The following is a 57,671-nucleotide window of genomic DNA, read 5'->3' on the forward strand; positions in this document are numbered from 1 at the left end:
CGAGGTTGAAGCCGATCAGCATCACGACCGCGCCGGTGACGATCGGCGGCATCGCGGCGTGGATGATCCGTGCCCCGAACCGCTGGACCGCCAGGCCCACCAGGAACAGCGCCACGCCCACCACGAACACGGCGCCGGTGACCGTCGCGCTGGTACCGCCCTGCGCCCGGATCACCGCGGCCACGCCGACGAAGGACAGCGAGCAACCGAGGTAGCTGGGCACCCGGCCGCGGGTCGCCAGCAGGAAGATGACGGTCGCGACGCCGGACATCATGATCGCCAGGTTGGGGTCGAGCCCCATCAGCACGGGCGCCACGAAGCTCGCGCCGAACATGGCCACCACGTGCTGGGCGCCGAGCCCTGCCGTGCGGGGCCAGGAGAGCCGTTCGTCGGGGCGGACGACCGCTCCCGGCGCGGGCGTACGCCCGTCACCGTGCAGCTTCCAGCGCACGCCGAGATCCATGTGGGGGTTCACTTTCTCTGTACTTCCGGGGGGTGTCCGCACCATTCTCGTGGTCACCGGGCCTCCCGCACGCCATCGCCCCCACCCCTGACCTGCGCGCCCGCGCGGCGCGGGGGCCACCGCGGCCGGCCGGTCACCGTCGTCGCCCCGGCCGCAGGGGGCCCGGGGCGCGGAGCACGGCCGGGCCCCGCGCCCCGGCACCGGGTCGGCAGCGGCCCGGTGCCGGTGCCGTCCGGAACCACCGGCTGCCGCGTACCGGAACAGCCGGAGCCACCGGAGCCACCGGAGGGACCGTCATGGAACGGCCGCCGTGGCCGGTTCAGGACTCGGTGGCGGTACTGACGGCGACCGGGAGCGGGAGGGAGGCCCCCTGGTCGAAGGCGGTGGCGAAGCGGGCTGTGCCCAGGGCCGCGCGGACCGTGGCGGCGATCCGGTCCACGTCGGCGCGTTCACCGGGCGGGAGCGGGGCACCGGCACTTCGGCGGGCGGCGTCGGCGGCGCCGAGGAGCAGTGCCGCACGGTTGAGTGCCGAGGCGCCGCCGGTGGCCGCGGCCGCGCCGGCGGTGCCCTCCAGGGAGAGGGCGAGGGCCCGCGGCTCGGCCAGCTGCCGGGCATGGGCCAGACCGCGTGCCTGGTGGGCGGCGGCCTGCGCGGGCAGGCCGCGCAGTTCGGCGACGAAGCCGAGTTCCACCTCGATCAGGTGCCTGCCCGCGGTCGACGACGGGTAGTCGTCACGCATCGCCCGGAGGTGGCGCTCCGCGTCGTCGAGGTCGCCGGCGCGCCGTGCGCCCAGGGCGAGGCCCATGACCGCGAACACCTCGCCGAAGAGGTGGCCCTGCTCGGCGGCCGTACGACGGGCCCGCTCGTGGAGCAGCCGGGACCGCTCCCAGTCACCGGCGAGGAGCGCGAGGCGGCCCAGGCCCGCGAGGCAGGCGGAGGCCTCCACGGCCAGGCCGAGCTGCTCGGCGAGGCGCAGCCCGACGCCGTGGCGGGCTTCGGCGTCGGCGTAGTCACCCTCGATCTCGGCGAGCGCGGCGAGGACCGGCACCGTCTGCAACTCGCCCCAGCCGTCGCCGAGTTCGTGGAAGAGCGCGGCGGCGGTACGGCCGTCACGGCGGGCTGCCGCGAGGTCGCCGACGGCCAGCGCGGTCCGGGCCAGCAGGGCGCGGGCGGCGGCGGTGCCCCAGCGGTCGCCCGCGGTGGCGCAGTGGTCCAGGGCGCGGGTGCCGACGGCGTGCGCCGCGACCGGGTCGCCCGCGTGGTGGAGGCCGTGGGCGAACAGCCACAGCGCCCGGCCGCGCCGGACGGGGTCGGCGATGTCCGCTTCGGGGCAGTCCCGCTCGGCCGGCCGGTGGCCGGTCAGCATGGCGAACGCGTCGTGCAGGAGCCGGAGTTCGGCGAAGGAGGATGCCGAGGCGGGCGCGGTGGCCGGCGGGCGGGCGGCGGCTTCCAGGACGGTGGCGAGGGCGCGGCGGGCCTCGTGGAGACGCCCGCGCAGCAGCCACCAGGGGCACAGGGCGGCGGCCACGCGGGCGGCGCCGTCCTGGTCCCCGGTGCGCAGCAGGTGGTCGAGCGCGGTTCGGATGTTGGCGGACTCGGCGTCCAGACGGGCGAGCTGGAGGCGCTGTCCCGGCCCGCGCAGAGGGGCTTCGGCGTGTTCGGCCACGTCGCGGAAGTACGCGGCGTGACGAGCCGCGGTGGCCGGGTGCTCACCCGCCTCGTGGAGCCGGTCGCGGGCGTAGGCGGCCACCGATTCGAGCAGGCCGTAGCGCGGGCCGTCGCCGGTGTGCGCGGCCTCGACGAGCGAACGGTCGACCAGGCGCCCGACCAGGTCCAGGACGGCGTCACCGGTGATACCGTCTCCCGCGCACACCGCCTCGGCCGCTTGCAGGGAGCAGCCGCCGGGCGGCACGGCCAGCCGCCGCAGGACGGTCTGTTCGGGCGGGGTGAGCAGGTCCCAGCTCCAGTCGATCACCGCGCGCAGGGTCTGCTGCCGGGCCGGGAGGCCGCGCTGCCCGGACCCGAGCACCCGGAACCGGTCGTCGATGCGAGCCGCCAGCTCCCGCACACCCATGGCCCGCACCCGGGTGGCCGCGAGTTCCAGGGCCAGCGGGATGCCGTCCAGACGGTGGCAGATCTCCGCGACGGCAGCCCGCGTCCCGTCGTCCGGCGTCGCGTCGTCCCCGGCAGGCGCGGCGGACCCCGTCCCGTCGTCCCCGGCGGGCGCGGCGAACCCGGGCGCGGCCGCGGCGGCCCGTTCGGTGAACAGCTGCGCGGCGGCGACCGGGTCGAGCGGGGCGACGGGGAACACCGCCTCGCCGGGCAGCCGCAGCGACTCCCGGCTGGTGGCGAGGATGCGCAGCTCCGACGCGGTGTCCAGCAGCGTCGCGACGAGGTCGGCGGCGGAATCGATCACGTGCTCGCAGTTGTCGAGGACTAGCAGGACCCGGCGCCCGCGCAGGGCCACCGCCAGCGCGGGCAGGAGGGCGCCCGGGGGCGCGGCCGGTACGGCGGCCGGGCGGATGCCGAGCGCCGCGGCCACCGCCTGGGCGAGGTCGGCGGCGTCGGCGGGCAGGGCCGCGAGTTCGACGAGCTGCACCCCGTCCGGCGCCCCGCCCTCGGGGTCCTCCGCGAGGCGGCGCGCGAGGGCCAGGGCGAGCCGGGTCTTGCCCACTCCGCCGGGGCCGGTCAGCGTGACCAGGCGCTCGGCGCGGACGAGACGGGCGAGGGCGTCCAGCGCGGGGCCGCGCCCGACGAGCGTGGTCCGCGGGGCGGGCAGGTTCGACGGCCGGAACGCGCCCGGGTGCCGGCCCCCGACGGCGTCCGCGTCCGGGGACCCGACGGGCGAGCGGGCCGGGACCGGCGGGGCCTCCGGCGCGGCCGCGGACAGGAGGGCGGCCGCGGGCAGGAGAGCGGTGTCCTGCCGCAGGATCGCCTCGTGCAACGCCGCCAGTGCGGGGCTCGGGTCGAGGCCCAGCTCCTCGGCGAGCACCGCCCGCAGTTCGCCGTACGCGGCGACCGCCTCGCTCTGCCGGCCGGTCCGGTACAGCGCCCGCAGCTGTACGGCGCGCAGCCGCTCGCGCAGGGGGTGGCGGTCCACCAGTTCGGCCAGCTCGCCGAGCAGCAGCGGATCGGCGAACTCCAGCCGGGCCTCCACCAGTTCCTCGACGACGGCGAGCCGTTCCTCGGCCAGCCGCTGCGCGGCCGGGCGGACGAACTCCTCGTCGGCGAAGTCGGCGTACGCGTCTCCGCGCCACAGATCCAGCGCCCGCGCGAACTCGGCCGCCCGGGAGCGCGCGTCGGTCTCGCTCCGGCCCCGTGCGGCGAGTGCCCGGAAGCCGGCCGCGTCGACCTGGGCGGTGTCGTCGTCGAGCCGGAGCCGGTACCCGGCCGGGTGGTGGGTCACCCGGTCACGGCCGATCGCCCGGCGCAGCTGGGAGACCTTGGCCTGGAGCGCGTTGGCGGGATTGGCGGGCGCGGCGTCGCCCCAGATGTCGTCGACGAGGCGGTCGGGCGACACCGGTCGGCCCTCGTGCAGCAGGAGGTCGGCCAGCAGGGCCCGCACCTTGGTCTCGGGCACCCGCACGGGGACGCCGTCGGCATCCCACACGGCCAGCGGACCGAGCACCCCGAACCTCATGGGCCACACCCTACACAGGGTGATCATCCGCTGGTCGGACGGGCTGCCGGCGAACCGTCAGCAGAGCATCAGCAGAGCCGAAGCGGGCGGCGGGATCGTCTGATCAGCGGGCCGCAGGCGGCCCCGACGACACCACCACGGACCACCGAGGAGCACGATCATGAGCACGAACACCGCGGTCGCGGCGGACATCGACACCGAGTCGGCCGGCCCGGACTCCCCGCTGTTCCGGCCCGCCCGGCTCGGCGCCCTGCGGCTCGCGAACCGCCTGGTGATGGCCCCGATGACGCGCAACCGCGCGAGTGCCACCGGCGTACCGGAACCGATCATGGCCACGTACTACGCCCAGCGCGCATCGGCCGGGCTGATCGTCGCGGAGGCCACGACACCGAACGCGGTGGGTGCCACCTACCCCGACATCCCGGCGATCCACGACGAGTCGCACGTGGCCGGGTGGCGCCGCGTCACCGACGCCGTCCGGGCCGCCGGCGGGCAGATGTTCCTCCAGCTGCAGCACGGCGGGCGGGTCGGCCACCCCGAAACCAGCGGGCACCACCCGGTCGCCCCCTCGGCGGTGCCGCTGCCCGGCACGATCGTCACCCCGTCCGGGCACCGGGAGAACGTCGTGCCGCGCGAGATGACCGAGCAGGAGATCCACGCCACCGTGGCCGACTTCGCCGCCGCGGCCCGCCGCGCGGTGGACGCGGGCTTCGCGGGGGTCGAGGTCCACGCGGCGAACGGGTACCTGCTCCACCAGTTCCTCTCCCGCCACACCAACCACCGCACCGACGGCTACGGCGGGGCGGTCGCCCACCGCATCCGTTTCACCGTCGAGGTGGTCCGCGCGGTCGCCGAGGCGATCGGCGCCGAACGGGTCGGGGTGCGCATCGCTCCCGGCGTCACCGCCAACGCCATGACGGAGGACGACCTCGACGAGGTCTACCCGGCGCTCCTGGGCGAACTCGACGGCCTGGGCCTCGCCTATCTGCACGTCGTCTTCGCCGACCCCGACCAGCCGCTGTTCCACACCCTGCGCAAGGCCTGGTCCGGCCCGCTGATCGCGAACCCGGCCCTGCCCTGGCCCGGCCCCCTGCCCGCCGACGGCGGCCGCGCCGCCGCCGAGCGCCTCCTGGACGCGGGCGCCGACCTGATCTCCCTCGGCCGGGCGTTCCTGGCCAACCCGGACCTGGTCACCCGGCTGCGCACCGGGGCCCCGCTCAACCCGATCCGGGACGCGCACCTGATGTACGTGGGCGGCGAGACGGGCTACACCGACTACCCGACCCTCGGCTGACACGCCCGGCGCCCGCCCGACCGGTTGGCGAAGCAAACCGCCGAAACAGGTCGGCGGAGCAAGGCACCGGAGCAACCCGGCGGAGCAAGCCGGCGCAGCGATGGGTGTGGCGCTCGGTCACCCGCGCCTCCGTCCGCCAAGGTTGACACCGGCGGCCGGCGGCGGGCGCCGAAGGGGGCCGTGACGAGGACGCGGAGGACGATCGCCATGGCAGCGGCTCAGCAGATCCTGTTCATCCAGGGCGGCGGCGCGGGCACCCACGACGCATGGGACGACAAGCTGGTCGACAGCCTGCGGCGGGCGCTCGGGGGCGGGCACGAGGTCCGCTACCCGCGGATGCCCGACGAGGGCGAGCCGAGTTACGCCGGGTGGGCCCCGGCGATCCGGTCCGGCCTGGCGGGCCTGACGGACGGCGCGGTCGTGGCCGGCCACTCGGTGGGCGGGACGATCCTCGTCCACGCCCTCGCCGAGCAACCGCCGGAGCGCAGGCTCGCGGCGATCGTGCTGATCGCCGCCCCGTTCGTCGGCCGGGGCGGCTGGCCGGGCGACGAGTTCGAGCTGCCCGGCGACCTCGGCGCGAGGCTGCCGCACGACGTGCCGGTGCACGTGTTCCACGGACTCGACGACGAGACCGCACCACCGTCGCACGCCGACCTCTATGCCCGCGCGATCCCGCGGGCGCAGGTGCACCGGCTGCCCGGGCGCGACCACCAGCTGAACGGCGACCTGAGCGAAGTGGCCGAGGCGATCCGCCCCGGCAAGCCCTGAACCCCGCGCGCCGCCCCCTGACGAAGCGTCGTGGAAGCCCCGGCCGGAGCGTCGCGGAAGCCGCTGCTCGGGTGGCATATGCCCGTGCCCCGGTCCGGCCGTCGGATCTCGGCCCAGTCCGGCGTGGGGGCCGATCACCGCACCGGACGATACCGAGGGCGGGAGGGGCGGAAGTGCACGGGGCGGGTCGCCGTTGATCCCGCCGCTCAGAGGTCCAATCTTCACCTGGAGTCGAAGGTCTGTTCTCCCGGGGCGCGTGGGGCGACATCCACTTTGCCCGCTTGCGCCGGAAGGGTCGGCCATCTCCCCTTTGCGGCTTGCGGCAGCCGTACCGGAACACCTCCCACCGGTCGGCGGCGCGCCACCACTGGCCTGCGCAGGCACCCTCCGGCAGGCCGGACGGCGCACCGGGCGGGCACCGTGGGTGGACGAAGCGAGGCGCGCGAGCGCCTCGGTGGCCGGAACGAGACCTCGAACGCGCCACGGGTCTTGTGAGGGTTGATCTCCGCCCCGCAGACTCCAACACGCATAATCTCACCGAAAGTGATCAGTCCACTTCCCTCTGTGGCGGCTGGGTCGCCTGAGGTCTGCAGCGAACAACGCGTCAGCGTTGCGGGAAAGGGTGAATTGTCATAGTGCCGCTGTCTCTTGAAGAGCACGAGGCCCTCGGCGCCGCAGAGCGGGAACAGTTCGCGGATTCGGGGTATCTGGTCCTTCCGGGGTTGCTCCCGGCTTCCTTCCGGAACCGGCTCGTGTCCGAAGTGGACCGCTGGGTCGACGACGGTCTGCGAGCCCGCTCGATAGCCAGCTGCGTCGATCCGGACACGTACGACGCGCCCCCGGTACTGGAACTGGAGCTGCCGGGCCACGGTGAGCTGCTCACCCATCCCGTCCTGATGCGCCTGCTCTCCGAACTCATGGGCGCGCCGTTCGTCTTCCACCACCTGCACAGCGACAGACAGAGCCCGGGTGTCACCGGAAAGCCCTGGCACCACGACTACGAGCCCAACGACCGCTCGGAGCCGTCCCTGCTGATGGTGCACGCACTGCACTACCTCGGTGGCCTGGACGAGACGGTCGGCAGTCTCGCGGTGCTGCCCGGCTCCCACCGCGAGCCCGCCGGCAAGACCGCGCTCGCCCACCTGGGCACCGCCGAACTACCGGGCGAGGTCGTCATCGACCGGCTGCCGCCCGGATCCACGGTGCTGCTCAACTCGGCGCTGTTCCACGCCCGTCGGCCGGCTCCCGGAAAGGGCGACCGCCCGCGGTACTTCGTGGACGCGTCGTACTGCCAGGTGGGCGCGCGCTGGCGGCCGGTGAAGCCCTTCTGGCGGCGCATGCTGGCGCGGGCGAGGGAGCTGGATCTCGGCGGCGGGCAGTGGCCGGAGCTGTTCGCGGACCGGCATTTCACCGAGTACACGAAGACAACGTGAAGGGTATCGGTGTGGAGGTTCTCGGCTCGGCCACGTTCGCCGAGGTCCGCGAGGTCTACCTGCGCAACCACGACGCCGAGCAGGCGCACGAGGCGAACACCAACCAGGACGGCGAGGAGAACCTCCAGCGCGCCGACGAGCTGCTCGGCAGCTGGTGGCGGGTGCGGCTCGCGCGGACCGACGTCCTCGACGTCGTCCTGCCCTGGCACCTCAGCGAGGGCGGCGGGATCGAACTCGTCCCGCGCTCCGGGCTGACGGTGCGCCAGGCCGTGGACCGCATCCGGGCGGGCGGGCGGACGTGGGCCGAGGCGAACCCGGTGTGCTCGACGAAGGTGGGCCACCTGAAACAGGCGCCGCTCACCCCGGTGTACCTCAGCACCCTCCCGGTGTCGCACTCCGACTACTCGGACCTCCTCGTCAGGGAGGGGCTCATCCACCTCGACGGCCTGCACCGCATGGTCGCCTGGGAACTGGCCCGGCGCCTCCCGCGCGGGGCGTGGCTGGACGCGTTCGTCGCAGGTGACGTCCGGCCCCGCGTCCGGACCGCAGACCGAACCTCATGACGCCGCCCGCCCGCACGAACCGGAGACGAACACACGTGATGCCCGCGATACGGCCCGTCCCGTCACTGACCGATCTGTTGGCGCGCAACGCCCTCGCCCACCCGCGGCGGACGGCCCTGAGCGACGGGACGCGCTCGTTCGACTACCACCACCTCGACACCGTGGCCGACCGGGTCGCCGGCCTGCTGCGCGGGGCGGGCGTCGGCCGCGGCGCCCGGGTGGCCCTGGTCGGTCCCCGGGACGCCCGGCTGTTCGCGCTGCTGCACGGTGTCCTGCGGTCGGGCGCCACCGCCGTGGTGGTCGACCCGCAGTGGTCGGGACCGGACGTCCGCAGGCGGCTCGACGCGGTCGGGGTCGCCCGCGTGCTGACGACGGACGCCTCGGCACCGGTGCCGGAGCCGTACCGGGCCCTGGTCGTCGACACCGACACCGAGACCGAGACCGGCACTGACACCGTCACCGTCACCGGGACCGCCACCGGGCCCGCCGCGCCGGCTGCCACCGGCCTTCCCGCGCCGCGCGTCGCCGCGGTGGGTCCGGACCCGGAGCTGGCCTACCTCTCCTTCACCTCGGGTTCGGCGGGCGAGCCCAAGGCCGTCGCCGTCACCCACGCCAACGCGCTGCACTACGCCCGGTCGCTGTCCGACCGGCTGGGCCTGACCACCGCCGACGCCCCGTGCGTCGCCCACGTCACGACGCTGGCGGCCGACCTCGGCCACACCTCCTGGCTGCTCGCGCTCGCGACCGCGGGTGCGGTCCACGTCGTGCCCGATCACGCGACGCGTGATCCCCGCTCCTTCTGGGCATCGCTGCACGGCGCGGGGGTGTCGGTGCTGAAGACCACCCCGTCGCACCTGACGGCGCTGCTGGACGAGCGGCCCGCCACCGCTCCCGCCCTGCACACCGTGCTGCTGGGTGGTGAGGCCCTGCCCCGGACGCTGGCCGCCGCCCTGCTCGACGACGGCGTCGCGGACCGGGTGGTCAACCACTACGGCCCGACGGAGACGACCGTCGGCGCCACCTGCTTCCTCGCCGCGGCGGCCGGCGACCTGCCGGCGGACGAGGCGACCGTCCCGATCGGCACCGCGATCGGCGAGGTGGTCCTCAGGCTGCTGGACCCGCACACGGGCCGTCCCGTCCCCGACGGCGTGGCGGGCGAACTCCTCATCGGCGGAGCGGGCGTCAGCGCCGGCTACTTCGGACGACCCGACGAGACCGCCCGCCGCTTCGTCCGGCACGAGCAGGAGGGGGCGGCCCCGGCCCGGACGTACCGCACGGGCGACGTGTGCCGCCGCCGGCCCGACGGGAACCTGGTCTTCCTCGGCCGGTCGGACCGCCAGGTCAAGGTCCGGGGCTTCCGGGTCGACCTCGCGGAGATCGAGCGGGTGATCGAGGAGTCCCCGGCCGTCGTCCGGTCCGTGGTGGTCGCGCGGGACACCCCCGCAGGCGTCCAACTGCGCTCCGCCGTCAGGATCGCGGACGGCTGCGGCGTCACCCCGGCGGTGGACGCCCTCCGCTCCCACCTGCACGACCGGCTGCCCGGCTACTCCGTCCCCCAGGTGATCGTCCCGGTGACGGAGTTCCCGATCGGCCCGAACGGGAAGCTCGACCACACCCGCCTGGACGCGGTCATCAGCGGGGCCGTCGAGGACCGGGCGCTACACCCGCGGACGGGTCACGAGGACTCCCCGGCGGAGACCGCCCCGGGGTTGGCCCGCGCCATCGCACAGCTCTGGGCGAGCGCGCTCGGCCTGCCGCACCTCAGCCCGCACGCCGACGTGGTGACCCTCGGCGGAGACTCGATCCTCGCCATGCGCACGGTCGCACTGGTGCGCCGCGCCGGATTCCGCATCGTGTTCGAGGACTTCTACCAGCACCCGACCCCGACCCTGCTGGCTGCCGCCGCCCGTCCCGTGCGGGAGGACGCGCAGCCGGTGCCCGCGGCGGCGCGCCCCCGGGAGCGGGGGCTCGCGCCGGCCCAGCGGTGGCTGTTCCGCCAGCCCCTCGACGACCTCCGGCACTGGAACCAGTCCGTGCTGCTGCGCTGTGCGGTGGCCGTCGACCCGGGGGCGCTCTCGACGGCCGTCGAGGGCCTGCTCCGACGTCATCCCGCCCTGCGGCAGCCCGTCCTGCCCGACGGTCCCGGCGAACCGCGGCGCACCGGCGAGCTGGACGTGGTGACGTTCTCCGCGATCCCGCGGCAGGCCGGGCAGCTGGCGGAGACGGTCGACCGGGTCTGTACCGAACTGCACCGCAGCCTCGACCCCGCGGCAGGGCGGCTGATCCGGGTCCACCTCTTCACCGGCCCTCCGGGCGTCGACGACCGGCTGGCGGTGATCGCGCACCACCTGGCGGTCGACGGCCTCTCCTGGCGCATCCTGCTCGACGACTTCGCCCGTGCGTACCGGGCGGCGAGGTCCGGGCGGCCGGCCGACCTCCCGCCGACGGCCGACTTCTACGCGTGGGCCGCCACCTCGCCGCCGGCGTCCACGGCCCCGGGGGTGGACGCACCACGGCTGCCCGCGGCCGACCCCGGCGGCGGCGAGGCGGCAGCCATCAGCTGGTCCCTCGACCGCGCCGCGACCGCCCGACTCGTCGCACGGCACGGGCGGGGGCAGGGGCTGGAAGCGCTCCTGCTGTCGGCCTTCGCCGATGCCACGTCGAGCTGGAGCGGACAGTCCCGTCTGGCGGTCGAGGTCGAGACGCACGGCCGCGACGTCGCGGGCGCCGACGGCGATCACCTCGACACCGTCGGCTGGTTCACGGCCGTGAAGTGGGTGGCCCTCGACACCGCGGGCCGCGACGGTGGCGGCGGTGCGAGCCGCCCCACGCCGGCCGAGCGGGCGCGCGAGGTCGGGCACCGCGTTCGGGAGGCGCCCCTGTTACCGATGGACGTGACCGGCCCGCGCCCCGAGACCGGCTTCAACTTCCTCGGGACGTTCCGGTTGCCGGACGATCCCGCGCTGGGGTGGTCCGTCGCGCAGGAGCAGGCCGGTACCGCCCGCTGCACCGGCGGCGATCCGCTCTACCGGCTCCGCCTCACCGCGCGCATCGTCGAGGAGCGGCTGGTGGCCGACCTGGTGTACGGCCGGCCGGCGCTGTCCGACGAGGGTGCGCGGGGCATCGTCGCCGCCTTCGCCCGTGACGTGGCGGACGCGGCCGGGGTGGCGGCCCCGCCCGGTGCCAGGACGCCGCTGTCGACCTCCGGCCAGGTGCTGCACCCCGGCCACCGGACACCCCCCGGCCTGGCGCGGTGGCAGGTGCGCGAACCCGTCCGCGTACTCCTCACGGGGGCCACCGGCTACCTGGGCCGGCACCTGCTCACCGAGTTCGTCGCACGGGGGGCGCAGGTCACCTGTCTGGTGCGCGCGGAGCACGACGCCGCCGCGGCCCGACGGCTCGGTACCGCGCTCGGGCTCGGCTTCGGACTCGACGGGGTGACGGCGGTCGCCGGGGACATCGACCGGGAGGGCCTCGGGCTCTCCCGCAGCGGCCTCGCCCGCGCCCGCGGCGCCCAGGTGGTCGTCCACGCCGCCGCGGACGTCCGGCTGGTGGCGGCACCCGCCGACCTGGAGCGGACCAACCACGCCGCGGTCCGGCGGCTGCTGGCCTGGGTCGACGCCGAGGCTCCCGGGGCCGCCTTCCACCACGTCTCGACACTCGCCGTCGCCGGCGGCGTCGACGGATCCCCCCGCCGGTTCAGCGAGGCCGACCTGAGGATCGGCCAGAGCTTCCGGACCCCTTACGAGCGGGCGAAGTTCGGCGCCGAGGAGACCGTCCGGGCCTGGGCGGCCACCGGCCGTCCGTGGTTCGTCCACCGCAGCGGTCACATCGCGGCGCACAGCCGCACCGGCGCGTTCCAGCGCAACATCGGCGACAACCGGATCTACCAGCTCGTCCGCGGCTACGTCCTGGCCGGTGCGGCGCCGCACCGGCCGGCGACGACCTTCGCGTTCTCGCACGTGGACACGGTGGCCGCGGGGATCGCCGCGATCGCGACGGACCCGTACGCCGCGCCCGGCGTCTACCACGTCGAGACCCCCTACCAGGTACCCCACGACGAGCTCGTCGGCTGGCTCGCGGAGTACGGCTACCCGATCGTGCTCACCGACGACGACACCTTCGCCGAGGCCCTGACCCGCGTCGAGCAGACCCACCCGACCGCGGCCAGGCTGGCCTCGGCCTGGTCCCAACTCGACGACCGCAACATCGTCGTCGACAGTTCCTACACGGCGTCCGTGCTCGACCGGGCCGGGGTGCGCTTCGCCGCGCCGACCCCGCAGTGGTGGTCCGCCGCCCTGTCGTGGGCCACCCGGGCCGGGTTCCTCCCCCAGGCCGTGCTCTCCGGCCGGACGGCCTGACCGCACCCGACCGCGACCGCCACCGCCGACCGGTCACCCCTGACCCGATCACCGCCCGGTCACTCCCGGCCCGGTCGCCCCTGGCCGCATCACCCCTGGCCCAGTCACCGTGCACCACCGAACCCGAGGGTAGGTCCGATGTCCCAGCTTTCTCCGGTGCTCCAACAGGCCACGCCCGTCGTCGCGACCCGGGGCGAAGGGCTCCACCTCTTCGACGCCGACGGCCGGCGCTACCTGGACTTCACGTCCGGTGTCGGGGTGACCAGCACGGGGCACTGCCACCCCCGGGTGGTCGAGGCCGTGCAGCGACAGGCCGGCCGACTGATCCACGGGCAGTACACGACCGTGCTGCACGAGCCCCTGCTCACCCTCACCGAACGGCTCGGCGAGGTGCTGCCCGACGGGCTGGACTCGCTGTTCTACGTCGCCTCCGGCAGCGAGGCGGTGGAGGCCGCCCTGCGGTTGGCCCGGCACGCCACCGGTCGGCCGAACGTCATCGTGTTCGACGGCTCCTTCCACGGGCGCACGATGGGAGCGGCGGCCCTCACCACCGCGGGCAGCCGGTTCCGCGCCGGCATCGGCCCGCTGATGCCCGGCGTCGCGGTGGCGCCGTTCCCGTCCGCCTTCCGGCTCGGGACGACCGGGGAGGAGGCCGTGGAGCACGCCCTGCGAGGTCTCGACCACGTGCTCGCCACCGTCAGCGCTCCCGGCGAGACCGCCGCGATGTTCGTCGAACCGGTCCTCGGTGAGGGCGGCTACGTCCCGGCTCCGCCCGGCTTCCTGGCCGGTCTGCGCGAGCGGGCGGACCGGCACGGGATCCTGCTGGTGTTCGACGAGGTCCAGAGCGGCTTCGGCCGGACCGGCAGGTTCTGGGCGCACCAGCACGACGACGCCGTCCGGCCGGACGTCCTGGTCACGGCCAAGGGGCTGGCCAGTGGCTTCCCGCTGTCCGCGATCGCCGCGCCGACCGCGTTGATGCGAAAGGCCTGGCCGGGCTCGCAGGGCGGGACGTACGGCGGAAACGCCGTGGCGTGCGCGGCCGCGCTCGCCACGCTCGACGTCATCCGCGACGAACGCCTCGTGGAGAACGCCGCCGAACAGGGCGGGCGGCTGGCGGACGGCCTGCGATCGGTCGCGGCGGCGGCCCCGGCCGTGGCCGACGTGCGCGGGCTGGGACTCATGCTCGGCAACGAGTTCTGCCACCCCGACGGTTCGCCCGACGCGGCGGCCGCGAAGCGCGCCCAGCAGGCGGCCGCCGAACTCGGCCTGCTCCTGCTGACCTGCGGGGTCCACCTGAACGTCGTACGGATGATTCCGGCGCTGGTCGTCACCGCCGACCAGATCGACGAGGCGGTGGCACTGTGGTCGAAGGCCGTGGCCGCGGCGACGCAGTGAACCCCGGGACCGACGAGAAGGACGACGAGGAGGAGTCGTGTACGACATGTCCGATGGCACGGTGACCGAGATCGGCTGGAGCAGTGCCGATCTGGAGTCCCGACGTGAACGCTGGTCGCTCCCGCTCGGCGACACCGACCGACAGCTCCTCGGGGCCGACGCGCGGGCCGGGCGGTGGGACCTGGCCCAAGGGGTGCGCAAGACGCTCGACACCTTCGTGCGCGACAGCATCCGGTCGGTGGGCTTCGCGCACGTCCGCAACCTGATCGATCCCGCCGCGTCCGAGGACGCCGCCGTGACCGGTCTGTCGTTCGTCCTGGGGGAGTTCGGACAGATCGTGGTCCAGAACGCCCAGGGCGACCTGACCCAGGTGCTCCGCGACCGCGACGGCGACGGCGCGACCGAACTCGGGTTCCACTGCGACACCTGCGACCTGCTCGTCCTGCTCTGCCTGCAGCCGGCCGTGCGGGGCGGCGGGCTCACCAAGCTGGCCAGCGCCCGCCACGTGCACGACCTCATCGGGCGGGAACGGCCGGACGTGCTCACCACGCTCCAGGAGGACTGGACCTTCGACCGGACCGGCCGGGCCGGCGAGCAGGTCGTCGTCTCCCCGATCCTCTTCACCCAACCCGACACGACCGTGGGCTGCTACTACCAGACCCGCACCGTGCGGTCGTCCCCCGAACGGGGCGGCCCGCCGCTGAGCGCACGCCAGTGGGAGGCCCTCGCCGTGCTCGACGAGGTCCTCTACCGGCCGGAGATCGCCTTCGGCCTGGCCATGGCCGCCGGCGACCTGTTGATCATCCGCAACAGCCGGGTGCTGCACGGCCGTTCCCCCTACATCGACGAACCCGGTCCGAACTCCCGCCGGATGCTGCGGATCTGGATGAACACGGAGGTACTGTGAGCACCGAGGAAGCGGGAAACGGCAGGATCGCCGTCGTCACCGGCGGCGGCAGCGGACTCGGCCGGGCCGGTGCGCTCGCCCTGCTCGCCGCCGGGTGGTCGGTCGTGGTGGCCGGCCGGCGCAAGGACGCGCTGGAGGAGACCGTCGCCCTGGCACGGCTCGACCCGCGGCGGATCCTCGCCGTCCCGACCGACATCAGGAGCCCCGACCAGGTCGAGGCCCTCTTCCGGAGCGCTCGCGAGTACTTCGGCCGGGTCGACCTGCTGTTCAACAACGCGGGTGCGGCCACCGCGCGCAGGCCGATCGCGGACGTGCCGTTCGAGGACTGGACCCGGGTGATGGACACCACGGTCACCGGCACCTTCCTCTGCGCCCAGGAGGCCTTCCGCACCATGCGGGCGCAGTCACCGGCGGGTGGGCGCATCATCAACAACGGCGCCCCGTCCGCGCATTCGCCACGACCGAACTCCATCGCCTACACCACGGCCAAGCACGCCGTGCTCGGACTGACCCGGGCCCTGGCACTGGACGGCCGCAGGTTCGGCATCGCCTGCGGTCAGATCGACGTCGGGAACGTGGCCCCGGTCGACGGAAGCCCGCAGCCGCCCGCCATGCAGGCCGACGGGACGATGGCCGTGGAGGCGACGATCCCGGTGGAACGCTTCACCGAAGCGCTGCTACTGATGGCGTCGATGCCGCTCGACACCAACGTGCAGTCCCTCACCGTGCTGCCGACGACGATGCCGTTCATCGGAAGGGGCTGACCGGATGCTCGTCAGTGCCCGATCCTTCGACGAGTACCGGGCGATGTTCGCGTTGTCGGACCACGACCTCTCCCTGCGGATCCTGGACTGCCCGGGCGGGGCCGCGAGCTTCGTGGCGGTGGCCGGGGCCCGCGGCACGGACGCCGTCGCCGTCGACCCGCAGTACGCCCACGGCACGGACCGGCTGGGCGCCCTGGTGCTGAAGGAGATCGACCACAAGCACGCGGCGCTCGTGGCGAACGCGTCGGACTTCCTGTGGACGTGGTTCGAGGACGTCGAGAACTACACCCGCCTGCGCACCGAGGCCGCGCGGACGTTCGCCGCGGACGCCGCCGCGCGCCCGGACCGCTACCTCGCGGCCTCCCTGCCCCGCCTGCCCTTCGCCGACCGGTCCTTCGATCTCGTCCTCAGCTCCCACCTGCTGTTCTCCTACGGCGCCCAGCTGGACGAGGAGTTCCACCTGAACTCCCTGATCGAACTGGCGCGGGTGGCCCGCCGGGAGGTGCGGCTGTTCCCGCTGGTCCTGCACACCAGCGACCGGCCGTACGAGCCGCTGGACCGGATCCGGCACGAGCTGGCCGGCCACGGCATCGCGACCCGGCTGCAGCAGGTCGACTACGCGTTCCAGCGCGGCGCCGACCGGGCGCTCGTGCTGGACTGCACCGACCACCGCGCGCTCCCGCGCGCGAAGGCCTCCACCCCCGCCGGCTCCGGTGGTTCCGATCCGGTGCGGTGGCGGCACCTCGGCGCACATCCGTGACCTTCGACCGCGGCGGCGTCGCCCCCGGCCCGGGGTGCACGACACCGCCCACCTCCGCGAACCCGTGACACCCCGGGGTGTCACGGGTTCGCGGACGGTCAGTCGAGCGCGACGACCATCTTGCCCACGGCCCGGCCCGCCTCCATCACCCGGTGGGCTTCGACGATCTCGTCGAAGCGGAAGACCCGGGTGGGCCGAGCCCGGAGGACGCCGGCCTCGACCTGGGCGTAGATCTCGTCCAGCGGCACGTCCGAGAGCGGGAAGGCGGGGGTTCCCAGGACGAAGGCGCTGCCGAAGAAGCTGAGTTGGACACCGCTGGGCAGATCGGCGATCGGGTCGAAGTCCGCCACCGGGGAGAACCCGCCGAGGAAGCCGACCTGGCAGACCCGCCCGCGCGGCCCGACCGCGCCGAGTGAGTCGCGAAGCACCGCGTTGCCGACGATGTCGAGCAGCGCGTCCACGGCGAGCCCCCGGCGTCCGACCTCCGCGGCCAACCGCCCGTCGTCGATGAGCACTTCGGCGGCCCCGAGCTCCTTGAGCAGGGGCGCGTGCGCCGGTTCGCGGGTGGTGGCGAGCACCGTTGCGCCGTGGTGGACGGCCAGGTTGACGGCGGCCTGTCCGAGGGAGGAGGTCGCGCCCCGGACCAGCAGGGTCTCCCCTGCCTTGAGGGCGAGGTTCCCGTGCAGGGCGCTGTACGCCGTGGCGTACACCTCGGGCACCGCGGCCAGATCGGCCCAGGGCAGCCGCGAGTTCACGGCCACCACATTGGTCGCGGGGACGCTCACGAGTTCCGCGTAGCTGCCGTTGCGGGTCCGTCCCATCCCGCCGAGGATCGCCACCACCCTCGTCCCGGCGGGGAGCCTGCCCGAGGGGTCGGCCTCGACGAGGCCGGCGCACTCGATCCCGGGGACGGCGGCGACCTGACCCCAGGCGCCGCTGCGCATGTACGCCTCGGCGTGGTTGAGGCCGAACGCCCTGACCCTGATGAGGACCTCGCCGGTGGCGGCCACCGGGTCGGGCAGGTCGGTGACCGCGAGGACCTCGGGGCCGCCGTGGGCGGATATGACAATGGCCTTCATGTCCGGACCTCATTCTTGAGTAGTCATTCAACTATTGGGCCGAGAAAAGGGCCACCGCGCCCGGTGGCCCTGAAATGCCGCGCCGTCAGGAGAGCGTGACGAAGGCGTTGTCGACGACGGCCCGCAGGACCGCCTCGTCGGGATTGGCCTTGCCGACGACCATGAGCCCCTGGCAGGTCGCGACCAGCAGCTTGGCGCTGCCCGCCGCGTCCAGCGAGGCCCGCACCTCGCCCCGGCGGACGGCGTTCTCCAGGGCGTGGGTCATGCACCGCTCCAGGCGCGCCAGGTGGCCGCGCACGACGGCCGCCGCCGCGTCGTCCTCGGCGGCCTTCTCGATCGCCGTGTTGACCAGGAGGCAGCCCTGACGCCCTTCGGGGCTGAGCAGGTCGCGCACCAGCCCGTCGAAGTAGCCGCGGACCTCCGCGACCGACGCACCGGGCGCCTCCAGCTCCCCGAGCTTCCGGGGCACCACCAGCTTCGAGTAGCGCTCCAGCGACTTCACGAAGAGCGCGCGCTTGCCGCCGGGGAACGCGCTGTAGATGCTGCCGGGCTTGACACCCGTGGCCTTCACCAGGTCCTCGATGGACGTGGCCCGGTATCCGCGCTGCCAGAACCGGAGCATGGCCTGTTCGAGGACGGCGTCGGGGTCGAACTCGCGGGGCCTGGGCATGGGGGAAATATACATGAGTGACCATTCAAGAACAACGCCACGCAGGCCGGGGCGGAGGACCACGGGACCCGCCCGAACCCCGGAGCCACCCCCGGAGCGTCAGGACCAGAGGTGGTCGCCCAGGGCGGTGCCCTCCACGGCACCGGGGAGGACGTAGGCGACGGCGGAGGCGGTGTGTTCGAGGAAGGGGTTGAGGGCGTCGCGGGCGGCCAGGCGGTCCTGGACGCGGGTGAACAGGCCCGGGTCGCGCATGAACGCGCAGAAGAGCAGGCCGCGGTCGCCGGGGGCGTCGTCGTAGCTGTAGCCCCGGCGGAGCATGCGGGCACCGCCGTCGAGGCGGGGGCCGGTGAGGCGGACGTGGGCGGCGGCCGGGATGACGTAGGCGCCGTCCGGGTGCTTGGCGTAGAGGTCGGGCTCGTCGTGCTCGGCGGTGCCGGTCAGCGGGGCGCCGTCACCGGCGCGGCGGCCCATCGCGAGGTTCTGCTTCTCCTCGGGGAGCGCGGCGAACGCGGCGGTGTCCATCCGGATCCGCCGGTAGACCAGGACGGTGGCGTCCTGGTGCGGCCCCGGCGGGCCCCAGACCCACTGCCGGGCGGCGTCCTCGTCCGGGTTGGCGGTGCCGTCCTTGAAGCCGAAGAGGTTGCGGGGCGTGGCGCCCGGCTCCGTCCCGGGCAGGAAGCCGGACTGCGACCAGCGGGGCGTGGCGCCGGCGGCTCGGGCGGCCGTGGTGGCGAGTTCGGTGACGACGGCGAGCGTCCAGTGGTCGGCGGCGCAGAGTTGGAGCAGCAGGTCGCCGCCGCTGCGCGCCGGGTCGAGGCGGTCACCGGGGAACGGCGGCAGCTCGGCCAGTCCGGCGGGGACGGCGAGGCCGAGCCTGGCGGCGAGGCCGGGGCCGAGGCCGACCAGCGAGGTGAGCCGGGTGGTGCCGGCGGCCCGCAGGCGCGGGTCGGTCGACGGGCCGTCGCCGGCCGTCGCCGCGGCCAGGGTGCGGGTCCAGGTGGCGAGGAGGGTCCGCAGGGCCTCCCGGTCCGCGGCGGCGGAGGTCGGCGGGAGGTCGAAGGCGAGGAGTTTCGTCGCCGGGGGCTGGGGCGCCGTCACACCGGACTGCCGGGCGCCGTGGAAGGGGACCGGCGCCTCGGGCGGTGGAGCACCGGGTGCGGCGGCGCGGCCCGATGTGCCGTCGCCGGCCGCCAGTTCGCCGGCCGCCGCCCCGACACCGGCGGCGAGCACCGCACCGGCCGCCAACAGCGCCCGTCGCCGCCCGAGGCCGGGCGCGGCCGACGGGCTCGACGACGGCGCGTTTTCCGGTTCGGTGGGCATGCGCCCTATTGGAGACGATAGAACACATGCCATGCAAATCACCTCGCCTGATCGTCACTCAACTCCTGCGGCCGCACTGACCGCGACCGCCCTGGCCGTCGCGGTCGCCCTGGCCTCGGGGTGCTCCTCCGCGGGCCCGGCCTCGGACGACGCCAGGCATCCGGCCGGGAGCGTGGTCCGCGTGCCGCAGGACTTCCCCACCGTCCAGAAGGCCGTGGACGTCGCGCGCGAGGGCGACACGGTGCTGATCGGCCCCGGCACCTACCCCGAGAGCGTGCGCGTCACCAAACGGAACGTCGTGGTGCGCGGGACGGACCGCTCCGCCGTGGTGTTCGACGGCGGGCTCAAGCTCGCCAACGGCATCACCGTCACCGGCCCCGGCTCGGTGGTGGAGAACCTCACCGTCCACGGCTACCTGGCCAACGGCGTCCTGTTCACCGGCGTCACCGACGCGAAGCTGCAGCAGCGCGGCGCGGGCGGCTCGGCCTACGACCCGCTGGACACCGCCCGCTTCCCGCCCGTGGAGGGCTTCCGCGCGACGCGGGTGACGGCGTACAACAACGGCCTGTACGGCATCTACGCCTTCGACGCGCGCTCCGGCGTGATCGAGGACTCCTACGCCTCCGGACACGCCGACTCCGGCATCTACGTCGGCCAGTGCAAGCCCTGCGACACCCTGGTGCGCGGCAACACCGTGGAGCGCAACGCGGTCGGCGTCGAGCTGACCAACGCCTCGGACGGCCTCTCGATCCTGGGCAACCGGGTGGCCGGCAACCGGGTGGGCGTCACGATCAACTCCAACGACCTGGAGGCACTGGCCCCGCAGCACGGCGCGGTGATCGCGGGCAACGTGGTCGTCGACAACAACGCCGCCGACACGCCCGAACAGGCGGACGGGGGCTTCGGGATCGGCATCGGGATCGGCGGCGGTACCGCGAACCGGGTGGAGCGCAACCTCGTCCGGGGCAACCGCGCGGCCGGGGTGATCGTCACCGACCCGCCGGGGCACCCGGCGAGCGGCAACCGGGTCGAGGGCAACCAGGTGGACGGCAACGGAGCCGACCTGGTGCTCGCCTCGGCCGACCCCGACAACTGCTTCGGCGGCAACCGGCCCGGCACGCAGAGCCCGGACGGTCTGGAGGCCGCGGCCGGCTGCGGCGGCCAGGGGCGCGGGCCACTGACCGCGGGCCGCCCGGCTCCGGTGCAGGCGCCGCCCGGCGTCCCGTTCAGCCGGGTGCCGGCACCGCCCGCGCAGTCCTCGCTGCCCGATCCGACCGTGCCCGGCCGCCCGGCGACCGGCCTGCCGGGGGCGGTGGACCCGGGGGCTTACCCGCTCCCGACGGACGCCGGCGCGCTCCCGGCACGGCCGGCGGGGTGAGGGGCGGCCGGGGCGACGGGTGGCGGGCCGGGGTCAGCCGGTGAGCCAGGGCGCCTCGGGCAGCTTGGCGCCGTCGTCGTGCCCGGCGAACTCCACCGTGGTCGGGGTGCCCAGGCCCGGCATCCGCATCGTCACCCGCCGCAAGGTGCCGTCGCCGTCGACCCAGTAGGTCAGCGGCGACCGCCCGCCGTCGGGCGCGGCGCCCTGGGCGCGCGGGCCGGCGAACCGGTCGTGGCTCCGACCGTCCAGGCGCTCGCTTCCGAGCCAACGGGCCCCGGACTGGGCGAGCAGCAACGGGTTGTCCGGCCGGTCGGCGCCGAGCTGGACCAGCAGTTGGAGCCCGGCGTCCAGCGGGTCCGCCGTGTAGGTGCGCGGGGACCAGCCCGACCGGGGGACGCGCTCGGCCTGCTGCCAGGCCGGGCCGTCGGCGCCGGCCGGTGCGGGGGCGAGCCCGAGACCGCCGGCGTCCCAGACGACCAGGCCCTGGTCGAGCGGGCCGCTCGCCCCGGTGACCCGGTAGCGGCCCGCGCCCCGGCGGGTGCGGTAGTCCACGACGCCCTCGACCCGGACCTCGACGCCCCCGCTCTCGGCGGCGGTGAGTGCCACCGTGACCGGGCTGGCCTCGAACAGGTTCAGGCGCGACAGGGCCAGCCGGGAGGCCTCGTCGACGGTCACCGCCCGCTCCCCGGTCCCGTCGGCGACGGTCCGGTGGACGACGACGCCCGCCGCGGCGGCGACGGCGGCGCACGCCACGAGCGCGACCACGGTCCTGCGCCCGAGGCCCCCCCGGCGACGCGGCCCGCGACCGTCGGCCCCCGCCTTCCGGGGCTCCGCCTTTCGGGGCTCCGGCTTACGGGGTTCCGACTTGCGGGGCTCCGACGTACGGGGCTCCGACGTACGGGATTCCGCCTTCCGCCCCTCCGGCTTACGGGCTTCCGCCTTCCGGGCCATGCGCTTGCCTTCTCTCCTCGGTCGGTCACGACAGTCGGGCGGGTCCGGGGACCGAAGTCCGCGGACCCGCCCGATCAGTGCCGGTCCTTCAGGACCGCCACGGGGGGCGTGCTATTGCTACTGCCGGGCCCTGCGTCGGCGGGCCAGCAGGACCAGCGCCGCGCCGAGCGCGCTCAGCGTGCCCGCACCGGCCAGCATCACCGGGATCCCCTCGCTCGCACCGGTGCTGGGCAGGTGCGATCCGGGGGCGGGGGCCGGCGGAACGGGAGCCGGCGGGGCGGGCGGCGTCGCCGCCGGTCCCGGCAGCGTCGGAGCCTGCGTCGTCCCGGTCGGCGTCGGGGTCGGCGTCGGTGTGGGCGTCGGCGTCGCGGTCGGGGTGGGGGTCGGGGTGGGGATCAGCCGGTTGACAGCCGTCACCTCGACTCCGGTGCCGAGGTTCTCGGCGGTCAGCACCAGCGGTCCGAACACCGCCACCTCCGGCGGGGTGTAGCCCTCCGGCGGCGCCAGCTCCTGCCAGTAGTACGTCCCCGGCACGCCGCTGCCCTTGCAGATGCCGTCGGCCCCGGTCGTGCAGGGGTCGCCGACCGCCGTGTCGGGCTTCTCGCCGTTGCTCTGCAGCCCGTCGGTGCCGTTGGTCTCCTTCCACAGCCGGAACTTCGCGCCCGCCAACGGCTTGCCGTCCTGGTCGTGCTTGACCAGGCGCAGCGCGCCCTCCTGCTGTCGGAAGCCGAAGTCGTAGGTGTGGTCGTTCTCCCCCGGTCCGCCCGTGGTGAGCGCTCGTTCGGCGTACTGCCCGCCCGCCGGTACGACGCCCTTGGAGTCGACGAACCGGTTGTCGCCGACGTCGGCGTCGGTCGGCACCCACTGGTACAGCGGGCCGCCCTTGGCGTAGTCGGCCGGGTTGTCGAGCCTGACGGTGTACTTGGTGCGCGGCTTGAGGCCGCCGGTGACGTTGGAGTCGTCGAAGTAGTACTCGCCGCGCTCCGTGGTCTTCGTGGTGCCGACGAGCTTCCCCGACTCGTCGTACAGGTTGACGGTCGCCGCCGGCACGGGCCGCTGGCCCGGGCGCTGGACACCGCTGCGCTCGGGGTCGTACCAGACCCGGTTGCCGATCTGGAGCGGGGCCTGGTCGCAGAGCACCTCCAGGTCGCCCATCGAAGCGCCCTTGCCGAACGGGGCCACCGTCCCCGGGGGGTTGAGGCGCAGGCCGAACTTCGGGTCCTGCGTGCCGTCGCGCTGGAGGAACGACGTGCCGTAGCCGAAGGCGGTGTGGTTGGGGTCGAAGGCGGAGGTCGCGATGGTGTTCTCGACCTTGGAGGAGGCCATGCCGGCGAACGCCGTGTTGTGGTGACCGCCCCAGCCGGTGTCGAAGAAGCGGGTGCCCCGGGGGGACAGTCCGCACCCGTTGTTGGTGTCCATCACGAACGTGCCGTTGGCCGGGCAGGCCTTGTTCAGGTCACCGCCCGACATGACGACGGAGACGGAGCCCGGCGCCGGTCCGGCCGGTGCGCGGTCGCCGAAGCGGTCGCGGAAGGACAGCAGCATCGAGCCGTCGGCCTCGAAGGCGATCTCGCCCAACTCCGGCTCGGGCTGAGCCATGTAGGACGTGCAGGCCTGGCCGTTCTGCGAGGTCGGGTAGGTGTTGGTCCACGGGAACCAGCCCGCCCCGTCGCAGGGAGGGCCGCCGACCGTGGACTGGCGCGGGTAGTCCAGCGGCTGGTTCAGCACCGCCGACGCGAAGGCCCCGGTGGCCAGGTCGAACGGCAGCACCACCGCGCGCAGGTCGGACGCCTTGCCGGTCGACTCGCCCGAGCAGACGCCGCCGAGGTAGCCGGCGCCGTCCTGCAGTCCGAGGCCGAACGGCCGCCAGTCCCCGGCCGCGGGGCAGCCCGGGTCCGGGATCGGGTAGGCGGCCTTCGGTGCGGCCGCCGTGGGCCCGGTGGCGTCGTAGCGGTAGAGCTTGCGGTCGTTGAGGTTGACGACGAAGAGGTCCTTGCCGTCATCGGTGATCTTGATGCCGCCCAGGCTCTCCTTGCCCGGCACCGCCAGGAACGCGTCGTCGGTACCGCCGCCGTGGACGGTCGAGCCGGCGTCCGGGACGGTGGCGAACAGCGTGGTCCGCTGCTGCGCGAGGTCGGTCACGTAGAGCGCGCCCGCGCCGCCGGGGCCGTAGTCCGTGGTCCGCTTGGCGACTGCCGAGGAGAACACCCGCCGGTCCGTCCGGTTCCACGCGATGCCGTACAGCGAGCCGGTCTCCGCGTTGGTGGCGAGGTTCGTGGCGTTGACGTCCACCCCCTCCTGCCCGCGCGCGCTGTACGGGAAGGACAGCAGAGTGCGCTGCGTCCCGCCCTCGCGCGTGGTGGGTTGACAGGTGGTCACCAGCGGCGCGTTCTTCTGGCAGTAGTCACCCGGGCTCCACAACCCGGTGGTGAACGCCACGTTCTTGCCGCCGGAGAGGTCGACGAACTCCTCGTTGCTGCTCAACTGGGTGGGAGACCCGGTCAGGCCCTGCCGCGAGGCGAAGGCCGGGAAGAGCTTGCCCGGCTTCGGATTCACCACCTGGACGCGGTACTTGCCGCCCACGAGCTTGGCGGCCGGTGCCAGTGTCACCGTGCCGTCCGCGGCCGTGGTGCCCTCGACGCCGGCGCCCGCGTCGTCCGTGAGGGTCACCTTCACGCCGGCCAGACCCGGCTCCAGCGCGGGAGTCCACACCCCGCTCGTATCCACGGCCCGCACCACGCGGACCGTCACCGTCCCGTCGCCCGCCTGCGGGAAGGCCTCCGGGGCCGCCACCAGCGAGCCGGCGCCGATCCCGACGACCAACGCGGCGGTGCCACCCACGGCGCGGCGACCGAACACTCCCGGCCGCCGCCGCTCCGGGCCGTACTCGGCACCGGGCTTCAGTTCACGTGTCGTTGTCATCCCTGCTCTCATCGTTCAGTCGGGCCTACCGCCCCTACCTCGCAAGCGAGTTCACGCGTGGCGGGAAACCGCTGTATTTAACGGGAGCTTAAGGGGACTTCACACCAGTTCGCAGGAGAACTAGGAACTTTGACGCAACATCATACGTTCCGGGCGGGGGCCCCAGGATGTCATCTCGTTTTGGCCGATTGCATGCCGGTCCACGCCCGCTCGTGCCATGCGGCGACCACCACCCGGCACACCGATGCCCCCTCCGCCACCGCTGTCCCGGGACACCGTCAGGACAGCCGCCTCTGGTGACCAGGACACGCCACGCCTGACGATGCTACGGGCGGGCCTCTACACCCGGCTCTTCCACCCACAGGCCGACGGATCCCGGTGGCGGCCGCCCCACGAACTCCGGAGAACCGCTCCGGAACGCAGAAAGCACCGCGGAGAAGAAGCACCGCGGAGAAGGAGTACACCATGTCAGTGCAGGCCATCCGGCTGCCGCAGTTCGCCATCCTGGCCCTCGACGAGAACGAGGCGCCGCGGGTCATGACCGACTCCGCGACCGAGCGCGCCTGGGTCCCGGCGTACGGGGCGGTGCCGACGTACGCGAGCGTCGACCGGTCCGTTTCGATGCCGCAGGCGATCTGACCGCCGGTCTGACCCCGTCCGCCTGAGCGGCCGTACGGCGGTGGAGTGCCTGTCACGGAGGCGCACACCGCACTCCACCGCCGCACCGCGCTCCGGACGACGGCGCACGACCGCACGACCGCACGCAGGAACGGAACAGAAAGGCACCACCGTGGCCACGGTCTCCCCCCGCACAGCGGAGGACATTCTCGCGCGGGACGGTCTCTTCGGAGACTCCGCCGCCATCGAAGCCAGGAACTTCGCCAGGTACCGCCTCGGGCTGTCGCTCCTGGGCGCCCGCGACGCCCGGCACGCCGACATCCTGCACGCGCTCTCGCTGGAGCCGGACGACCGGCTGCTCCCCGCCCTGACCGACCCCGTGCTGCGCAACGCCTTCGAGGACGACACGGCCTGCCTGGAGAGCGGGGTGTTCACCGCGAGCGCCCTCGGCAGCCACCTCGCGGAGGGGGTGTGGCCGCTGCCCGCCGACGGCTCCGGTCCCTGCGAGAGCCTCATGCGGACCCGGGCCCGTCCCTGGCCCGGGAACGGGGCGGGCTGGGTCTGGACCGGGCTCCGGCTCCCGTCCTCCCGTTCGGCCATGGCCGAACGGCTCCGTGAGCTGTACCGCAACAGCTTCGACGCGGGCACTCAGAACGAGCCCTTCGACGCGACCCCGGAGATGGTCGAGGCGCTGCGGCAGGGCGCCGGCCTGCTCACGTCACTCCTCCCGCAGATCGGTCCGGGGGTACTGCGGCACGTCTCGCTGGTCGGGTTCAGCGACGGCGACTCCCCCGACGGCCCGCTGCAGTCACTGTCGGGCGGCGACCCGCTGCCGTCCGCGATCCTGATGTCCCCCGGCCGGCTCCGCGACCCCTGGACGACGGCCGAGACACTGCTGCACGAGGGCGCGCACCTGAAGCTGTTCGACGTGCTGCGCTCCTGCTCGCTGGTGGAGGACGGCACCGCCAAGGTGCCCATCCCCTGGCGGCAGTCCTCCTGGAGCTTCATCAGGGTGCTGGTGGCGCTGCACTTCTACGCGCACCTGATGGTCTTCCAGTCCGCGGCCCGAGAGGCGGCTCCCGACCTCGTCGCCCGGTACGGCCCCCCGCCCGCCGACGAGGTCATCGACGAACCGACCCCGGGGAGCCCGGCCGCCTCCCTCGGCACCCACCGCACCGTGCTGGAGCGCCTGACCTACCTCGCGGAACAGGCCCTCTGCGCCGACCACGGGCAGGTGACCCCGGAGGGCCGCCGCTTCGTCCACTGGCTGCTCGACGGCGTCGAGCACTGCGAGCCCCGGGTGCGCTCGCTGGTCCGGGTGCCCCGACCGGCCGAAGCGGACCCGGCCGGCGCGGACCCGACCGACGAACCGCCGACCCTCGACGGCGTCTTCGTACGCGACGGATCCGCGCTGATCCGGGAACTGCCCGACCAGCGGCAGCTCCTAGTGCTGCTGCCGGACCGGGCGCGCTTCCACTGGCTCGACGCACACACCTGGACCGTCTACGCCCTGTGCGAGGGGGTGCCGCTGACCGAGCTCGCCGCAAGGTACCGCCGCACGGTGCAGGGAGCACTGGGTGAGGACGCCGCCCGCAGGACCACCCGCAAGTGCCTGGACCTGCTGCTCGCGGCGGGACTGGTGTCCCGGGTGGACGGCCCCGCCACCCCCGGCGGCACACCGTGACGAGCCTGCCGCTGAGCGACCTCGACCGGATCCCGGTGCCCTTCGGGACGTCCCCGGGCACCGTCCTCGCGGAGCGCCCCGCCCACGACGTGCCGGACGAACTCGTGGTCACCCGCCGGCCCTCCGACCTCGCCGCGCGGATCCGGGCTCCGGAGGTCATCCGGGAGGCGCTGCCCCGCTGATCCTCCGGACCTGGTCGCCGGACGCCCGCCGACGCGCACGGGAGAGCACCCCGTGTGCGTCGGACAGGCCGAGCCGGTGGCCGGTCTCCGCCAGGACGGCAGTGGCCTCGGCGGCGAGCCGGGCCGCCTCGTCGGGCCGGCCCCGCACGAGACCGACCCGGCCGAGGAGCGTCAGCGCCCGGCCCTCGACGATGCGGTAACCCTCGCCGCGGGCCAGGGCCAGGGCGGACCGGCCGTGGGCATCGGCGTCGGCGAGGTGCCCACCCAGGAGGCAGAGCTCGGCCCGGCCGATCAGGATCGCCGCCTCCGTGTGCCTGGCCCCGGCCCGTTCGGCGAGGGCGTGTGCCTGGTCGTAGGCCTTCTCGGCCTCGACCGGCTCCCCGCGACGGGCGTGGACGGAGGCCACGGTATGGAGGGCCGCCGCGATCAGACGGCTCTCGCCGATCTCGTCGGCCAGGGAGGCGGCGGCCCTGGCGAGGTCCAGTGCCGCCGCGTGGTCCTCCCGGTCCCGGTGCCAGTCGGCCAAGCCCCGCAACGTCTCCGCCTCGCTGCCCCGGTTACCGATCTCCCGGTGGATCGCCAGGGCCTCCATGAGCCGGTCGAGCGCCTCGTCGGAGCGCCCCAGAAGGCCGAGGACCTGTCCCAGATTCCCCTGGACGACCCCCTCGGCACCGCGTGAGCCGATTCGCCGGCTCAACTCCAGCACCGTGCGGTTGTGCCGCTCCGCCGCCCGGAGGTCGCCGAGCTCCTGACAGAGCAGGCCCATGTTGCCCTCCATGCTCAGCCGGAGCATGGCCCACTTCGGATCGGCCGGCAGGACCGTCAACGCCTCCTGGTAGCGCTCCACGGCGCCCCGCAGACCACCGGTCAGGATGTCGACCAGGCCCAGGTTGTTGAGCGCCTGGGCCTGTCCCTCCCGCCACCCGACGGACTCCGCCTCCTCCAGCACCGCGCCGTAGTGCCGGGCCGCGCTCTCGTACCGGCCCAGGCTGCGGTGGGCGTCGCCGAGGCTCATCCGCGCGGCCGCGGAACCCATCACCTCTCCGGCCTCCCGGGCTGCCTCGATCGCCGCCTCCGAGACCGAGATCCAGTCCGCGGCGGTGCGGACCAGCCAGAAATAGCCTCGCAGACCGTCGCACAGCTCCCAGGCGGCGGAGGGCAGGCCCAGCTCTGCGGCGCGCTGCGCGGCGAGGACGAGATTCGTGTGCTCCTGCCGGAACCACTCCCGAGCGGCGGTCTGGTCGTGCATCACGGCCGCCTCGCTGACGGCGTGTTCGGGGGTGAACACCCGCATCTTCTCCGGGTAGAGCAGCCGGGCCCCGGTGTGCACACCCGCCAGGTAGTAGTCGTAGAGCCGCCGGAGCGCGGCGGCCCGCTCATCGGCGCTCTCCTCCGCCGCCACGCAGTCCTCGGCGTGGAGTCGGAGCAGATCGTGGAAGTGGAACACGTCGTAATCCCGCTGCCCGACCAGGTGCGCGGCGACCAGTCGCTTGAGGAGCTGCGACGTCCGGGCGGTCGTCAGGCCGAGCAGCGCGGAGGCACCGCCCGTGGTGCTCGTGGGCCCGGGCACGAGGCTGAGCCGCCGGAAGAGCCTCCGCTCGTCGGGCGAGAGGGACAGGTAGGACGCGGAGAAGACCGCCCGCAGATTGCTGGCCTCGTCCTCCGGCACGCTGAGCGCGCCCAGCCGCCGCTCCTGCGCCCGGAGCCGTGCGACGTAACGGGCGACCGGGCGGTCCCCACCGTCTTCGCGCACGTTGACGGCGGAGACCCCGAGCGCCAGGGGCAGGTGCCCGCACAGCCGGGCCAGTTCTGCGGTGGCCTCCGGCTCGGCCTCGACGAGCGCCGCCCCCATGAGCCGTTCCAGCAGTTCCCCGGCCTCCGCCGGGGAGAGGGCGTCCACCCTGAGGTGGCGGGCGTTGTCCCGGACGACCAGACCCGCCAGTACGTCCCGGCTGGTCACCACCACGTACGAGCCGGGCGTCCCGGGAAGCAGCGATCGAACCTGGGCCACGCTCCGCGCGTTGTCGAGCACGATGAGGATGCGCTTCCCGGCCATCAGCGTGCGGTAGAGGCCCACCGCACGGTCGAGGTCGCCCGGGATGCGCTCGCAGGGGACGCCCAGGGCGTAGAGGAAGGTCGCGAGGGCCTCGACGGGAGCGACCGGCCGACGGGTCGAGTATCCCCGCAGGTCGATGTAGAGCTGTCCGTCCGGAAACCTCGCGTGGGCCGCGTGCCCCCAGCGCACCGCCAGGGCCGTCTTGCCCACGCCCCCGCGCCCGTCGATCGCCGTAATGATCATCGGAGCGCTGACGCCCTGGCCGTCGGCCCACTCCTCCAGCACCTGCAACTGGTCCAGACGGCCGGTGAAGTGCAGTGCGTCGGAGGGGAGTTGTCTCGGAACCGGCGCGAGCTCGGCGCTACTTGCCGGTGCGTGGTCGGCAGACGCGGCCATCGCCGGCGCCTTGAGGTCCGGGCTGTCCGCGAGGATCGCGCGTTCCATCTCCCAGAGCCCCGGCCCCGGCTCCAGACCGAGCTCCCGGACGAGGACACGGCGCCCCTCCCGGTAGACGTCGAGCGCGTCGGCGCGTCGGTTCGCGCGGTAGAGCGCCAGCATGTACTGCGCCCGCAGCCGCTCCCTGAGCGGCTCGCGTTCGAGCTCTCGCCGCATCTCACCCAACAGGGCCGAGTGACGGCCCAGTTGGAGGTCGACGTCGATCAGTTCCTCGAACGCCGAACGCCGCGCCTCGTCGAGGCGAGGTGCCTCCACCTCCGCGAGGTAGCGGGAGGCCGTCCCCTCCAGCGCCCTGCCTCGCCAGAGCAGCAGGGCCCGTCGCAGCAGCGCGGAGGCGGCCTTCAGATCCCCCGCCGCCTGCGCGCCGTCGGCCTGCCTCACCAGTTCCTCGAAGACGTGGACGTCGAGCCGGTGCGACTCCAGCCGCAGCGAGTACCCGCCGGGCTTGGTGCACAAGGTGTCCGCCCCGCGGTCCCCCAGGATCCCCCGCAGCCGGCGGATGTAGTTGTGCAGCGTGGCCCTGGCGGTCTTCGGGGGGTTCGTCCCCCACAGTCCGTCGATCAGGTCCTCGGTCGAGACGACCCGGTCGGACCGCAGCAGGAGCATGCTCAGCACTGCCCGGTGCTTGGCCGCCGATATCAGGACGAGCTGCTCCCCGCGCAGCACTTCCTCCGGTCCGAGCAGCCGGAACTCCAACAGTCCTCCCCCGGTAGCACCAGCCTGGTCGGTCCCCATCGTCGCCTGCGCTAGTCGCGCGATAGAGCCCCGCGATCATGCTAGGTCAAGACACCGCCGAACCTGAGGAGACAACCAGTGACGCCAACACCGACCGAGCCGGTCCGAGTGTTCCTCGTCGAGGGGAACCCGCTCATACGGATCGGCCTCGGCGCGGTGCTGACGAACGACACGGTCCGCCTGGTGGGCGCGGCCCCGGACGCCGAGGCGTGTCTGGAGCGGATCGCGGACACGGACCCGGACGTCGTGCTCCTGGACCTCGACGGACCGAGGGGGTCGGGACTCGCCGCCGTCCGCTCCCTGGTCCGCCGCTTCCCCGCGGTCGGCGTGGTGGCGACGGGGTCGGCCCTGGACACGGGCGACGAGCTGGCACTGGCGGCTCTGTCCGCCGGTGCCCGGGGGTTCCTGCTGAAGGACCTGGAGCCGGCCATGATCCTCGACGCCATCAGGCTCGTCCGGGGCGGTGGAGTCGTGCTCAGCCCCGGCGCCGGCGGCATGCTCCCCTCGATCCTCGCCTCGGCAACCGACGCACGGAGCAGCTGTGCCCTCCCCGCCCTGACCGCCCGTGAGTACGACGTGCTCCGGCTCGTCGCCCATGGATTCGACAACCGGCGGATCGCCAGGGAGCTGATCCTCGCGGACAAGACCGTGCGCAACTACGTCTCGGCCGTGCTGACCAAGCTGGGGGCGGGCAGCCGCGGCGAGGCCATCGTGGCGGCCCGGACAGCGGGACTCACGTAAGGCGCCGCCCCGGGAACATTCCATCCAGGTCGATGGTCGGCCAGGTCCCCGAGGAGGATGTCGACGACCACCTCCTCGACCACGGCGGTTCGCAGTTAGGCCATGGCGTCGACGAGCACCCGGTCCCACGGCGCGGGCGTGAGACGCCCCGCCGGAGCCGGCGGGAACCCGGGGCACGGCGGCACCGTAGTCCTCGGATCCCATCCGCCACGGGACGGCTCCGGTCCGGGCGAGGCGGCCGGGCGTCAGTTCAGGAACCGCGCGGCGGTCGACACGAACCCGTCGGCGTCGTCCAGCCACGGGTAGTGGCCCGCGCCCGGCTGGACGACGAGCTCGGCGCTCGGGAACAGCGCGGCGAAGCGGGCCACCACCTGCGGGGGCGAAGCCAGGTCGAACTCTCCGGCGAGGACCAGGACAGGCGCGTCGAGCGCGGCGATCCCCGCCCGGGTGGCGCCCGGATCGAAGGCGCCCTCCGCTCCGAAGACCTCCGCCGCGGCCGCGTTCCACTGGGCCTCCTCGGACGCCCGGTGGGCCTGCGCCGTCGCGTCCCAACGGCCGTAGAGGAACGGCGCGATGGTCACCCAGTCATCGGCCGCGGCTTCGCCGGCGTCGATGGCATCGAAGGCCGCCGACGCCGCCGCGTACCAGGGCTCGTCCCTGCGGAGCCGCCCGACCTCGCGCCGGTCGTCGGCGCTGACGTCCAGGCCGGCGGCGGCGGTGCCGGGCGTGATGAGGGCGAGTCGGCCGACGCGGTGCGGGTACTGCTCCGCGTACCGCACGGCGAGGTTGGCGGCGGCGGAGTGCGCGAGCAGGTCCATCCGGTCGAGGCCGAGGTGTTCGCGCAGCACCTCGACATCGCCGACCAGTCGGTCGCAGCGGTAGGAGGCGGGGTCCTCGGGTGTCGCGGACAGTCCGGCGCCGCGCTGGTCGGCCACGATCAGCCGCCGGTGCGCGGGGAGACCGCCGAGGTCGCCGAGGTAGACGGAATCCCGCATCGGTCCGCCCGGCAGGCAGACCACGGGAGCGCCGCCGTCGCCCTCTCCGAGGACACGGTAGGCGAGTTCGGTGCCGTCAGGCGCGATGAGAGTAGGCATGGTGGTGATCCCAGCAGGTGTGCGGTGTCAGCGTGGAGTTGAAGCGTGGGGTCGAAGCGGTGCGGAGCACCGGAGGGTTCGCTCCGAGGCAGGCCTTCGCCCGCTGCTTGCCACTGTCCTCACCGATGGGCCGGTCGGTCCACCCCTATCCGCCATCAGCGGAATCGCCGTCAGCGGAATCGCCGTCAGCGGTACCCGGAGGACCGGAGCCGCTGTGGCTGTGGCTTCGACTCACGCACGGTCAGCCCTGCGGGGGCCGGGCCACCGTTGGGTCCAGCAGGTCCTCCGGCGCGCTGCGGGCGACTCGGGCGAGGGTGTCGAGGGCCTCGGCCAGGACGGGGAGCGGCGGCGAGGCGAGCCCGACCCGGACGGCGGAAGGGGTCGTCCGGGGGTCGACGGCGAACGCGGCGCCGGGGGTGACGGCGATGCCCTCGCGCGCGGCGGCCGCGACGAACGTCTCCGCCCGCCAGGCCGCCGGCAGCTCCCACCAGACGTAGTACGAGCACGGGTCGGACCGGAGCGTCCGGCCGGCCAGGTGGTGACGGGCGAGCAGTTGACGTTCCGTCGCGTCGGCGCGCTTGGCGGCCTCCACCCTGCTGAGCGTGCCATCGGCGATCCAGCGCACCGCGGCTTCCAGGGCGAATCCGCTCGGCGTCCAACCGCCCGAGTGCAGCGCGGCGGTCACGGAGGCGCGCAGCGCGGCCGGCACCACGGCGAATCCGGTGGTCAGGCCGGGTGCGAGGCGCTTGGAGAGGCTGTCGACGAGGATGGACCGTTCCGGCGCGAGCGCCGCCAGCGGTGGGATGCCGGGCCGCAGGAAGGACCAGATCGCGTCCTCGACGACCGGGAGGTCGAGGCGGCGCAGTTCGGCGACCAGCGCCTCGCGGCGCTCCGGCGCGAGGGTGGCTCCGAGGGGGTTCTGCAGGCGCGGCTGAAGGTAGAGGGCGCGGAGGGGGGTGGCCCGGTGGACCGCCGCGAGAGCGTCGGGGAGCAGGCCGGATTCGTCCACCGGCAGCGGGACCAGTGTGATGCCGAGGCGTCGCGCGATCGCCTTGACCACGGGGTAGGTGAGCGCCTCGACGCCCAGGCGCTGGCCGGGTGCCACGAGCGCGGCCAGGGCGGCGGCGATGGCCTGGCGGCCGTTGGCGGCGAAGAGCACGTCGTCGGCGGCCGCGCGCCAGGCCGGACCGTAGCCGGCGTCACCCCGGTCGGAGCTGTCGCGCCCCGTGCCCCCGGGGCCGGAGGCGAGCACCGCACAGGCCTCGCGGGCGGCGGCGGTGCCCGTCGCACCGACCGGACGGAGGGCCGCGTCCAGTGCGTCCGCCCGCAGCATGGGTGCGAGTCCGGTGACCAGCAGGGCGGACTGCTCGGGTACGACGGGATAGTTGAGTTCCAGGTCGACCTGGGCACCGGCGGGCTCGGCGAGCGGGACGCGCGCGCCGGGGGTGCCGTGACCGGCCCGTACGAAGGTGCCCCGACCGACCTCGCCGACGACCAGCCCGCGCCGGACCAGGTCGCGGTAGACGCGGCCCGCCGTCGATCCGGCGATGCCGCGCCGGCGGGCGAACGCGCGTTGGGTCGGCAACTGCTCGCCGGGGCGCAGCCGCCCCTCGGCGATGGAAGCCGCGATCTCGTCCGCGATCACGCGGTAGTCGTCCATCGGCCCGTTCCTCCTCATTGCACCGAGCGCAAAGTCATCATTGCACCGACCCCGCACCCGCCCATAACCTCCCGGCATGGACGCACTCATATCGGCGGTCGACGCGCACGCGGTGCTCGGGATCGCCGCCGTGGCAACGGGCATGGTGCTCACGCCCGGACCGAACATGATCTATCTGATCTCCCGCTCGATCGTGCAGGGACGCCGCGCAGGGCTGCTCTCGCTGACCGGCGTCGCGATGGGCTTCCTGGTCTACCTCGCCGCCGTGACGGCGGGAATCACCGCGGTGTTCGCCGTCGTGCCGGTCCTCTACACCGCGATCAAGCTCACCGGCGCGGCCTACCTGCTCTGGCTCGCCTGGCAGGCCGTCAAGCCGGGCGGCGCCGCCGTCTTCTCACCGCGGCAACTGCCGCCGGACCCGCCCCGCCGGCTCGTCACCATGGGCTTCCTGACCTGCCTGCTCAATCCGAAGATCGCCATCATGTACGTCTCACTGCTGCCGCAGTTCGTCGCCCCGGCGCGCGGCCACGTCGCGGCGCAGAGCCTGGTGCTGGGCCTGACCCAGATCGCCGTCGCCGTCACCGTCAACGGCCTCATCGCGATGAGCGCGGGAAGCATCGCGTCCTTCCTGGCCGGCCGCCCCGCGTGGCTACGGTTCCAGCGCTACGCCATGGGCACGGTCCTCGCGGGGCTCGCCCTGCACATCGCTTCGGACCGGGCCAAGGCCGTCGCCGCCTGAGGTCGTCGTCGAGCCGCCACGGCCGCCGGGGGCGCGACGTGGTGCTGCACGGTCGGTCACCGATCCGGGCGCCCGGCCCGGCACGCTGCCCTCAGCCAGGCTGGAAGAACGCGAGCATCTTCCGACCGGCGTCCGGCGACGTCAGGATGTCCTGGATGTACGCGGACTGCCGGGCGGCAGCGCTGGTCCGTTCGAACATCTCGCGTTCGTACGCCGCGACGGCGGCGGGCAGGTCGTCCGGCCGCGCGGCCAGCGCGAGGCCGAGCAGGGCGCCGTCGAGCAGCGCCATGTTGGCGCCCTGCCCCACCGGTGGCATCAGGTGCGCGGCGTCGCCGAGCAGCGTGACGCCTGGTGTCGACGGCCAGGTCAGACCGACCGGGAGAGCGGTGAGAGAGCGGGGCAGGACCGTGTCGTCGCAGGCTGCGATCAGCGCGGTGGCCCGTGGGTCCCAGCCGGCGAACAGGTCGATCAGCCGCGACCGGGCGGCGGCCGGGTCGTCGAACGGGATGCCGCTCCTTGCGAACCAGTCCTCGGCGGTGTTGTAGAAGCTGAGATAGACGCGTACGCGGCCGTCGCCGTTGCGCTGCGCCGCGAGGGACTGCCCGCTGCCGAGCACCCAGTAGTTGCCGCGCCCGACCATCGCCGCGAGGTCGGGGTACGTGCGGTCGATGTCGGGGATGCCGAGCTCGACGACGTTCTGGCCGATGTGGGCCGGTCGGGCGTCGGTGAGCAGTGCGCGGACCCGGGAGCCCGCGCCGTCCGCGCCGACCAGCAGGTCACACCTCGCACTGCTGCCGTCGGCGAAGCGCAGGTGCCCGTGGTCGGCGGATTCGAACGTGTGCCCCCAGCGCACCGCGCGTTCGGGGAGGGAGTCCAACAGGAGGTTGCGCAGATCGGCACGGTCGACCTCAGGTCGCTCCAACGGGGCGTCGTCGGGCGTGTCCTCCTGGAGCAGCAGGGTGCCGTCCGGCTCCAGAAGACGCAGGTCCTGGCCTTGACGACGGGCGATCGCGTGGAACCCGTCGATCAGGCCGGCCTCGCGCATCGCCCGCTGCCCCGTCCCGGAGTGCAGATCGAGCATGCCGCCCTGGCCGCGCGTGTCGCGCGAGGATTCACGTTCGTACACGACGGCGTCGATGCCGTTCACGCCCAGCACACGGGCCAGGAGCAGGCCGCCCAGGCCGGCTCCGACGATGGCGATGGTCATGGCTCCCCCGATTCACCGTATTGATCGATACACTGTATCAAGCGATGTCACTGTAGCAGGCAGGCGAGGTATTGTCGGCGGCATGTTGGTGTGGGAGCGGCCGGAGCCGTCGGATCGACCGGTGTTGGCCCCGCTGAGCCGGGAGCGGATCGTCCGAACGGCGATCCGGCTGGCCGACGCGGACGACCTGGAGGCGGTGTCGCTGCGCAAGGTCGCCGCCGCACTGGACGTCGGCCCGATGCGGCTGTACGGCTACATCGCCACCAAGGACGAGTTGCTCGACCTGATGGTCGATGCGGTCCACGCCGAGATCCGACCGGCCGGCGACGGCTGGCGCGAGGTGCTGGGCTCCCTTGCCGAAGCCACCCGGCGAGCCGCCCACCAGCACGAATGGTTCGCCGACCTGATCGGCGGGCGGCCGCAGCTCGGGCCGCACACGCTGGCCGCCGGGGAGGCCGTGGCGGCCGCCATGGGCGGCGTCGACCTGGACGTCACCGTGCCGGCGATCGCCGCGGTCAATGCGTACGTGATCGGCGCGGTGCGCCGCGAGATCACCGAGCGGCGCGCCGAGCGGGTCAGCGGGATGGACAAGAAGCAGTGGCAGGCCGCCTTCGGGCCCTATCTGGAGCGGACCTTCGCCACCGGCCGACTCCCCGCGCTGGCCACGGTCGTCCGCGACGGCCCCCACCTGAGCGCTGACCGGACCTTCCGGGCCGGCCTCGAATTCCTCCTCGACGGCATCGAAGCCCGCATCGCGGGTTGACCCGCAGTGCGGCTGCGGGACAGAACCCCTCCCCCTCGCCCGCACCCGACGCCTTGGGCGTACGTTCTGCGTCTCGAAGTCGACGTGGACGAGGCCGAACCTTTGATGGAACCCCTCCGGCCGTCGAACGGGCTGTCGTCGCCGACTTGCCCCCGGTCACTCCCACCGGGGCACGGTCAGTGCTCCGGGATGCGGCCGCACATCACATTGCCGGGCTCGGACGGGTCGCCGCTGATCCAGAACTGCTCCCACAGGAGGGCGAATTCGGGCCTGCTGAGATACCCGTCGCCGTCCAGGTCGAGCAGGTCGAAGACCTCGTCGACCTCCACGCTCCGGCCGTGCCAGACGTCGACGAGGTGACCGTGCTCGGCGCGCGAGATGCGGCCGTCACCGTTCTCGTCCACGGCGTCGAAGACCGTGTCGGCCGTCGCCGTGACAACCTCACGCAGGACGGGGAGCCGGTCGACGAGGGCCAGGAACTCCTCCATGTCGACCTTGCCGTCGTGGTCGGTGTCGGCGACCGTGAGCAGGTGGTCCCACCAGCCCATCATGAGCGCCTCGACCCTGGCCCTCAGCCCCGCGTCCCGCCGGACGGCCGGCAGGCGGCTCCACCGCTCCGTCAGCGCCTCGAAGTCGTTCTGCCGCAGGCAGCCGTCCCCGTCCGTGTCGAATGCGGCGAACACACCACGGAGCTTGCGCCGCTGGAACTCGCTGGCCATGAACGGGCCTCCCCTGTGCCGAACCACCGCGCCACCACACGTGGCGACAGGATCGTGACCATAAGTGCACAGATCCGGCCTCGGCGGGCTTCGAGGGAAGTCCCGGCACGGTCACCCCGCGGTGTGCTAAGCCACCCTCCTGTCGCGGTACCGGGCGTACGACGCCCCGACGTGGACCGGACCGCAGTGCTGATGGAACCCCTCGGCCCGGCACCCGTGGCGCCCTGACGGCGCCGTCGGCTCCGCGCCGCGCGGTACGGCCGAACTCCTCGCGGCCGGCGTGACCGCCCTCGCCCCCAGGACGTCCGCCGGCCGGGTGTCGGTCGCCCGACGTCACTCGGCGACGAACGTGCTGCCGCTCCACTCGAAGACGTCCAGCGGGACGCCCTCGTGGACGACCGTCCGGCCGTTGCGCCGGAAGTGCTCGTACCGGTTGCCGACGTGGACCTTGACCACGCTCTCGCGGGGGTCGACCTCGCGCACGCGCGCGAACTCCGCCCCCACCGCACCGCCTTCGAGCAGGATGTTCGCCTTCGGCTCCGTCATCGTGAGACCTCCCGGGGGTGGCTTCGCCAGCGATACCTGGCCTGGGCCCGAACCTACGCAGCGCCCCGCGGCCGGATAACCCCTAACCGAGCCTTTGCCGGGTCGGTTAGGGGTCCCGGATTCAGCCGGTGGCGTCGGGCAGGAGGTGGGCCGGCAGGTCGGCCCGCCGGTTGACCCGCAGCTTGCGGTAGGCCCGGGTCAGGTGCTGCTCCACGGTGCTGACGGTGATGAAGAGCTTGTGGGCGATCTGACGGTTGGTGTGGCCGCGGGCGGCCAGCGCGACCACCCGGAGCTCGGCCCGGCTCAGCTCGCTGACCAGCAGCGGCTGCGGGGCGCGTTGGGCGGGGACCACCGCGACGGGCCGGCGCCCGGACGCCCACGGCATCCGGGCGCCGGACGGCAGCTCGGCCGGCCGTCCCAGCAGCGGGCCGGCGGCCACGTGCGCGCTCCTGACCGCGAGCAGCGCGCCGGACCCGGCCGCCTCCCGGCCGCCGTCCCCGGGGGCGTCCCCGCTGCCGAAGCCCGTCCGGGTACCGAAGTCCGTTCCGGTACCGAAGCCCGCCCCGGCGCCGAGGACGCCACCGGCCCCCGGACCGGCGCCGGCGGCACCGGTCGCGACGGTGACCGGCTCGACCAGGCCGCACAACTGGGCCAGCTGGTGCGCGCGCTCCTCCTCCGCCCGGGCCGACGCGTCGGCGCCCAGCCGGGCGTAGGTGCGACCGAGCTCCGTCGCCGCGACCATCTGCTCGTAGCGGTCGCCGCCGGCCTGGAAGTGGTCGAGCGCCTTGGCCAGCAGCCGGGCCCGTTCGCCGAGGTCGACGGTGGCGGCGGCGAGCAGCGCCAGCACCCGCCCGTGGGTGCGGTGGTCGTGGCTGCCGGTGGCGGCCAACTGCTCGTCCAGCAGCTGGCGGGCCTCCTCCTCGCGGCCCAGCCGCAGGTACGCGGCGGCCGCCTCGGTCCGCCAGGCCACCAGGTTGGATCCGTCGAGGCCGAACTTCTCCATCAGCTCGCCGCAGCACAGGAAGTCGCTGAGCGCCGCCTGCACCCGGTTGCTGGCCAGGTGGTGGCGGCCGCGGGCGAGCAGGTAGAGCAGGCCGCAGGGGGTGCGGAAGACGATGTCGGGCACCGGGACGGCCAGGAAGGCGGCCGCCTCTGCGGGCCGGGTGGCCGTGGTGGCCAGCACCCCCACGGCCAGCGGCAGTGCGACGGCCGCGCCCCAGCTCTCCACCGGCACGAGCGCGAGCGCGTCCCGGGCGCGCCGCTCGGCGGCCGGCAGCTCGCCTCGACGCAGGTGGGTGAGCGCCTGGAGGGAGGCGAGCAGCGCCGTCCACATCGGGGCGTTGCGGCTGGCGGCCTCCGCCGCCAGCCGTCCGCACCAGAACGCGGCCCGCTCGCACTGGTCGGCGAGGATCAGCACGACCAGCGCGATGATGATCGCGCTCAGGGTGTCGTCGTCCAGCCGGGAGCCCTCCAGCACCGCCTCGGCGGTCTCCACCGCCTGGGGCCCGGCCTGCCCGGCCAGCACGCCGGCCAGCGAGCCCGCCGCGCGGACCTGGATGCCGGAGCCGAGTTCGGGGTCGACCGGGTCGGACCGCATCCCGGGGGGCAGCAGCCGGTCGGACAGTTCGGGGTAGGCCTGGGAGATCATCAGGCAGACCGTCAGCTTGTTCCGGTCCGCGGTGAGACCGACCTCGGCGAGGTGACGGGCGATGGTGTCGAGGATCTCGGCGGCCTCCTCCAGCCGACCGTGCCACATGAGCTGGCTCACCAGCGCGGACAGGTCCCGGCAGTCGAGCCGGTTCTCCCGGGCCGCCGCGCACAGCTCGGTCAGGTGGCGGGCGGCCGCGGCCGGGTTGACCCGCCATTCGGTGCGCAGCAGCGCACCCCGCACCTCGGCGCGCTCCTGGGGTTCGCGGCACAGTTCCAGGGCACCCCGCAGGCAGTCGACGGCGAGGGTCACGTCGTCGACCCGCAGCGCCTCCTCGGCGGCCCGGCGCAGCACGTCCGAGGCCCACGGGGCGGTGGACCGCTCGGCGGCCACCAGGTGGCGGGCGATCCCTTCCAGGGGCGCGCCGAGGTTGTGCAGCACCTCGGCCGCCCGGGCGTGCAGTGCGGCCGGGCGGTCCGGCGGCATCCCGCGCAGGACGGCGCTGCGGACGCCGTCGTACCGGTACCGGCCGTCGCGCAGCAGCCCGACCGCCTCCAGGGTGTCCAGGGCGTCCGCCGTGGCCTCGGCGCCGAGGTCGAGCACGTCCGCCAGCACCGCGGTGCCGAGGTCGGCGCCGAGCACGGCCAGGGCCCGGGCGACCTCCCGCGTCGCATGCTCCGAGTGGAGGAGGTAGGTGCCGAGCGCCCGTGCGAAGGAGTCGCCGAGCACCAGCCGGTCCGGTGCGGCGGCGGCCGCTCGGTGGTCGTCGGCGAGCGCCTGGACCAGCAGCGGGTTGCCCCCGCTGATCCGGTGGCACTCGGCGGCCAGGGAGGCGCCGACGGCCGGTCCCAGCCGGCCCGCCAGCAGGGTCTCCACCCCGCCGGGGCTGAGCGGGCCGAGCCGGATGCCGGTGCAGCCCGGCTGGTGCAGGAACTCGGTCTGCAGCAGCGCGTGGCGCAGGTGCGGCCGGCTGGACTGGGCGAGCACCAGAAGGATCGGGACGGTGCGCAGCCGACGGGCGAGGTAGAGCAGGACCAGCATGGACGACATGTCGGCGTGGTGGGCGTCGTCGACGCCGATGACCAGCGGCCCGTTGGCGGCGAGGTCGAAGAAGACCTTGCAGAGCCGGTGCAGGGCGGCCGGGGCGATCCCGGTCCCCTCCTCGCCACCGCGTTCCTCGCCGCCGTGACGGTCCGCCCCGCCGGCGGCCGGGCGTCCGGGCTCGCGGCCCTGGCGATCGCAGTGCAGGGCCGTCAGGATGCCGTCCAGGGTGGGCTGCAGCCCGCCCTGACCGTCGACGGCGCTGCCCGCGCCGTACAGCAGATGGCTGACCAGGCCGAGCGGTAACGACTGCTCCGCCCGGGAACCGGTGGCACCGAGGAAGGTGCCACCCGCGGCCACGGTTCGTTCACCCAGGACCCGCAGCAGCGCCGTCTTTCCGCTCGCCACCGGCCCCGTGACAATCGCGAGTCCGCCGGTCCCCCTTAACGTTTCGTCGAGCATTCGGCCGAGTTCGCCGAGTTCTCTGTCTCTTTCCACCAACCACATCAGCTACCATCCCCCGAATAGCATGTGTGACCGCATTATTGACATTTGACTCGTATTTTACCGAACAAATACACTTCGAAAGCCGCTGCGGCAACCCTGTCGTAATCTGCCGGAGCGACATCAGGCCTGCTCCGGTCCATCACCCATCCGTTCGGGAATTCACCCAGTGGCACACCCGGGCACCATCCAGCCCGGAACCTCGCCCCGACCAGCATCCACACCGGAGCGGAACAATCCCAAGGAGCGTGGCGATTCTGCCATGCCCCCGGCGCGGGAATCCACCGGCTTAGCGAACGAGTTCATTAACCATAGGCGGCGATTTCGGGCACATCCGCACACATCTTCCCTCGCCCGGGCGCTTCGGTACGGCACACAAATGGTCGGTGGACTCCCGAACCCCGGTGATCGCGACGGCACCACCACCAGCCTGGCAGAATGACCACCGGAGGGGTGGTTACGTGCGCATCGGCATCCTGGGCCCGCTCGAATTGCGGGACGAAGCGGCCCGGCCCATCGAGATCAGCGGTCAGCGGCTGCGGGCGCTGCTGATCCGGCTCGCCATGGACGGGGGGCGCGCCGTCTCCGCCGACCGCCTGATCGACGACCTGTGGGAGGACTCCCGGCCGGTCGTCCCGGGCAACGCGCTGCACACGCTGGTGTCGCGGCTGCGCGGCGTCGGCGGCCGTGACCTGGTCACCGCCGCCGCGGGCGGCTATCGGCTCGGCGTGGACCCGGGCGAGATCGACGCGGTGGCCTTCGAGCGGCTGGTGAGCTCCGTGCGCCGCTCCGCCGCCGCCGAGGAACGCGCCGCGACCCTGCGCCGGGCGCTCGACCTGTGGCGCGGGCCCGCGCTGGCCGAGGTCGCCGACGCGGCCTTCGCCGGGGGCACCATCACCCGGCTGGAGGAGCTGCGGCTGACCGCCGTCGAGGACTGGGTGGACGCCGAACTCGCCCTGGGCGACGCGGCCCACCTGGTTCCCGAGCTGGAGGGGCTCTGCCTGTCGCACCCGCTGCGCGAGCGGCTGCGCGGCCTGCTGATGCGCGCCCTGCACGCCACCGGGCGGCAGGCCACCGCTCTGGAGGTGTACGAGGACACTCGCCGGGAGCTCGCCGAGCGGCTCGGCGCCGACCCCTCCCCGGAGCTCGCCGCCCTGCACCTGGCGATCCTGCGCGGCGATCTGCGCACGCCCGACCCGGCCCGCGCCGGCGGCGCCGCGCCGGCCCCGGGCAACGACCGGCGCACCAACCTGCCCTCCCCGCTGACCAGCTTCGTCGGCCGCGAGGAGGAGTCCGCGCGGATCGGCAAACTGCTGCGCGAGGTCCGGCTGGTGACCCTCACCGGACCGGGCGGCGCGGGCAAGACCCGGCTGGCCGGCGAGGTGTCCGCCACCATGGTCGGCGAGTACCCGGACGGGGTGTGGCTGGTGCCGCTGGCACAGGTCGGCTCGGCCCAGGACCTTCCGCAGGCCGTGCTCACCGCGATCGGCCAGGCCGAGCCCTCCCGGGTCGCCGACGCCACCGCGGTGCTGCCGCCGATGAAGCGGCTGGCGGACGCGCTGGCCAACCAGCGGATGCTGCTGGTGCTCGACAACTGCGAGCACCTCGTCGAGGCGGTGGCCCGGCTCACCGACCGCGTGCTGGCCGGCGCCCCCGGCGTCCGCGTGCTGGCCACCAGCCGGGAACCGCTGGCCATCACCGGCGAGACCCTCTGCCCGGTGCCCTCGTTGCCGCTGCCGCCGCCCGGGGCGGGCCCGGCCGAGGCCGGCGGGTACGCCGCGGTGCGGCTGTTCGAGGACCGGGCCGCCGCGGTCCGGCCCGGCTTCCGGGTCGACGCGGCCACCGGCCCGCTGGTGATCGCCGTCTGCCGCGCACTGGACGGGCTGCCGCTCGCGGTCGAGCTCGCCGCGGCCCGGCTGCGCTCCCTGACGCTCCCCCAGATCGCCGAACGCCTCGGCGACCGCTTCCGGCTGCTCGGCGCGGGCAGCCGGGCCGCGGTGCCCCGGCACCAGACGCTGCGCGCGGTGGTGGACTGGAGCTGGGAGCTGCTGGACGACACCGAGCGGGCGGTGCTGCGCCGGCTGTCGGTCTTCCGCGGCGGTGCCACCCCGGACAGCGCCGAGCGGGTCTGCGCGCCGGAGGACGGCCACGGTCCCGGTGACCGGGTCCTCGGCGGCCGGGACGTCATCGACGTGATCGCCGCGCTGATCGACAAGTCGCTGGTCGTCGCCACCGGCCAGGGCGAGGTTCGCTACGGGCTGCTGGAGACGGTGCGGACGTACGCCGCCGAACGCCTCGCGGACGCCGGCGAGACGGAACGGCTGCGCGCCGCGCACGCCGCCCACGTGCTGGCCGTCGCGGAGCAGGCCGAGCCCGGCCTGCGCGGCCGCGATCAGGAGGCGTGGGCCGCGCGGCTGACCGCCGAGCGGGACAACTGCACCGCCGCGCTCGGCTGGGCGGTGGAGCAGCGGGACGTGGAGACCGCGCTGCGGCTGGTCGGCGCGCTGATCTGGTACTGGATCATGCACAACCAGCTGGCCGAGGCGCACGGCTGGGCCGTCGCGGTGCGCGAGCTGGCCGGCGAGCGGCCCCCGGCCGGCGCGCCGGAGCTGGCCGACGCCCACGCGCTGTGCACCTTCCTCGCCGTGCTGATGGTCGAGGGCCCGGACGGTCCGGAGGCCACCGTCGAGGCCCGCCGACAGGCCGTGCGGACCGCCCTGGAGTGCCTCCCCGAGCGGCCCGGCCACCCCGCGCTGCACCTGGCCCGGCCGGTCGCCGCGCTGTTCCTGAACGACGCGGCGGGCGCCGAGCGTGAGCTGCTGGCCGTCCGGGAGGGCGCCACCGACCCCTGGGTGCGGGCCATCACCCGGGTCTGCCTGGGCTACCTCGCGTTCAACCTGGGCCGGATCGACGCCGCGCTCGCCGAACTGCGCGGCGGCTACGCGGGCTTCCGCCGGATGGGCGAGCACTGGGGCATGAACACCGCGCTCGGCGGGCTGATGGAGCTGGCCCTGATCCACGGCGACGGTGCCGAGGCCGTACGACTGGGCCAGGAAGCCTACGCGTACGCCGCCCGGCACGGGCCGGAGAGCGGCACCCTGACGCTGATCCAGCTCGGCCGGGCACGCGCCGAGGCCGGCGACGTGACCCTCGGCCTGGAGGAGATCCGGCAGGGGGTGCGCACCTCGGAGCGGGTCGGGGAGTTCGGCAGCGCCGTGGAGGGCTACGTGGCGCTGAGCCGGCTGGCCCGCGCGGCCGGCGACCTGCTCGCCGCCCGGCCGCCGCTGACCCGGGCGCTGGAGCTGCTGGACACCATGGCCGCAGGGGGCAACTCGGTGCGGGCGGTCGCCCTGACGTACGGCCAGCTCGGCTGCCTGTCCGAGCAGGAGGGGGACCTGGACGAGGCGGCGCACTGGCACGCCGAGGCCGTCCGGGAGCTCGGCCGCGAGGGAATCGTCCACCAGCAGGCCGTGGCGGCGGTGCTGGAGGGCGTCGCCGCGCTGGCCGCCGCTCGCGGCGAGGCGGAGCGGGCCGCCGAACTGCTCGGCGCCGCCCACACCATGCACGGCTACCGCGACGACCGCTGCCCGGAGGTGCGCCGGGCCACCGCGCGGATCGCGGCGGCGATGGAACCGGCGACGGCCGACGCCGCGTACGAGCGCGGCCGACGGGTCCCGGCCGAACGGGCGCTGGCGCTGGCCGGCTGACGTCGGCGGGCCCGCCCAATCGTGCCGAGCGGTCCGGCCGGACGGGTTGGCGTCCGGCCGGACCTGGGGAACCCGGCGTCGCACGGCGTGGTCAGACGAGCGACTCGCCCTGCTCCTGGGGGAGCGCGGCCGCTTCGTGCGACGGCTTCCCCTTCTGGCCCTTCCTGTCCTTGTTCTCCTTCTTCTCCGGGAACGCCGACTTCGGCGGCACGAAGGCGGCGGCGAGCACCGCGGCCAGCACGGCGACCACACCGCAGGCCGTCAGCACCAGGTTGCTGCCGTGGATGAAGGCGCTGTGCGCGGACGCCAGCAGCCCCGGGTCCTTCAGCTGCTCGGCCACCCCGTTCGCGCCGGTCACCGAGTCCCGGGCCACCTGGGCGGCGTCGTCCGGCAGGCCGCCGGTGGAGATCCGGGCGAGGTAGCCGGAGCTGAGCAGGCTGCCCAGGCCGGCGACACCGAGCACGCCGCCGACCTGCTGCAGGGTCTCCAGCAGGCTGGAGCCGGCGCCGGTGCCCTCCTCGGGCAGCGAGCCGAGCACCATGCTGGTGCCGGGCACGATCGCCAGGCCGAAGCCGGCACCGGTGACGGTCAGCCACAGCGCTGCGAAGCCGTAGCCGTCCGCGGTGCTCGACTGGGCGCCGAGCAGGGTGCCGCCCGCCAGCACCAGCAGGCCGAGCGGGATGATGACGCGCGGCCCGATCCGGGCCACGAAGGCCTCGGCGAGCTGGGCGCCCACCACCAGACCGCCGATCAGCGGCAGCAGACGCAGACCGGTGCCGAAGGCGCTGTTGCCGAGCACCGACGCCAGGTACTGCGGCACCACGAACAGGATGCCCATGATGCAGAAGTTGACGAAGGTCGCGACGACCGTGCCCCACAGGAACTTGCGGTTGCCGAACAGGCCGAGGTCGACCAGCGGCGAGGAGGCGGTGCGCTCGCGGAACACCAGGGCGATCAGCAGCAGCACGCCGGCGCCCAGCGTGCCGAGCACCTTCACGGAGCCCCAGCCGTCCTCCGGCACCAGGATGGAGCCGTAGACGAGCCCGGTGATGCCCAGGGCGCCGAGCAGCGCGCCCAGACCGTCGAAGGCGGGCGCCCGGCCGGCCGCGGCGCGCGCGGCGGCCGTCGGGTCGGCGGGCAGCAGGAAGGCCACCGCCACCAGGGCCGCCACCACCACGGGGATGTTGAAGACGAAGACCGAACCCCACCAGAAGTGGTTGAGCAGCCAGCCGCCGACCAGTGGGCCGATCGGCATGCCGATCGAGGCGGCCGCGGTCCAGCTGCCGACGGCCTTGTCCAGCTCGTCCTTGGGGAACATCTTGGGCAGGATCGCCATGGTGAGCGGCATGATCATGGCGGCGCCGACACCCATCAGGGCGCGGACCGTGATCACCGAGCCGGGGTCGTCCACCAGGATGCCGGCCACCGACGAGGCCCCGAAGATGGTGATGCCCACGAGCAGCAGCTTCTTGTGCCCGAAGCGGTCGCCCAGCACGCCGATGGGGAGCATGACCGCGGCGAAGGTCAGCAGGTAGCCGCCGCTGATCCACTGGAGCTGGGTGTTGGAGGCACCCAGCTCCTGGGAGAGCGTGGGCAGGGCGACGTTGATGATCGTGCCGTCCAGTGAGATCACGAGGACGCTGAGCACCAAGGCGCCCAACCCCCACCAGCGGCGGGGTGAGGGTGGTGGGGTCGTCATGGCAATCTCCAGAGAAGTGTTGCGAAGCAGGTCGCTGAGTGAACCGCGGCTCGCTCAGACTGGTCGGATTCCACCGTGCCGGGCCGTGCTGGTACGGCGCTTGCAGCCCGCTGGTACCGCCGCACGGGCCCTGTCAGCGGGCTGGCGGGGCCCGCCACCAGGGCTCGCGCCACGGGCGCGGGCCTACCGGCGACGCAGCGACGCCCGCAGCCGGGCGGCCCGCCACATCAGGCCGATCACGGCCGTCCGCGGGTCGACGCCCCCGCGCATCCGCAGCAGCGACCAGGCCATCCAGAGCCGGTTCTCCTCCGCGTGCGAGGGCGAGGCGTGCACGTCGTCGTGGACCAGCAGGCGCAGGTCGCGGACGTGGGTGCGCAGCAGGGCGAGGTCGCCGGGCGGGATGATCTCGTCGCGCAGGCTCGCCACGTAGGCCACCGGGATGTCCAGCGAGCGCAGGCCCTCGGCGGTCAGCGCCCGGTCGCGCAGGCCGTCGAGGCCGAGCCCGGTCAGGTGGGTGAGGGTGTCGACGGTGACGGCGGGCAGCCGCGGGTGCCAGGCGGTGTCGGTGAAGAACTCGCGGACCGGCGCGCCGGCGGTGATGATGCCGCGGATCCGCCGGTCCTCCATGGCGCAGCGCAGCGCGAGGTGGCCGCTGAAGCTCATCGCGAAGGCGTAGCTGCGGGACACGTCGGCGCGGTCGGCGACGGCGTCCAGCACCGCGGACAGGGTGCGCCAGGCCTCCCCGTCGTAGGGGGCTTCGTTCTCGCCGACGCCGGGCAGTTCGGTGGAGACGACGGCGAAGCCGAGTCCGGCGAAGACGGGCAGCGCGGGCGCCCACTGCTCCTTGAGGGTGAGGTGGCCGCCCATGATGACGACCAACGGGCGGGGCCGGTCGGCGGACAGGCCGGCGGTCCAGCAGCCGATCTGGCGGCCCTTGAAGTCGACGTCCAGGCGGTGGATGTCCTGGCCGGTGCGCCAGCGTTCGAAGCTGGCCAGCGCCTTCTCGTAGGCGTCCTGGCGGGCGGCGCCGTCGACGTAGGGGAAGCGGGCCATCAGGTAGTGCCGGCCGGCCTCCAGGTGCTTGCCGCCGGTGGCGAGCTGGTCGCCCCGGGCGGTCCACTCGCCCGCCCAGGAGCCGGGGCCGGCCCCGTCGCCGGTGACGCGGTCGAGCAGCTGCTCCCAGCCTTCGATCTCCAGTCCGCGCGCGTGCACGCCGACGTACTGCTTGAGTTCCTCGACACTGTTCACGAGCGCTCCCCGGTGGTGGAGTCGTCCCCCGCGGAGAAGGTCTCCAGTGCCTGCTTGAGGTCGGCCAGCACGTCCGCGGCCTCGGCGCCGTCGATGACGCGGTGGTCGAAGGTGAGCGACAGTCGCATCAGCGGGGCGACGGCGACCTCGGTGCCGCGTGCCACCGGGCGGTCGGCGATCCGGCCGACGCCCAGCGTGATGGTGGTGCCGCCGACGGAGTGGAAACCGTCCACCGGGCGGTGGCCGAGCGAGGTCACCGCGAAGGTGCCCATGACGTCGGCGCGGCGGTTCAGCGGACGGGTGCCCATCCGGAACAGCAGGCCGCCGACCGCGCCGGGCAGCCGCTGGAGCAGCCGGGCGCCGGCGAACTCGGGCATCGAGGCGGGGTCGCCGTCGCGGAAGTGCTCCACCCGCTGCTGGATCTCGTCGAGGCTCGCGCGCTGGAGGTCCGTCAGCACGGTGGAGAGCACGATGCGCTGCCCGTTGAGGGTGCGGTCGAGGGTGAACTTGCCGTTGACGGAGGCGTAGCGGGCCACCCGGGGGCGCAGCCGTCCGTGCAACGCGGCATTGGCCTCGGGGTGGGCGGCCAGCACGCGGGCCGCGCTGTGGAGCACGTAGCTCACGACCGAGTACTTGTGCTGGGTCTCCCGGTGCCGCACGACCGCGGTCATGTCGACGTCGGTGTCCAGGAAGACCGGGGAGATCGCCCGGATCTCTCGAAGGAAGTGGAGCGTGGGCCTGCGCTCCGCGGCAACGGCACTGATCTTCATGGCACCAGGGTTCTCCGCGCGGCCAAAGGGCCGCTTGCCACCCCCTAAAGCCCCTACCCGGTCCGGGTCGGCGGCGGGCTCCACCAGGGCGCGACGGGGGCCGGCGGCGGGCCCGACGTGGCTTTGGCAGGACATTAGCCGACGTCCCGATGCTGGAGCGCGCCAACGACCGGCCGACTCGCACGGGCCGGGCGGAGCCGAGCGAGGAGAGACAGCATGACCGGGACGAACACCGGACTGCTCGCCGAGGACGTACCGCAGCTCAGTGCCGCGGGTGTGCAGGAGGCCCGACGGCGGTTGGGCGGCCGGGTGCTGGAGACACCGGTCGTCCGCTGCGAGGAACTGGACGCGGCGGCGGGCGCCCGGCTGTGGCTGAAGGCCGAGAACCTGCAGCGCGGCGGGTCGTTCAAGATGCGCGGCGCGCTGCTGGCGGTGGAGCGGCTGGCCCGGGCCGGTTCGCCCGGGGTGGTCGCACAGAGCACCGGCAATCACGCGATCGCGGTCGCGCTGGCCGCCCGGGAGGTCGGCATGCCGGCCGTGCTGGTGCTGCCGGTCGACGCCGCGCCGACGAAGGTGCGGCGGATCCGGGAGGCCGGCGCGGAGGTCCTGCAGGTCGGGACGACGCTGGCCGACCGGCTGGCGGTGGTCGACGAACTGCGGGTGCTGCGCGGCCTGGACGTGATCGACCCCTACCAGGACCCCGACGTGGTGCTGGGTCAGGGCACCGCGACCGCCGATCTGCTGGACGGCGTGCACGCGGCCGGCGGACGGCTGGACGCCGTGGTGCTGCCGGTCGGCGGGGGCAGCGCGGTGGCCGGGGCGTGCCTGGCGACCGACGGGTCCGGCATCGAGGTGTTCGCCGCCGAACCGGCCGCCGTCCCGGCGCTCGGCGAGGCGCTGCGGGCCGGGCGGCCGGTGACCGTGGCGGCCCGGCCGACCATCGCGGACGGCCTGCGGCCGGACCGGATCGGGCAGTTGCCCTTCGACCTGGCCCGGGAGCGGGTCTCCCGGGTGGTGGCGGTGGAGGAGGAGGCGATAGCAGACGCGATGCGCCTGGTGCTCACCCGCTGCCGCCTGCTGGTGGAGCCGGCCGCCGCCACCGCGGTCGCCGCGGCGCTGCGGATCGCCGCCGAGGGCGGCCGGTCCGACATCGGGGTGCTGGTGTCCGGCGGAAACGTCGAGACGACCCTGGTGACGCAGCTGCTGGCCGACCAGATCTGAACATCCTGAGAAACGACCGAGAGGAACGGAACGTCCCATGCGTCTGCGCATCGATGGCTGGAAGAGAACGACCGCCGTGCTGGCCTCGCTGGCCGCCTGCGTCACCGTGACCACGCTGGGCGCCGGCCCGGTGAGCGCCGCCGGCGAGAACACGCCGATGAGGCCCCACCCGGGCTGCGTCACCTACCACTTCACCGAGGTGATGACCAAGCTGGAGACCAACGGCACCCCCGGCATCGACGTGCCGGCCGGCTTCGAGGCCACCTGGCTCGACTACCTCTACCCGTTCGGCGCCGAGACCGTCCCGGCCAACCAGGTGGGCACGGCGACCGGGAACATGGACATCCTGGAGGTACGGGCTCCCGGCGGCCACGGCATCGAGTACCAGTACGAGCTGTTCCACCTCGCCGACGGCGTCTTCACCGCGCAGAGCGCCTTCGACCGCGCCCTGGTGATCAACGGCTCGTGGATCACCCAGCCGGTCCAGGGCCTCACCGGCCGGTACGCGGGCTGGAAGGGCTCGTGGACCTGGCGCGCGGTGCCCGGCGACGGCGCCGACCACTGGCCGAACTTCGAGGACCAGTTCGTCCTCTGCCCGCGCTGACACCCCGCGCGGACCGTCGAACCACCGGTCCCGCCGACCGCGGTGTCCCCCGTCCGCGGTCGGCGCGCCCCTACCGGCACCTCCCTGAGCCTCCCGGCTGGCTCTAGGGGTGCTGGTAGGGGCTTTTTCCGGGGTTACCGCCGGCTTTCCCGCTTCCTAGACTTCCCAGCGTTCCACCGCACCGGCGTTGCACCACGCCGGGCGACAACGCGCAGGCAGCGAAGGGGAGTTACCGGTGACGGGGACGAGGAATTCCGGCGGGGAATGGGTGAGGCGCTTTCATCCCGCCGCAGCGGGCGACGTACGGCTGGTGGCCTTTCCGCACGCCGGCGGAGCGGCGAGCTACTGGTTCCCGCTCTCGGAGGAACTGGCGCCCACCGTCGAGACACTGGCGATCCAGTACCCGGGGCGGCAGGACCGGCACAACGAGGTACCGCTGCGCAGCATGCCCGAACTCGCCGACCGGGCCTTCGAAGCGCTGCTGGACTGGGCCGACCGCCCGCTCGTGCTGTTCGGGCACAGCCTGGGCTCCGTGCTCGCCTTCGAGGTGGCCCGCCGGCTCCAGGCCACCGGGCGGACCCCGGCCCACCTCTTCGCCTCCGGCTACCCCGCGCCGTCCCGGCTGCGCGGCGGGGACGTCCACCGGCGTGGCGACGAGGGCATCATCGAGGAGCTGCGCACCGTGGGCGGCACCGACCCGGTGTGGCTGGAGAACGACGAATTCATGGCGTCCGTGCTGCCCGCCCTGCGGGCCGACTACACGGCCATCGAGACGCACGAGCGCGGCGACGGCGTCCTGGACTGCCCGCTGACCATGTTGACCGGCGACGACGACCCGCACACCACCGTCGACGAGGCGAAGGCCTGGGGCGAGCACACCAGCGCCGCGTTCGACCTGCGGGTGTTCCCGGGCGGTCACTTCTACCTCGAACGGCACCTGCCGGAGATCACCGGGCTCATCGCCACCACGGTCAAGGGAATCACCGGTTGATCCCGCCGGAGAAGGAGGTCAGATCGGTGCGGTACGAACTCCTGGGAAGTCTGCGGGTGGTCGACGGGAACGGCATGTCCTCGATCAGCGCGCAGAAGGTCGAGATCCTGCTCGCCTCACTCCTCGTCCACGCCGACCACGTGGTGTCGGTCGACCAGTTGATGGGCGAGATCTGGGGTGACCGGCAACCCCGCCGCGCGCTCGCGGGGCTGCACGTGTACGTGTCCGAACTGCGCAAGTTCCTGCACCGCCCCGAGCGGGCCGAGGGTCCGATCCTCACCCGCTCCCCCGGCTACATGCTGCGGCTGGACGACGGCGTCCTCGACTCGCGGGAGTTCCTGGACCTGGTGGGACTGGGCCGCCGGTTGCTGCGCGAGCGGCGCTTCGAGGAGGCCGGCGACGCCTTCGAGCGGGGGCTGGCACTGTGGCGCGGGCCGGCGCTGGGCGACGTCGGCCAGGGGCCGGTGCTGCGCAGCTTCGCCACCCGGCTGACCGAGACCCGGATGGAGTGCATGGAGATGCTGGTGGACGCGCAGCTCCAGCGCGGCCAGCACCGGGAGGTGGTCGGCCTGCTGTACACGCTGGCCACCGAGAACCCGCTGCGCGAGGCCTTCCACCGGCAGCTGATGCTGGCGCTCTACCGCTCCGAGCGGCGGGCGGACGCCCTCAAGGCGTACCAGTCGGCGCGGCGGACCCTGCTCGACGAACTGGGCCTGGAGCCGTGCACCCCGATGCAGGACCTGCACAAGGCGATCCTGCGCTCGGACGACCCGGCCGGGGCGGCGACGCTGGCCTCGGTGTGAGCCCCGGGCACGACGAAGGGTCTGGCCCCGATCACCCTCCGGTGATCGGGGCCAGACCCTTCGCGCGGAACCGCCCGGGGCGTCGTCAGGCGCCCGGCCGGGCCGCGCGGACCAGGACGGCGAGGTCGGCCGGGGTCGGCTCGGCGAACAGGTCGGCGAGCTTCACGGTCACCCCGAAGTCCTCCTCGACCCGCTGGACCAGCTTGGCGGCGAGCAGCGAGTGGCCACCGGAGGTGAAGAAGTTGGACGCGCCGGAGAGGTCCTCGCGGCCCAGCAGCTCCCGCCAGAGACCGACCAGCGCGTTCAGCACGGGGTCGGCGGAATCGTCCGGGAGGGCCGCGGCCCGCCCCTCGGGGCCCTCCGCGGGGCCGGCCGCGGGGCCGGAGGTCGCCAGTGCCTCCAGCGCCAGGTAGTCGACCTTCTCGTTGGCGTTGGTCGGCAGGACGTCCAGCACCACGAAGTCCTGCGGCACCGCCGCGCGCGGCAGTTCGGCACGGGCGAACTCCCACAGGCTCTCCACGAGGTCGACGTCCCCCTCGGAAGCCGCACCGCTCTCCTCGACGAAGACCACCAGCCGACCGTCCGCGCTGCGGTCGCCGACCACCACGGCGGCGACGCCCCGCACTCGCGGGTGTCCGAGCAGGGCCGCCTCGACCTCGCCCAGCTCGATCCGGTTGCCGCGCAGCTTCACCTGCCGGTCGGCGCGGCCGGACAGCTCCAGGGTGCCGTCCGGCAGCCACTGGCCGACGTCACCCGAGCGGTAGAACCGCCCGTAGCGGGGGTGCTCGCCGAACCGCTCGGCGTTCAGCTCCGGACGGCCGTGGTAGCCGTGCGAGAGGCCGTCACCGGCGATGCAGACCTCGCCGCGGACGCCGACCGGCAGCTCCCGGCCGTCCGGCGCCAGCACGAACATCCGGATGTTCTGGATCGGGCCGCCGACCGAGATCCGGTCGCCCAGGCCGTCCGGGACGACGCCCCAGGTGCACCAGGTGGTGGTCTCGGTGGGGCCGTAGGCGTTGACGAGCTCGCAGCCCGTCGCCAGCAGCCGCTTGGCCAGCGTCACCGGCACCGGCTCGGCGCCGGTGACCACCCGGCGGCCCGCCAGCCGGTCGGCCACCTCGTCGTACACCATGCGCAGCGTGGTGGGGGTGGCCTGCAGGATGCCCGGCTCGTACCGGTCGATCAGCTCGCGCAGCACCTTGCCGTCGGTGCGGGCCTCGTCCGGGGCGACCACGATCCGGCCGCCCGAGTACAGCGGCACGTAGTGCTCCAGGTTCGCCATGTCGAAGGCGAAGGTGGTCATCCACAGGGTGGCGTCGGAGGGGGTGGCGCGCAGCCGCACGGTGTAGTCGGCGGCGATGTTGGAGATCGCGCGGTGCGGCAGCACGGCGCCCTTGGGCCGACCGCTGGAGCCCGAGGTGTAGATGAGGTAGGCGGTGCTCTCCGGGTCGAGCCGGACCGGCAGGTCGCCGATCGGCCGTTCCGGGGCGGTGTCCGGGACCACCGGCAGCGGCAGCCGCGGCAACCCGTCGGCCCCGGGCAGGGCGAGCTCGCGGTCGGTGAACAGCACCTTGGCGCCCGAGTCCTCCATCAGGTAGGAGACGCGCTGCACCGGATGCTCGGGGTCGACCGGCAGGTAGGCGGCGCCGGTGAGCCACACGCCGAGGACGGCGGCCGTCAGTTCGGGCGAGCGGGCGGCCGCGATCGCGACCACGTCGCCGGCGCCGATCCCGGCGTCCTTCAGCAGGGCGGCGGCGTCCAGTGCGGCCTCCCACAGCCGGCGGTAGCCGATCTCGCGCTCCCCGTGCTGCACGGCCACCGCGTCCGGGGTGGCGGCGGCGTGGCGGTGCACGGCCTCCAGGACGTCGGTCGGGCCGGGCGGGGCGTAGCGCACCTCGGTGTCGTTGGCGGCGTCGATCACCGCGTGGTCCTGCTCGTTCCACACCCGCAGCTCGCCGGTGGGCCGGTCGACGTCCTCTGCGACGGCCAGCAGCAGCGCCTCGTAGCGCAGGAGCAGGGCCTCGGCGTCGGCGCGGCTCAGCTTCTCGGTGGAGTAGCGGGCGGTGACCTGGATGGTGTCGGCCGAGGAGGCGACGAAGAACTCCAGGTCGTACTTGCTGTAGCCGTTCTCCACCACGATCGGGCGGGCCCGCAGCCCGCCGATCTCGAACTGCGTCATCTCCAGCTGCGGGAAGTAGTTGAACAGGTGCCGGCTGAGCCGGTTGCTCCAGGCCGAGCCGACCCGGGGCACCACGCCGGCGATGGTCTCCTCCGGGACCCCGGCGTGCGCCAGCGCGCCGAAGTACATGTCCCGGGCCTGCCGGACCAGGGCGCGGAAGCCGTCCTCCGGGTTCACCCGCACCCGCAGCGGCAGCACGTTGGTGTGATGGCCGACGGTGCGCGGGGCGTCCTGCGGGCGGACGCTGACCGGGCAGCCGACCACGATGTCCGGACCGACCCCGTGCGCGGCGAGCAGCAGGTCGAAGGCGCCGAGCAGCACCACGGCCTCGGGCGCCCGCACCTCGCGCTGGAGGAGCCGCACGACGTTGCGGGCCTGCGGGGAGAAGGTGTGCACCAGTTGGTCGCCCTTGAGGGTGCGCTCGGCGCTGTCGGGGGCGCCGCACCACAGGTCCAGGGCGGCCGGGTCGAAGTCGGCCAGTTGGCCGCGCCAGAACTCGATGCTCTCCGGCTTCGGCTCGGGCTCGGCGAACGCCGGGACGATCTTCAGCAGTTCGGGCGCGGGCGGCTGCCCGGCGACCAGGGCGCCGTACAGCGCGACGATCTCCTCCAACAGCGCGGTGCCGGAGATGATGTCGTAGTCGAGGTGGTGGAAGGTCAGGCAGAGGACGTCGCCCTCGGGGTGGTGGAACAGCCCGGCCCGCACCAGCGGGCGGCCGTCGAACACGAACCTGCGGTTCACGTACGGCAGCAGGGCCTCGGCGATCGCGTCCTGCGGCGGGTGGAAGTCGTCGACCTCCTCGACCGGGACGTCGAATTCCGCCGGCGGCACGACGCCTTTCAGCAGTTCGGCACCGGTCGCGAAAAAGGTCGTGCGGAGCACGTCGTATCGGCGGAATAGCACCGCCAGGGTCTCGCGGAGCGCCGGAATGTCCAGTTCTCCCTCGACCTGGAACGCCAGCGCCAGATTGTTGGCGGCACTTTCGGGTACCAATCGCTCCAACAACCACATGGCCTGTTCCTTGCGAGTGGCCACGGAAAGATCACGTGTCGTCCGGGCGACGGGCTGCGCTGCGGGTCCCAATGGGTCCTCCCCTACAGAGCCGGGCCTGAGACGGCGCTCACACCCTGCTTGTGGTTGCCGGTTTGCAGCACACGTTACGAGCCGCCCACCGGACCGGGGCACCCCTATCGGGGGGTCACCCCGGCTCTTTCCGGGGTGCCCCACAAGAGCCCCTACCGCTCCCCAGAAGGATCTCTCTAGGGGTATAGGGACACAACCCGGTCGACCTAGGCTGCCGGTGGTTCTGGAGTCCACGACCGAGGAGTGACGGTGACCGCAGGAAACGCTTGGAAGAGTCTGACCGCAGGCGGGAATTCCAAGGGAATTCTGCTAGCCGTCGACTTCGACACCACGGGCCGGCCGGAGGCCCGTTTCGCGGACCTCCTGACGAATCTGGTGAATGCCGGCCCGGCCTTCGCGGCCTGGGAGACCGTCCCGCCGCCGGCCGCCGCCGAGGCGGCCCGCAGCGGCGCCGGCTACCTCGACCACTGGACCCTCGGCCTGGCGGATCTCGCCGGCACCGACGGCGCGTGGCCCGAGGTGCGCGCGGTGCTCGGCTTCTGCGGCGGCGCCATCTACGCGTCCGCGCTCGCCGAACGGATCGCCGAGCGGCAGGGCAACGCCCCGCTGCTGGTCCTGTTCGACCCCGAGCTGTCCACCGCGCAGACCCTGATCTGGCAGTTCCACAAGGTGATCGGCTTCCTGTCCGCGGTGATCTCCGAGCAGCAGATCGCCGAGGCCCGCGAGATGGGCCAGAAGGCCTTCGACGAGATCCCCGACGTCATGGAACTCAAGCACGAACTGCTGCGGCTCATGCGGGAGTTCGGGGAGCCCGCGCTGATCGCGGCCGGCCTGGACGAGACCCGCCGCGAGGAGCTGTTCGCGGTCTTCGAGTCCTTCCTGTGCTACCTCGCCGCCGCCAGCCAGATCGACCCGCTGCCGCAGTGGCGCTCGGCCGTCGCCTACAGCTCCACCAGCCCGCTCAGCGGCCTCAACGCGATGCGCAGCGCGGGCCTGGAGATCGAGGTCGGCGAGGAGATCCGGGTGGACACCGACCACGGCGTCATGCTCGCCGACAAGGAGCTCGCCTCCGCCGTCGCCCGCCTGCTGGACAGCTGAGCCGATGGCGACGACGCCCGACACGCCCACCGCGACGCCCTACCTGCCGCCCGCGGCGGCCGGTACCGGGGCGGACGTCCGACTGTTCTGCTTCCACCACGCCGGTGGTGCGGCCTCGGCGTACACCGGCTGGCAGGAACGGCTCGGGCCGCGCGTCGCCGTGCTGCCGGTCCAGCTGCCCGGCCGCGAACGGCGCGCCAGCGAGACCCGATTCACCCGCATCGACGACCTGGTCGCCGACCTGGACCGGCACCTGGACCCGCTGCTCGACGAGCCGTACGCCTTCTACGGGCACAGCATGGGCGCCATCGTCGCCTACAACCTGACCCTGCTGCGCGCCGCGCGCGGCGCCAGCCTGCCGGTCCGGCTGATGGTCGGCGCCTACTCCCCGCCGCACCTGCTCGCCCCGATCGCCGACGCCCTGAACCTCGACGACGGGGACCTCGCCCGCTGGCTGGTCGACACCGGCGGCATGTCCGAACTGGTGCTCCGCTACCCCGACTGGGTGCGGTCCGCGCTGGACCTGTTCCGCGACGACCTCAGGGTCTGCCAGAGCCACCGGCCGCCCGGCGACCGGCCGCTGCCCTGCCCGATCGACGTGTTCGCCGGCGAGCAGGATCCGCTGCTGCCGCTCGATCAGGCCGACGGCTGGGCCCGGCACACCACCGCCGGGTGCCGGGTGCACACCGTCCCCGGCGGCCACCTCTTCCTCCACGAGTCCTCCGCGGTGCTGCTGCGCACCGTGGGCCTGCTGCTGTCCGACCGCGAGCGCCACCACAGCCGGATCTGACCGCCGCTCGGCCCCGCCGTCCACCGCCTCTCCCTCCGCAGGCGACCGGTGGCCGTCCACTGCCCCGGCCGGCCACCGGTCGCCACGGCGCGCCGCCCCGCGGCGCCTCCACTGCTGAACGACATGGGGATCTCATGCCTTCCGACGCTGTTGCCATCATTGGTCTGTCCTGCCGGCTCCCCCAGGCCCCGGATCCCCGCGCCTTCTGGGACCTGCTGCGGCGCGGCGCCTCCGGGATCACCGATGCGCCGGCCGAGCGGTGGAGCGGACCCGGCCTCGACGGGACACCGAGCCGCGGCGGCTTCCTCGACCGGATCGACACCTTCGACCCGGTCTTCTTCGGGATCTCGCCCCGCGAGGCCACCCTGATGGACCCCCAGCAGCGACTGATGCTCGAACTCGCCTGGGAATGCCTGG

Annotated in this window: 42 protein-coding genes (2 of these 42 running past the window's edge); 24 read left to right on the top strand and 18 right to left on the bottom strand. The window is 73.9% G+C overall.

What is annotated here, in order from left to right:
- Both ACFVYI_RS09480 and ACFVYI_RS09485 read right to left on the bottom strand, forming a co-directional pair.
- Positions 1-463, bottom strand: the 5' end (the start) of a protein-coding gene (locus ACFVYI_RS09480; protein WP_387882704.1) for a uracil-xanthine permease family protein. 956 nt of this gene lie to the left of the window's left edge; only the first 463 of its 1,419 coding nucleotides appear in the window; its start codon is at positions 461-463; its stop codon lies beyond the left edge, outside the window.
- A 319-nt stretch (positions 464-782) separates the two neighbouring features.
- On the bottom strand, positions 783-4,103 hold the full coding sequence (locus ACFVYI_RS09485) for a BTAD domain-containing putative transcriptional regulator (RefSeq protein WP_387882706.1): 3,321 nt from the start codon (positions 4,101-4,103) through the stop codon (positions 783-785).
- Positions 4,104-4,263: 160 nt separating this feature from the next.
- On the opposite strand from ACFVYI_RS09485, the gene ACFVYI_RS09490 reads away from it, so the two are divergent.
- The 9 genes from ACFVYI_RS09490 to ACFVYI_RS09530 all read left to right on the top strand — a co-directional run bounded on the left by ACFVYI_RS09490 (position 4,264) and on the right by ACFVYI_RS09530 (position 16,348).
- Entirely contained in the window at positions 4,264-5,397 is a 1,134-nt protein-coding gene (locus ACFVYI_RS09490; RefSeq protein ID WP_387882708.1) for an alkene reductase, read from the top strand.
- 207 nt (positions 5,398-5,604) lie between these two features.
- On the top strand, positions 5,605-6,165 hold the full coding sequence (locus ACFVYI_RS09495; protein ID WP_387882709.1) for an alpha/beta fold hydrolase: 561 nt from the start codon (positions 5,605-5,607) through the stop codon (positions 6,163-6,165).
- A 635-nt stretch (positions 6,166-6,800) separates the two neighbouring features.
- Entirely contained in the window at positions 6,801-7,598 is a 798-nt protein-coding gene (locus ACFVYI_RS09500) for a phytanoyl-CoA dioxygenase family protein (protein WP_387882711.1), read from the top strand.
- Positions 7,595-8,161: a DUF6309 family protein gene (locus ACFVYI_RS09505; protein ID WP_387882712.1), complete on the top strand. Its 567-nt coding sequence runs from the start codon at positions 7,595-7,597 to the stop codon at positions 8,159-8,161. Before ACFVYI_RS09500 ends, ACFVYI_RS09505 begins: the two co-directional genes overlap by 4 nt.
- Positions 8,162-8,199: 38 nt before the next feature.
- A complete protein-coding gene (locus ACFVYI_RS09510; RefSeq protein ID WP_387882714.1) occupies positions 8,200-12,522 on the top strand; it encodes an amino acid adenylation domain-containing protein in 4,323 nt (1,440 codons plus the stop codon).
- A gap of 138 nt (positions 12,523-12,660) precedes the next feature.
- Positions 12,661-13,917, top strand: coding sequence for an aspartate aminotransferase family protein (locus tag ACFVYI_RS09515; protein ID WP_387882716.1), 1,257 nt, complete (start codon positions 12,661-12,663; stop codon positions 13,915-13,917).
- 46 nt (positions 13,918-13,963) lie between these two features.
- Positions 13,964-14,824, top strand: coding sequence for a TauD/TfdA family dioxygenase (locus tag ACFVYI_RS09520; RefSeq protein WP_387882717.1), 861 nt, complete (start codon positions 13,964-13,966; stop codon positions 14,822-14,824).
- Positions 14,821-15,588 carry an SDR family oxidoreductase gene (locus tag ACFVYI_RS09525; protein WP_387882719.1) on the top strand — a complete coding sequence of 256 codons (768 nt, stop codon included), beginning with the start codon at positions 14,821-14,823 and terminating at the stop codon, positions 15,586-15,588. The genes ACFVYI_RS09520 and ACFVYI_RS09525 overlap by 4 nt, the downstream gene beginning before the upstream one ends.
- Before the next feature lie 4 nt (positions 15,589-15,592).
- Positions 15,593-16,348 carry a methyltransferase domain-containing protein gene (locus tag ACFVYI_RS09530; RefSeq protein WP_387882721.1) on the top strand — a complete coding sequence of 252 codons (756 nt, stop codon included), beginning with the start codon at positions 15,593-15,595 and terminating at the stop codon, positions 16,346-16,348.
- 98 nt (positions 16,349-16,446) lie between these two features.
- On the opposite strand, the gene ACFVYI_RS09535 is transcribed toward ACFVYI_RS09530, so the two are convergent.
- From ACFVYI_RS09535 to ACFVYI_RS09545, 3 genes are all read right to left on the bottom strand, one after another.
- Complete coding sequence (locus ACFVYI_RS09535) at positions 16,447-17,427, bottom strand: zinc-binding dehydrogenase (RefSeq protein ID WP_387882723.1); 981 nt, start codon at positions 17,425-17,427, stop codon at positions 16,447-16,449.
- 85 nt (positions 17,428-17,512) lie between these two features.
- A complete protein-coding gene (locus tag ACFVYI_RS09540; protein WP_387882725.1) occupies positions 17,513-18,097 on the bottom strand; it encodes a TetR/AcrR family transcriptional regulator in 585 nt (194 codons plus the stop codon).
- A gap of 99 nt (positions 18,098-18,196) precedes the next feature.
- Entirely contained in the window at positions 18,197-19,417 is a 1,221-nt protein-coding gene (locus ACFVYI_RS09545; protein WP_387882727.1) for a Dyp-type peroxidase, read from the bottom strand.
- Between the two features lie 31 nt (positions 19,418-19,448).
- Here ACFVYI_RS09545 and ACFVYI_RS09550 point away from each other — a divergent pair, with 31 nt between their 5' ends.
- On the top strand, positions 19,449-20,795 hold the full coding sequence (locus tag ACFVYI_RS09550) for a right-handed parallel beta-helix repeat-containing protein (RefSeq protein WP_387882729.1): 1,347 nt from the start codon (positions 19,449-19,451) through the stop codon (positions 20,793-20,795).
- A 33-nt stretch (positions 20,796-20,828) separates the two neighbouring features.
- On the opposite strand, the gene ACFVYI_RS09555 is transcribed toward ACFVYI_RS09550, so the two are convergent.
- Both ACFVYI_RS09555 and ACFVYI_RS09560 read right to left on the bottom strand, forming a co-directional pair.
- Positions 20,829-21,560 (bottom strand): hypothetical protein, encoded by a 732-nt coding sequence (locus ACFVYI_RS09555; protein WP_387882730.1) that lies wholly within the window; start codon positions 21,558-21,560, stop codon positions 20,829-20,831.
- A 303-nt stretch (positions 21,561-21,863) separates the two neighbouring features.
- On the bottom strand, positions 21,864-24,668 hold the full coding sequence (locus ACFVYI_RS09560; RefSeq protein ID WP_387882732.1) for an SdrD B-like domain-containing protein: 2,805 nt from the start codon (positions 24,666-24,668) through the stop codon (positions 21,864-21,866).
- A 465-nt stretch (positions 24,669-25,133) separates the two neighbouring features.
- Between ACFVYI_RS09560 and ACFVYI_RS09565 the strand changes: the two genes are divergently transcribed.
- The 3 genes from ACFVYI_RS09565 to ACFVYI_RS09575 all read left to right on the top strand — a co-directional run bounded on the left by ACFVYI_RS09565 (position 25,134) and on the right by ACFVYI_RS09575 (position 27,152).
- Positions 25,134-25,307, top strand: coding sequence for a hypothetical protein (locus ACFVYI_RS09565; RefSeq protein ID WP_387882734.1), 174 nt, complete (start codon positions 25,134-25,136; stop codon positions 25,305-25,307).
- Between the two features lie 151 nt (positions 25,308-25,458).
- Complete coding sequence (locus tag ACFVYI_RS09570) at positions 25,459-26,970, top strand: aKG-HExxH-type peptide beta-hydroxylase (RefSeq protein WP_387882736.1); 1,512 nt, start codon at positions 25,459-25,461, stop codon at positions 26,968-26,970.
- Positions 26,967-27,152 carry a hypothetical protein gene (locus ACFVYI_RS09575; protein WP_387882738.1) on the top strand — a complete coding sequence of 62 codons (186 nt, stop codon included), beginning with the start codon at positions 26,967-26,969 and terminating at the stop codon, positions 27,150-27,152. Before ACFVYI_RS09570 ends, ACFVYI_RS09575 begins: the two co-directional genes overlap by 4 nt.
- Here ACFVYI_RS09575 and ACFVYI_RS09580 read toward each other — a convergent pair.
- On the bottom strand, positions 27,127-30,360 hold the full coding sequence (locus tag ACFVYI_RS09580; protein ID WP_387882740.1) for a BTAD domain-containing putative transcriptional regulator: 3,234 nt from the start codon (positions 30,358-30,360) through the stop codon (positions 27,127-27,129). The genes ACFVYI_RS09575 and ACFVYI_RS09580 overlap by 26 nt on opposite strands.
- Before the next feature lie 117 nt (positions 30,361-30,477).
- Here ACFVYI_RS09580 and ACFVYI_RS09585 point away from each other — a divergent pair, with 117 nt between their 5' ends.
- A complete protein-coding gene (locus tag ACFVYI_RS09585; RefSeq protein ID WP_387882741.1) occupies positions 30,478-31,140 on the top strand; it encodes a response regulator in 663 nt (220 codons plus the stop codon).
- A 245-nt stretch (positions 31,141-31,385) separates the two neighbouring features.
- On the opposite strand, the gene ACFVYI_RS09590 is transcribed toward ACFVYI_RS09585, so the two are convergent.
- Both ACFVYI_RS09590 and ACFVYI_RS09595 read right to left on the bottom strand, forming a co-directional pair.
- Positions 31,386-32,234, bottom strand: a complete 849-nt coding sequence (locus ACFVYI_RS09590; protein WP_387882743.1) for an alpha/beta fold hydrolase — start codon at positions 32,232-32,234, stop codon at positions 31,386-31,388.
- 241 nt (positions 32,235-32,475) lie between these two features.
- The gene (locus ACFVYI_RS09595) at positions 32,476-33,894 is read right to left on the bottom strand and encodes a PLP-dependent aminotransferase family protein (RefSeq protein WP_387882745.1); all 1,419 of its coding nucleotides are present in this window, start codon (positions 33,892-33,894) and stop codon (positions 32,476-32,478) included.
- 76 nt (positions 33,895-33,970) lie between these two features.
- Between ACFVYI_RS09595 and ACFVYI_RS09600 the strand changes: the two genes are divergently transcribed.
- Positions 33,971-34,633, top strand: a complete 663-nt coding sequence (locus tag ACFVYI_RS09600; protein ID WP_387882747.1) for a LysE family translocator — start codon at positions 33,971-33,973, stop codon at positions 34,631-34,633.
- A gap of 91 nt (positions 34,634-34,724) precedes the next feature.
- Here ACFVYI_RS09600 and ACFVYI_RS09605 read toward each other — a convergent pair whose 3' ends face one another.
- The gene (locus ACFVYI_RS09605; RefSeq protein ID WP_387882749.1) at positions 34,725-35,840 is read right to left on the bottom strand and encodes an FAD-dependent oxidoreductase; all 1,116 of its coding nucleotides are present in this window, start codon (positions 35,838-35,840) and stop codon (positions 34,725-34,727) included.
- Between the two features lie 82 nt (positions 35,841-35,922).
- Between ACFVYI_RS09605 and ACFVYI_RS09610 the strand changes: the two genes are divergently transcribed.
- Positions 35,923-36,603 (top strand): TetR/AcrR family transcriptional regulator, encoded by a 681-nt coding sequence (locus tag ACFVYI_RS09610; RefSeq protein WP_387882751.1) that lies wholly within the window; start codon positions 35,923-35,925, stop codon positions 36,601-36,603.
- A gap of 176 nt (positions 36,604-36,779) precedes the next feature.
- Here the strand turns inward: ACFVYI_RS09610 and ACFVYI_RS09615 are convergent, their stop codons facing one another.
- The 3 genes from ACFVYI_RS09615 to ACFVYI_RS09625 all read right to left on the bottom strand — a co-directional run bounded on the left by ACFVYI_RS09615 (position 36,780) and on the right by ACFVYI_RS09625 (position 41,064).
- The gene (locus ACFVYI_RS09615; RefSeq protein WP_387882753.1) at positions 36,780-37,322 is read right to left on the bottom strand and encodes an EF-hand domain-containing protein; all 543 of its coding nucleotides are present in this window, start codon (positions 37,320-37,322) and stop codon (positions 36,780-36,782) included.
- Between the two features lie 333 nt (positions 37,323-37,655).
- Positions 37,656-37,868, bottom strand: a complete 213-nt coding sequence (locus ACFVYI_RS09620) for a DUF5988 family protein (RefSeq protein ID WP_387882755.1) — start codon at positions 37,866-37,868, stop codon at positions 37,656-37,658.
- Between the two features lie 121 nt (positions 37,869-37,989).
- A complete protein-coding gene (locus tag ACFVYI_RS09625; protein ID WP_387882757.1) occupies positions 37,990-41,064 on the bottom strand; it encodes an AAA family ATPase in 3,075 nt (1,024 codons plus the stop codon).
- Positions 41,065-41,522: 458 nt separating this feature from the next.
- Between ACFVYI_RS09625 and ACFVYI_RS09630 the strand changes: the two genes are divergently transcribed.
- Positions 41,523-44,768 carry a BTAD domain-containing putative transcriptional regulator gene (locus ACFVYI_RS09630; protein WP_387882759.1) on the top strand — a complete coding sequence of 1,082 codons (3,246 nt, stop codon included), beginning with the start codon at positions 41,523-41,525 and terminating at the stop codon, positions 44,766-44,768.
- A gap of 91 nt (positions 44,769-44,859) precedes the next feature.
- Here ACFVYI_RS09630 and ACFVYI_RS09635 read toward each other — a convergent pair whose 3' ends face one another.
- The 3 genes from ACFVYI_RS09635 to ACFVYI_RS09645 all read right to left on the bottom strand — a co-directional run bounded on the left by ACFVYI_RS09635 (position 44,860) and on the right by ACFVYI_RS09645 (position 48,485).
- Positions 44,860-46,467, bottom strand: coding sequence for an MFS transporter (locus tag ACFVYI_RS09635; RefSeq protein WP_387882760.1), 1,608 nt, complete (start codon positions 46,465-46,467; stop codon positions 44,860-44,862).
- A 183-nt stretch (positions 46,468-46,650) separates the two neighbouring features.
- A complete protein-coding gene (locus ACFVYI_RS09640) occupies positions 46,651-47,715 on the bottom strand; it encodes an alpha/beta fold hydrolase (protein ID WP_387882762.1) in 1,065 nt (354 codons plus the stop codon).
- On the bottom strand, positions 47,712-48,485 hold the full coding sequence (locus tag ACFVYI_RS09645) for a 2-oxo acid dehydrogenase subunit E2 (protein WP_387882764.1): 774 nt from the start codon (positions 48,483-48,485) through the stop codon (positions 47,712-47,714). The genes ACFVYI_RS09640 and ACFVYI_RS09645 overlap by 4 nt, the downstream gene beginning before the upstream one ends.
- Before the next feature lie 216 nt (positions 48,486-48,701).
- Here ACFVYI_RS09645 and ACFVYI_RS09650 point away from each other — a divergent pair, with 216 nt between their 5' ends.
- The 4 genes from ACFVYI_RS09650 (at position 48,702) to ACFVYI_RS09665 (ending at position 52,104) form a co-directional block, all read left to right on the top strand.
- Positions 48,702-49,706, top strand: a complete 1,005-nt coding sequence (locus ACFVYI_RS09650; RefSeq protein ID WP_387882766.1) for a threonine/serine dehydratase — start codon at positions 48,702-48,704, stop codon at positions 49,704-49,706.
- Positions 49,707-49,743: 37 nt separating this feature from the next.
- On the top strand, positions 49,744-50,310 hold the full coding sequence (locus ACFVYI_RS09655) for a hypothetical protein (protein WP_387882767.1): 567 nt from the start codon (positions 49,744-49,746) through the stop codon (positions 50,308-50,310).
- A 268-nt stretch (positions 50,311-50,578) separates the two neighbouring features.
- Positions 50,579-51,301 (top strand): thioesterase II family protein, encoded by a 723-nt coding sequence (locus ACFVYI_RS09660; protein WP_387882768.1) that lies wholly within the window; start codon positions 50,579-50,581, stop codon positions 51,299-51,301.
- 26 nt (positions 51,302-51,327) lie between these two features.
- On the top strand, positions 51,328-52,104 hold the full coding sequence (locus ACFVYI_RS09665) for a BTAD domain-containing putative transcriptional regulator (RefSeq protein ID WP_387882770.1): 777 nt from the start codon (positions 51,328-51,330) through the stop codon (positions 52,102-52,104).
- Positions 52,105-52,189: 85 nt separating this feature from the next.
- Here ACFVYI_RS09665 and ACFVYI_RS09670 read toward each other — a convergent pair whose 3' ends face one another.
- Entirely contained in the window at positions 52,190-55,318 is a 3,129-nt protein-coding gene (locus tag ACFVYI_RS09670) for an amino acid adenylation domain-containing protein (RefSeq protein WP_387882771.1), read from the bottom strand.
- A gap of 297 nt (positions 55,319-55,615) precedes the next feature.
- On the opposite strand from ACFVYI_RS09670, the gene ACFVYI_RS09675 reads away from it, so the two are divergent.
- The 3 genes from ACFVYI_RS09675 to ACFVYI_RS09685 all read left to right on the top strand — a co-directional run.
- Positions 55,616-56,464, top strand: a complete 849-nt coding sequence (locus ACFVYI_RS09675; protein ID WP_387882773.1) for a hypothetical protein — start codon at positions 55,616-55,618, stop codon at positions 56,462-56,464.
- A gap of 4 nt (positions 56,465-56,468) precedes the next feature.
- Positions 56,469-57,254 carry a thioesterase II family protein gene (locus tag ACFVYI_RS09680; RefSeq protein ID WP_387882774.1) on the top strand — a complete coding sequence of 262 codons (786 nt, stop codon included), beginning with the start codon at positions 56,469-56,471 and terminating at the stop codon, positions 57,252-57,254.
- Between the two features lie 134 nt (positions 57,255-57,388).
- On the top strand, positions 57,389-57,671 hold part of the coding region annotated (locus tag ACFVYI_RS09685; protein ID WP_387882776.1) for a beta-ketoacyl synthase N-terminal-like domain-containing protein (this coding region is incomplete at its 3' end). The annotated region continues 4,312 nt past the right edge of the window; 283 of 4,595 annotated nt are visible.

The sequence above is a fragment of the Kitasatospora sp. NPDC058218 genome, from assembly GCF_042882445.1.
Taxonomy (GTDB): domain Bacteria; phylum Actinomycetota; class Actinomycetes; order Streptomycetales; family Streptomycetaceae; genus Kitasatospora.

What these genes read in the sequence shown, in the direction of transcription:
- ACFVYI_RS09485 (WP_387882706.1), bottom strand. Translation starts at nt 4,103, where the DNA reads ATGAGGTTCGGGGTGCTCGGTCCGCTGGCCGTGTGGGATGCCGACGGC.
- ACFVYI_RS09490 (WP_387882708.1), top strand. Translation starts at nt 4,264, where the DNA reads ATGAGCACGAACACCGCGGTCGCGGCGGACATCGACACCGAGTCGGCC.
- ACFVYI_RS09495 (WP_387882709.1), top strand. Translation starts at nt 5,605, where the DNA reads ATGGCAGCGGCTCAGCAGATCCTGTTCATCCAGGGCGGCGGCGCGGGC.
- ACFVYI_RS09510 (WP_387882714.1), top strand. Translation starts at nt 8,200, where the DNA reads ATGCCCGCGATACGGCCCGTCCCGTCACTGACCGATCTGTTGGCGCGC.
- ACFVYI_RS09515 (WP_387882716.1), top strand. Translation starts at nt 12,661, where the DNA reads ATGTCCCAGCTTTCTCCGGTGCTCCAACAGGCCACGCCCGTCGTCGCG.
- ACFVYI_RS09520 (WP_387882717.1), top strand. Translation starts at nt 13,964, where the DNA reads ATGTCCGATGGCACGGTGACCGAGATCGGCTGGAGCAGTGCCGATCTG.
- ACFVYI_RS09530 (WP_387882721.1), top strand. Translation starts at nt 15,593, where the DNA reads ATGCTCGTCAGTGCCCGATCCTTCGACGAGTACCGGGCGATGTTCGCG.
- ACFVYI_RS09535 (WP_387882723.1), bottom strand. Translation starts at nt 17,427, where the DNA reads ATGAAGGCCATTGTCATATCCGCCCACGGCGGCCCCGAGGTCCTCGCG.
- ACFVYI_RS09540 (WP_387882725.1), bottom strand. Translation starts at nt 18,097, where the DNA reads ATGCCCAGGCCCCGCGAGTTCGACCCCGACGCCGTCCTCGAACAGGCC.
- ACFVYI_RS09545 (WP_387882727.1), bottom strand. Translation starts at nt 19,417, where the DNA reads ATGCCCACCGAACCGGAAAACGCGCCGTCGTCGAGCCCGTCGGCCGCG.
- ACFVYI_RS09550 (WP_387882729.1), top strand. Translation starts at nt 19,449, where the DNA reads ATGCAAATCACCTCGCCTGATCGTCACTCAACTCCTGCGGCCGCACTG.
- ACFVYI_RS09560 (WP_387882732.1), bottom strand. Translation starts at nt 24,668, where the DNA reads ATGACAACGACACGTGAACTGAAGCCCGGTGCCGAGTACGGCCCGGAG.
- ACFVYI_RS09565 (WP_387882734.1), top strand. Translation starts at nt 25,134, where the DNA reads ATGTCAGTGCAGGCCATCCGGCTGCCGCAGTTCGCCATCCTGGCCCTC.
- ACFVYI_RS09590 (WP_387882743.1), bottom strand. Translation starts at nt 32,234, where the DNA reads ATGCCTACTCTCATCGCGCCTGACGGCACCGAACTCGCCTACCGTGTC.
- ACFVYI_RS09595 (WP_387882745.1), bottom strand. Translation starts at nt 33,894, where the DNA reads ATGGACGACTACCGCGTGATCGCGGACGAGATCGCGGCTTCCATCGCC.
- ACFVYI_RS09600 (WP_387882747.1), top strand. Translation starts at nt 33,971, where the DNA reads ATGGACGCACTCATATCGGCGGTCGACGCGCACGCGGTGCTCGGGATC.
- ACFVYI_RS09605 (WP_387882749.1), bottom strand. Translation starts at nt 35,840, where the DNA reads ATGACCATCGCCATCGTCGGAGCCGGCCTGGGCGGCCTGCTCCTGGCC.
- ACFVYI_RS09610 (WP_387882751.1), top strand. Translation starts at nt 35,923, where the DNA reads ATGTTGGTGTGGGAGCGGCCGGAGCCGTCGGATCGACCGGTGTTGGCC.
- ACFVYI_RS09615 (WP_387882753.1), bottom strand. Translation starts at nt 37,322, where the DNA reads ATGGCCAGCGAGTTCCAGCGGCGCAAGCTCCGTGGTGTGTTCGCCGCA.
- ACFVYI_RS09620 (WP_387882755.1), bottom strand. Translation starts at nt 37,868, where the DNA reads ATGACGGAGCCGAAGGCGAACATCCTGCTCGAAGGCGGTGCGGTGGGG.
- ACFVYI_RS09625 (WP_387882757.1), bottom strand. Translation starts at nt 41,064, where the DNA reads ATGTGGTTGGTGGAAAGAGACAGAGAACTCGGCGAACTCGGCCGAATG.
- ACFVYI_RS09635 (WP_387882760.1), bottom strand. Translation starts at nt 46,467, where the DNA reads ATGACGACCCCACCACCCTCACCCCGCCGCTGGTGGGGGTTGGGCGCC.
- ACFVYI_RS09645 (WP_387882764.1), bottom strand. Translation starts at nt 48,485, where the DNA reads ATGAAGATCAGTGCCGTTGCCGCGGAGCGCAGGCCCACGCTCCACTTC.
- ACFVYI_RS09650 (WP_387882766.1), top strand. Translation starts at nt 48,702, where the DNA reads ATGACCGGGACGAACACCGGACTGCTCGCCGAGGACGTACCGCAGCTC.
- ACFVYI_RS09655 (WP_387882767.1), top strand. Translation starts at nt 49,744, where the DNA reads ATGCGTCTGCGCATCGATGGCTGGAAGAGAACGACCGCCGTGCTGGCC.
- ACFVYI_RS09680 (WP_387882774.1), top strand. Translation starts at nt 56,469, where the DNA reads ATGGCGACGACGCCCGACACGCCCACCGCGACGCCCTACCTGCCGCCC.